Raw genomic sequence first — 56,153 nt, forward strand, 5'->3', positions numbered from 1 at the left:
CCTCCTTCATGGGCAACACGCAGTACCGCGGGAAGATCGTCTGGTTCCTGATGACGGCGCGGCCGGACCTGCTGCCCATCGACCTGAAGCGGCAGGGACGTGCGGAGGAGCACCTGGCGCTCTTCTATCCGCAGACGGACGAGGAGCGGAACCACCTCTTCAAGGTGATGCAGAAGAAGACGGGCGTGGAGGTGGACGTGCCGTCGTTCGCGGAGCTGATGCCGGATGCTTCGCGCAACTTCAGCGGCGCGGACATCGAAGCGGTGATGGTGCGCTCGAAGTTCCGCGCACTGGCGGACGGGCGCGACAAGGTGACGGTGGAGGACCTGAAGGCGGTGCTCGCCGACTTCCTGCCGCCGAGCTACCCGCTGGAGATTGAACTGCAGAACCTGGTGGCGGTGCAGGAATGCACGAGCAAGGAACTGCTGCCGCAGCAGTTCCGGGACATGGACCGCGACGCCATCACCCGGCGGGTGCGCGAGCTGAAGATGCTGCTCGAGGAGCAGTGAGCATTAGCTAAATAGGGGGGTGCCCATGCTTTTAGGGAGGAACCCTTCAACAGCAAACTGGCTGCAGTGTGCCGGAAACTCTGAACGCACAGTAACTGGAATGTGCGTTCCGGAGGCGGGATGCCTATTGCCTTACGAAGGTAAACCGTCTTAGCAGGATCCCTGCCGAAGATGGCCTCAGTGAGGCAATCGTTCCAGCGCGTATTGTGGTGGACTTCCCTTCCTCGCGAGGCGGTGCTGCTCGCATGCTTTCTCAAGCCATCTGCGCGCCTGCACGCATTCAATGGCGAAGTACTCCGCGACTTGCTGCTCAGAGCGGGGTTCTGTCTCTATAAACGGCGTGAGTTGTGCGAGAAAGAACTCGAATAGATCGTCCGCAGATCTACTCCACGCGTGGCCTGTGGCTGATTGGGGCTCGGACGTAATCTCCTCAGGGGGCTTCTCAAGGGGAGGCTCCAGTGGAGACGGAAGATCATGCTCGGACCGGTCGGCTTCGGTGGAACTTGGGGCTAGCGTACCGAAGAGTAGCAGGTTGGATGGCTCAATCTTTGTTGTGGAAGCCGTGCGCTTGGTAGCTTTGCGAGTAAGAAGAGTGCGGAGCGAATTTCGCTGAGCCAATTCCTCCTCCGTCAGCGGGGAGAGTCCGAGGTCCGCCAATTTATGATTGCCTTCGCGGACGTTATTCCCGACTCGGACGGAGGCAGGAACCCATCCATGCTTGTGATTCTCGACCGCACCTGACCATGTTCCCCCCTTGGTATCCGAATCAACCACTACGGCTGCCAGCGACAAGGCATATAGGTATTTGTTGCGATCCATCGCGTGCGCAACGGTGAACGGAGCCTCGGGGCTGAACGGCGAGACCAAAGCAAGCGTACCTTTCATGAGTTCCTGTCGGTTCCTCTTAGAGAGGATCGCTTTGCCGAGGCCATCTGATAAGACGCCAACAACTCTTCCCCCTGCTTCGAGCGCTCCAGACATTGCTTCTCTATCGACACCGCGAGCGTCCCCAGATACGACTGCAAGCCCTTCCTCCGCGCAGGCTGCTCCGAGCGTACGCGCGAACCTAAGGCCCGATGGTGTCGCATCTCTGGAACCAACCACGCAAACAGCGTCCCTACCTAAGAGTTCGGTATTCCCAGCGAAAAATAGGATAGGAGGGGCCAAGCTTTTAAGGATGGTGCGTAGCCGTACTGGATAGGCAGAATCGCTGCGGCCGAGCACACCGATACCTGACTGGCTCCAGCGTTCTGTTGCCAGCGCCAAAGCTGCGCCTCGGCGAAGAAGGCGATTGAGTCGCTCCTGCGCTATGAAGTCAGGGGACAGTCCTTCGGGAACGTTCGACAGGAGATCTGCTGGACGCAGGCTGCGGGCGAGCAATTCCTTTGCGAGCCGATTGTATTCAATCAGCGCGAGCGGCCGGTTGGACTCATCTTTATTGCCAGGGAAGTGCCCACAGAGCAGGAGTGTCACTTGCGTGTCAGGTGAAAGTAAGTCGTGTGGTGCCATCATCTTCACCCCGAGGATGCCGAAGCCAGGGAGAGCGCCAACGGATAGACTGCTTTAACCTCGGCTTGTCGTAGCAGCGCCCCGATTACGGTCATTGACCAGCGCGAGTCCACAACGTCGTCGATCAGTAGTACAGGGCCTGGATGTACTAGGCCGGCCGTGACCGCGAATGCGCCGTCCAAGTTATGTGCCTGTTGCCATGCGTTCATCATGAGGCGCTGACGTTCTGTTTCCTCCACCTTGGAGACTGCACCAATAAAGGGCAGGCCCAGCTTTGCGGCGAGCCGTCTCGCAAAATCTGGCACGAGGCGAGGACTTCGAAGTGACGGAACACAGGTAACCCAGGTTGGAGATGGATTGGGCCGCCAACGGTCCCGCACCATCTCAGCGCAGGCCACCACGAGCTCGTCGCGAAAACGGCCTTTCTCCTTGTCCTCCCGTACGAGTTTCGCCCAGCCCATATCGCCCCAGAGAGATAGGGCGCGGCCCTGTTCATTCTGCCGATCTAGGGGAATGTTTCCACGCCAGTTGTACTTGGGGAACGCACCTGTCTGCCACCTCTGGCGAGGTTTGATAAAAACTTCGCTGCGGCGCTCGAACGCAATAGCGGCATTAACCGTCGACGGGTGATAGCCGAGAGGAACAACAGGCTGGCCAAGACAAGTGGCGCAACGTCCACACTGTTGGGCATTTGGATCATCTAAGGCTTGCTCAAGGAATTCCATGAGGCAGGATTTCGAGTCCATGTACTCCTGCATCTGCTGCCATTCCTCCTGCCGGTGCTCCGTAAGCCGCAAGATACGTTCGCGATCCACCTGATACGGGTTTGGGGTTCGGACCCAGCGGCTTCCGTCACGGACGATGGGAGCCGCGTCGGCGGCTGCGAGGAGCTTGAGCACTTTCTCAAGCTGGCCCATACGGAGATTGACCTCGCGCATCAACTCCGGGACGCTAAGCCCAGTCTCTGCCTCCTCTAGCGCAGCAAGGATTGCGTGGACCTGCGCTTCCGGTGGGAATGCATTAGATATGAAGTGCTGGTTGATCTCATCATCTTCCGCACCGCTAAGCAGCACGCCAAAGGCTACCGCAATTGCGCGCCCAGCGCGGCCGACCTGCTGGTAGTAATGAACAACCGATTGAGGCGACTGAAAGTGGATGACGAAGCCCAAATCAGGTTTGTCAAAGCCCATGCCAAGTGCGCTGGTGGCAACCAGCGCCTTAAGGTCATTGTTCAGAAGCTTGGCTTCAAGATCAGTTCGGAGGCTAGGAGAGTTCTCTTCCTCGGCATTACCATCGATCCGGCTGTGGTAGGCGGCTGCGGAGATTCCCTGCTGCGTGAGCCAATCAGCGACTCGGTCAGCATCTCGGACTGTCAGTGTGTAGATAATGCCGCTTCCGGGGAGCTGGGGCAGGTTATTGGCAAGCCAAGCAAGGCGGGAGGCTCGATCCGGGAGGGAGATATTCTGAAGCCTGAGACTGGGTCGTGCGAGCGGTCCGCGCTGTAATATGGTTGTAGGCCCGAGTTGACCCAAAACGTCCTCGACGACGCGGTCGTTAGCGGTCGCGGTGGTGGCGAGGACAGCGACATTCTCCGGTAATTTTTGCAGAATTCGGTTGATGCGCTGGTAATCCGGTCGGAAGTCGTGGCCCCAGTCAGAGATACAGTGCGCTTCGTCCACCACAAAAAACTCAATCCGCTCGGCAATCGGCAACAAGCACTCTTGAAGGAAATCGTCGTTCGAGAGCCGCTCAGGGGAAACCAGCAGCAGGTCCACCATGTTTTTGCGGATCCTCTGCTTGACCTCGGTCCACTCGTCTCGGTTCGACGTGTTGATCGTCTCGGCCTTGAGGCCGAGTCTCCGTGCTGCGTCTAGTTGGTTCCGCATCAGTGCCAGCAGCGGAGAGATGATCAGCGTGGGCCCAGCGCCCTGATTGCGGAGCAGTCTAGTGGTGAGAAAGTACACCATGCTCTTGCCCCAGCCGGTGCGCTGAACGAGCAGCACTCGGTTCCGGTTTTGCACGAGCGCTTGGATTGCGTCCCACTGCCCTTCGTGGAATTTGTCGGCCGCACCACCTGATGCCGCCCGCAGCCACTCCAACGCTTCCTTTTCCGTCACCATTAGAATCTCCCTTAGGAGCAGCCAAGGACGCCGATACTTGCCACCTTGCCAGGTAGGATCAACGCCGAAGTCGTTCCATCAGGTTCCCATATTGGCAGGGCGCTAAATCGCAAAGAGGGCAGGTGCTCAAGCGCTCGTAGGTGCATTTGCCCAGTGCCCGGATTTACTAGAGTTCGCAGCTGGCGGACTTCACGTTAAAAGCCAGTCCCAGTGAGGGGATTCGCAACAGTCAACGTAACGGGAGAACTCCGATGCGGCACAAGCCGCAGGCTGAAATACAACCTGCTGGCCGCGATGGGAGCGTCCCTGTCAACCTCGTGGTCACTGGCGCCAATAAGAACGGCTTCAATTTGGTGCAGCAAACCTTTGAACTTAGTGCCGGTTCAGAGGCCGAACCCCACGAAAGCTCGACTCAGCAACTATACCTAGATCAGGCTACGACTACAGCAAGGTGTGCAGGTGGGGCAGCCCAGTCGGCTTGAGCCAGCACGCATGTGCGCCCGTGTCTCCCTGTCCGTCCCAAGAAGGGCTGCCGCAAGAATGCGCGCCGAGTGGAGCAGCCGAACATGCTCCTACATCGATTCTTCGCCTTGCTACCCGGCCCGAATGCCTGACGCGGGCGACTGGGACGAGAGCAGCCCCCGGATGCGGGACTGAAGCGAGTCTGGCTCGAAGGGCTTCTCGAGCCAGGGCAGGTGGGTCTTCTCCAGGAACGAGCGCCCCGCCTCGGTGAAGGCTCCGCCGGTGATGAAGACCATGCGCTCGGCCAGCTCGGGCGCCTCGCGGCAGAGCGTGGCGTACAGCTCCATGCCCGTCATCTCCGGCATCATCAAGTCACAGAGGATCAGCGCGAACTCCTCGCCGGAGCGCAGCCGCTCCAGCGCCCGGTGCGCGCTGGTGAAGGCCTCCACCTCGTGCTCGGGCTCCAGCATGCGCGACAGGGCGGTGGTGAGCAGGGGCTCGTCGTCGATGACCATGAGCCGGGCGCTCGGCCCGTCATCGTCATCGTCGGAAGAATCTCGCGAGCGCTCCGAGCGTGCGGGCTCCGGGGCCAGGGGCAGCACCACCTCGAACGTGGTGCCGCGCCCCACCTCGCTGTGCACGCGGATGTCCCCGCCCATGGCCTGCACGTAGCTGTGGCAGATGGACAGCCCCAGGCCGGTGCCCATGCCCACGGGCTTGGTGGTGAAGAAGGGCTCGAAGATGCGCGGCAGCACCTCGGCGGGGATACCTGTGCCTGTGTCGGTCACCTCCACCAGGGCCTGGCCCCGCTCGTTCTTCCGGGTGGTGATGCGGATCTCGTTGGACTGGGTCCGCCCCTCCGGAATGGCCTGAGCGGCGTTGACGAGCAGGTTGAGGAACACCTGGCCCAGCCGCGTCTCGTCCCCGAGCACCTTGAGCCCCGGCGTGTAGTTCTTCACCACCTGGGCCCGGTGGCGCAGCTCCGTGTCTGCGATGGAGAGCGCGAGGTCCAACACCACGTGCGGGTCCACCTGCTGAGGCTGCTCGGGCTGCACGCGGGAGAACGCCTTGAGATCCTGGACGATCTTCCGCACCCGGTCCGCGCCCTCGAGCGCCTCGCGCAACGCCTGCTCCACCTCTTCGGCCCAGCGCCCGTCCTTGTTCACCCGCGACGCGGCGTCGTGGACCTCCTCGGCCGCGTAGTGGAGGTTGGAGATGATGAAGGCCAGGGGGTTGTTGATCTCATGCCCCACGCCGGCCGCCAGCGTGCCCACCGCCGCCATCTTCTCCGCGTGGGCGAGGCGCTGGCGGGTGGTCTGCAGCTCCTGGAGCCGGGCCTTCAAGTCGACGTTGACGGTGGCCAGCTCCGCGGTGTGCTGCGCGACGCGCACCTGCAGCTCGCGCTCGCTCTGGCGCAGCCGGCGCATGCGCAGCCACACCCCACCGACCACGGCGAGCACGCCAGCGAGCACGCACGCCACCTGGAAGAACAGCGTCTGGTGGAAGCGGGGCCGCAGGTAGAAGCGGATCTCCTTCTCGGCCGAGCTGGGGCCTCCGTCCGGGGAGTCCGCCACCACGCGGAACCGGTACTGCCCGGGGGGCAGGCGCGTGTAGTAGGCCACGCGCCGGGAGCCGGCATTCACCCAGCTCGTGTCGATGCCCTCCAGCAGGTAGCGGAAGCGCAGCCGGCGCGTGGAGCGCAGCCCCGCGGAGGTGTAGTGGATCTCCACGCCGCCCTCGCCCACGGGGATCTCCTCCCACTCGGCGGCAGGCACGAGGCGCCCATCCACGCGCACCTCCTCGATGAGCACCGGCGGGGGAGGGGCGGGCTCCTTCTCGTTCTCGGGGACGAAGACGGCGGCGCCCTGGATGGTGGGGAACCACAGCCGGCCGTCACGGGCGCGGATCCCCGCCGGCGAGCCCATGCCGTTGCACTCCTCGGAGCGCATGCCGTCCTCGGTGCCGTAGACGCGCGAGGTGACGCGGGAGAGCTTGCCCTGGGCCACGGCCTCCAGCTCCGCGAGGGCCACGCGGAAGACGCCCTTGTTGCAGCTCATCCACAGGAAGCCCTGGTCGTCGGGGAGGATCTGGAAGATGCGGTTGTCGAAGAGCCCCTCGGAGCGGGTGAAGCGCGTGGGGTGCTCCTTCTCCTCCTTCTTCCAGCGGTAGAGGCCGCGCTCGGTGCCAATCCACACCGCGCCGCTCGGGTCCTCGTGCAGCGCGAGGATCTCCCCCGTCACCTTGCCATTGGCGGGCACGTGCTCCACGGTCTCTCCGTCCTGGAGGTGGGCCAGCCCGCCGCTGCTCGTGCCCACCCAGACGCCTCCCGCGGCGCTCCCCTTGAGGAGGGTGACCCCCTTGCCGGGCAGGCCCCCCTTCGGGGTGAACATCTCGAAGCGCTCGCCGGTCCAGCGTGCCAGCCCCTGCTCGGTGCCGATCCACAGCGTGCCGTGCGGATCCTCGTGCAGGGTGCGCACCAGCCCTGGAGGCACCCCCTGCTCCGCCTTGAAGGAGCGGAGCTTGCCGTCGGTCCAGCGGCTCACGCCGTTCCACGAGCCGAACCAGAGGCTGCCATCGCGCGTCTCGGCGATGGAGGTGATGCGGTCCTGGACGAGCCCGTCCTGGGTGGTCCAGGCGCGGACCTGGCCGTCCTTCATGCGGAACACGCCACCGCCCATGGTGGCCAGCCACACGCTGCCGTCATGCGCCTCGTGGATGGCGAGGACGATTTCGTGCGCCAGCCCCTCCTGGGCGCCATAGGGCGTGAAGGGCGCATCCTTGAAGCGGTGGAGCCCCCGCCCATCCGTGCCCATCCACAGGTTGCCCTCGGCGTCCTCGAACAGGCCGAACACGGAGCTGCCAGCGAGCCCATGGAGCGAGTCGGGCGCGGAGCGCTGGCCATTGGCCCACCGCAGCGGCCCCTTGCCCTGGCTGCCGACCCAGAGCGTCCCGGCCCGGTCCACGAGCAGGCTGGTGATGGGCGCTCCCGGCAGGCTCGCCTCGGGGACCCGCCGCATGCCGCCTTCGCGCAGCTGGTACACGTCGCCGTCGTCGGTCCCGGCCCAGAGGGCGCCCTCCGGTGACAGGGCCAGCGAGCGCACCGCGACCTTCTCCTTGCCCTCGAAGGGCAGCGGCGCGCTCATGTGGGCGCCGTCCCAGCGCTGCAGGCCGCCGGTGGTGCCGATCCACACCGCGCCCTGGGGGGCCTCGGCCAGCGCCAGCACCGAGTCATTGGCCAGTCCTTCCTGGGTCGTCCAGCGGCGGTAGGTCTCTCCCGTGCGCTGGAGCAGTCCGTGGCGGAAGGTGGCGATCCACAGGCTGCCGTCCTGGGCGGCCATCAGGTCGATGAGGTTGCGAAGCTCCAGGCCCAAGGGAGGGGGGACGAGGAAGAAGGTGCCCTGCCTCAGCCCGGTGACGCCTCGGCTGGAGGCAATCCACAGCGTCCCATCCGGGCCGGCCACGAGGCGGCGGATGGCGTTGTCCGGCAGGGCGGGGGTGTTGGCCTCATCGAAGGTGGTGAAGCGCACCCCATCGAAGCGCACCAGCCCCTCCCAGGTGCCGGCCCAGAGGTAGCCATCGGGCGTCTGGGCGACGGAGAGGATGCTGTTCTGAGGCAGCCCGTCCTCCACCCGCCAGGCGTGATAGGGGAACTGGAGCATGGCCTTGTCCGGGTTCAACGCCCAGGCATCGCCAGCTCCCCCCAACAAGGCCACGAGTCCCCCCAGCACCGCCAGCACACGCGCCTGGGCTGAGGAGACCCGCCATCTCTGCGCAGGTGTCATCCTATCCCGCAGGTAGAGCACACCTGGGGGGCTTTACACAACTGATTAGGTAGTCCGGGAGCGCGAGGTTATCCGGGCCTGGGCCTTGGGCAGGCCTTCGGGGAGCAGGCGGGGACTCAAGGGGCGGTCACGGTGAGCTGCTTGCCGGCGGGCACGGCGCGGTGGTCCTTGATGTTGTTCCACCGCTTGATGTCCTCGACGCTGACGCCGTAGCGCTGGGCCACCGACCAGAGCGTCTCTCCGGCGGCCAGGGTGTGGACGGCGGCGCGGCCGGCCTTGGCGGGAGCAGGAGCGGGAGCGAGCGCCGGGGCGGGCTGCTCCCGGGCGGCCACCACGGTGCCGGAGCGCTCCACCACGGCGGGGGCGGCGCCGGGCCACACCTGGATGACGGTGCCGACCTTCAGCCCACGCTTGCGGCGGGGCAGGCTGTTCCAACTGCGCAGGTCCTCCACGGTGACATTGAAGCGCTGGGCGATGGCCCACAGGCTGTCGCCCTCCTGCACGCCGTAGATGACGCGGGTGCGGCCGCCGATGACCTCGGTCTTGATGGGGCCGGTGGCGACGGGAGCGCGGGGCGTGCCGGCGGGGATCTCCTCCTCGGGGCGAAGCGCGGTGACGCCGCTGCGGCGCGCCTGGGCGACCTTGCGCTCCAGCGCGGCGCCGCCGCCCTTGCCGGCGGGCACGGGGATGGCCAGCTCCGCGTTGATGCGCAGGGCGCGGGCGCTCTTGAGGCGGTTGAACTGGAGGATGGCCTCCGGCGCGCTGCCATAGGCCCCAGCGATCTGGGACAGCGTGTCGCCGCGCCGCACCTTGTGGATGCGGAAGGTGAGCCGCTCCTGGGGGGCGAGCTGCTTGATGTTCTCGGCGAACTTCTCCGCCGAGCCCTTGGGCAGCCGGAGCAGGTAGGGCGACTTCTCGGAGGCGGGCGGGGTGCACCAGCGCTTGAGCTCGGGGTTGAGGTCATGCACGTCCTTGACGCTCACCCCGGCGGCGCGGGCGATGACGTCCAGGTCCATGGCGTCCACGAGCTTCACCTCGTCGAAGGCCAGGGCCTCCTCGTACTCGAACTCCTCCTCGCGGAAGCCGAAGGCACCGGGGTTCTTGGAGATGAGCGCCGCGGCGATGAGCTTGGGCACGTAGTGCTGCGTCTCCTTGGCGAAGCCCTTCTCCTCGCACAGCTCCCAGAAGTTCGAGGTGCCGTGGCGGTCCATCATCCGCCGCACGCGCCCGCCGCCGGTGTTGTAGCCGGCCCAGGCCAGGTACCAGTGGCCCAGGTCCTTGTGCAGCGCCTTGAGGTAGTTGGCGGCGGCGTGGGTGGCCTTCACGGGGTCGCGGCGCTCATCCACCCAGAAGTCCTGGCGCAGGCCGTACTCGCGGCCGGTGCTGGGGATGAACTGCCAGGGCCCGGCGGCGTGCGCCCACGAGTAGGCGTGAGCGGAGAAGCCGCTCTCGATCATCGCCAGGTACACCGTGTCGCGCGGCAGCCCCTTGGCCTCGAGGATGGGCTGCATCATGGGCATGTAGCGCGTGGAGCGGGAGACCCACTTGCGGAACCACTTGCGGCCCGGGCCCTGGAAGAACTGGATGTACTGGGCCACCAGGGGCTGCATCTCCACGGGGATGTCGTAGCGGTCCTGGAGCTGGCGCACGTCGAAGTTGGCCAGGTCGCGGATGAGGGGCAGCTCGGGCGGGGTGTCATCGTCGCGGAGGGTGGGCTCCTCCAGGACGTCCATCATGCGCAGGCGCAGGGGGTTGGCGATGCCCAGGCGGCGCAGCGACTGGAGCACCTGCGCGTTGGGGCGGGCGCCCGGGTCCAGGGCGGCACCCTCCAGGGCGCGCAGCTCCTCGAGCTCGGCGGACTCGGACTCCACCTCCTCGTTGGCCTCCTCGGGCTCGGTGCCCTCGGGGGCGTCGGCGCCCGCCGGGGCTGGGGCGCTGGCGGTGCCCTCTTCGCCCTGGGCGGCGCTGCCCGCGAGCAGCTTCTTGTCCTCGGTGTCGAGCAGCCGCATCCCAGGCGGCGGAGGGGGCATCGGCAGCACCTCCTGTGCGGAGGGGACCGAGGCGAGGGCGACCAGCATGAGGCACAGAGACGGCATGGGAACCCTGGGGGCGCGGAAGGCCCGGTGAAGCGAAAAGAGGCCCAAGTATTCGCGGTTTTTCTTGACAGTCAAACAAGCGGCTCGGTGGGCTGCTTCCCGAGCAGGCGCCATTTATACGGGGACTTCCACCGCGAGGCGGGAAATCTCCCTACTTCTTGACTCCGGGTGCAGCCGAGGAGGGCTGCCCGTGGCCAGGCCCCAGCACCTTGGGCAGGTAGGTGGCGAAGTCGAAGTGGGGCGAATTCTCCGGGTTGTGGCAGGTGACGCAGAGCGCCTGGCCGGGGTTGCGGACGATGTTGGCCGGGGTGGGCTCCTCCGCGTGGAGCGAGCCGGGGCCATGGCAGCTCTCGCAGCCCACGTCCTCGCGGCCGGCCACCTTGTCCAGGCGGCACACGCCTCCGGGTTGCTCGTAGCCGGTGACGTGGCAGCCCACGCAGTTGAGGTGGAACTGCTTGCCGGCCTTCTCCAGCGTCTCCCAGGCGTGGCGGTGCTTGGACTTCTCCCACACGGGGAAGGCCTCGGCGTGGCAGTCCTGGCAGGCCCCGTTGCCCACGAAGGCGGCCTCGCCCTTCTTGGGCGCGGGACAGTCCTGGCCGTGCTCCTTGGCCCAGGCGAGGTTCATCTGCCCCACGTCCCGGTCATACGCCGTCACCACCGCCTGCACCTCCGGCTCATTGCCGAGGCTGGCCTCCAGGGGGAGGAAGCGCAGGGTGAAGCTGTTGGTGCCGGCGGTGTTGGCCACGGGCTCGGTGAGCAGCTTCTGCTTTCGGGCCACCAGCTCCTCCAGCTTGGCCTGCTTGAGCTGGTGGAGCTGCGGGTCGATGCCCGGCAGGTTGATCTCCTTGTTGAGCAGGGCCATGCGCTGGTCCAGCGCGGCGGCCTCGCGGTCCGTGTCGCCCTGGGACTTCACCGGGGCGAAGCGGCCCTTCTGGGGCGCGTAGCTCAGGTCCACGCGCAGCAGGGAGCGGCCCTTGCTCTGCAGCGCCACCAGGGGCACGGCGCCGCGCACCAGCTTGTTCTCCTCGCCGCTGAACTCGCTGGCGGTATGGGTGGCGAGCACCAGGTCCGCCTCCAGCCCGGGCTGGGCCACGGCCGCCTGCGCCGCCTCCACCGCGCCGTGGAAGAGGCCCACCACGAAGTCGGCGCCCTGCGAGCGGGCCTGGGCGCTGCCCTGGAGCAACTGCGCGGCGTCGTTCGCGGCCACCACGCCCACGGTGCGAGGCCCGGCGGGCAGCAGCTTCACGCCCCCGGCGGGTAGCTCCGGCAGGCCGAGGCTCTGGCGGAAGGCCACGCCGCGCACCTCGTCCAGCTCACCGGTGGCGCGCACGGAGAGGCCCATGCGCTTCATGGCCTCGGCGAGCGCCTGGGCTTTGCGCTCCTCCTGGGGAACCTGGAAGGGCTTGAGGGTGTGCTCGCCGAAGAGGCTGTCGCCGCCGTCGATATAGAGGACGGGCAGGGGGCCCTTGCGCGCCTCCATCACCTGGAGCGCCGCGCGGGCGATGCCGCCGCGCATGTTCTCGCTGCAGCCGCAGGGGCCCAGGTAGCCGCGCGTGTCCGCGGAGAAGAAGAGCAGGGCGCCCGAGCTGTCGGCCGTGGCCGCGGCAGCGGGAGTCCCCGTGGGAGCCGCCCCCGTCTCCGGAGTGCGCTTGCACCCGGCCAGCAGCACGGGCAGCAGCACCAGGAGCGTGAGCGAGCGCCTCACCAGAGGATGCTCTGCACCAGCTCGTCGATCTTCTCGCCCATGGCCTCCAGCCCGTTCATCTTGGACAGCGAGCCGTCGGCGCCCACCTGTTCGGCCAGCTTGGTCAGCTCCTCGTCCGGGAGGCTGGAGAACAGGATGATGGGGATGTCCTGCGTGTTGTACTCGTTCTTCAGGGTGCGGCAGATATCGGTGCCCTTGGCCTCGGGCATGTGGATGTCGGTGAGGATGAGATCCGGCCGCCAGGTTCGAAGCGTCTTCTCGAACTCCATGAGCGTCGAGGTGGCCACGACTTCGTAGCCCCGAGCCTCGAGTACGGCCTTCTCCATGGCGAGAGTGATCTCGCTGTCGTCGATGAGGAGGATTTTTCGCTTCTCTTGCACGGCGACCTTCCCTTGGAGTTCCGTTCTAACTTATCCGCCCAACGAGGCACCACGGCTTTCAGCCCGCCCGGCTGCTCCAGGGGCCTGCTGTCCACGGGCACACGGTCCGTCTTACCGGTCCTCTAATGAAGATTGCGGGCAAAGTGGTCCTGGAGGAGTAAGGAAAGCGGCCATGTTCCGAGTCCTCCCGGTGCTTTGCGCTCTTGTCCTCGCCAGTCTCCCGGCCTGGGCCCTCAATGCCGGTCTGGGTCCACCTCCACCCACCGTGGACCGGCAGACGCCTCATGCCACTGTCCGAGGCTTCCTGGAAGCGGCGCATGCGGGCGACTACAAGCGCGCGGCCTTCTACCTGGACCTGGACTTCCTGCCCCGGGGCGAGCAGGCCGAGAAGGGGCCCCAGCTGGCGCGCCGGCTCAAGTTCGTGATGGACCGCAAGCTGCCGGTGGACCTCTCGGCGCTGAACCAGACCCCGGAGGGGGACCCGGCGGACGGGCGCTTCGACCAGCTCGGCACCATCCCGTTGGAGGGAGCGGCGGTGCCCATCCGGGTCCAGCGGGTCGTCGCCGATGACGGTGCGCTGGTGTGGGTCTTCAGCGAGTCCACGGTGAAGCAGGTGGACCATCTCTTCCAGGAGTACGGCCCGCTGCTGGCCGAGACGCTTCCGGCCATCTTCTTCCGCAGCTCGGTGCTGGGGCTGGAGCCGTGGCAGTGGCTGGGGCTGATCGTGGTGCTGGTGGCGGGCTGGGTGATGGCCGTGCTGCTGGAGCGGGTGTCGCTGGCGGTGACGATGCGGCTGGCGAAGTGGACCCGGGTCTCCTGGGATGACTCGCTGGTGGGAGCGGGGCGGGGGCCGGTGCGCCTGCCGTACTACGCGGTGCTGCTGGCGCTGGGCACCTCGTTCCTGTTGCTGCCGCGGCCGGTCCAGCGGGTCATCGACCGGGTGTGCTACTCGCTGCTCATCATCGCGGTGGCGTGGTTCGTGCTGCGCTTCCTGCGGGTGTCGGCCGCCTTCGTCCACGACAAGGTGTCCAGCAAGACGCGGGACGCCACGCGCCTGCGCAGCCTGAGCACGCAGCTGGCGGTGCTGCGGCACGTCTTCGAGGTGGCCACCTACGTCATCGCCTCGGCGCTGCTGCTGATGCAGTTCGAGGTGGTGCGCAACGTGGGCGTGTCGCTGTTGGCCTCGGCGGGCCTGGCGGGCCTGGTCATCGGTCTCGCCGCGCAGAAGTCCATCTCCACGCTGCTGGCGGGAATCCAGCTCTCCATCACCCAGCCCATCCGCATGGGGGACACGGTGGTGGTGGAGAACGAGTGGGGCACGGTGGAGGAAATCACCCTCACCTATGTGGTGGTGAAGGTGTGGGACGAGCGCCGGCTGGTGGTGCCCATCACCCAGTTCCTGGACAAGTCCTTCCAGAACTGGGGCAAGGGGGGCTCGCAGATGCTGGGGGACGTGCTGCTGCAGGTGGACTACTCCACCGATATCGACGCCCTGCGCGCGGAGCTCAAGCGCATCCTGGAGAACGAGGGGCGCGAGCTGTGGGACGGCAAGGTGCAGACCGTGGTGGTGCTCAACGTGCTGGAGAAGACGCTCGCGGTGCGGGCGCTGGTGAGCGCCGAGCCGAGCAAGCTGTTCGATCTGCGATGCCTGGTGCGCGAGCGGCTCATCGTCTTCCTGCGCACCCGGCCGGGGTGGTTGCCCACGGTGCGCAGCGAGACGCGGCCGGTGGTGGCCGGGGGCGAGCAGGCGAACCCGGGGCAGCCCACGGGGCCCGCCCCGGTGCCCCGCGCCTGAGTGCTGGACCCAAAAGGCCCTTTTGAATATGTGCCGCGGCCGTCCGTCGAGGCATTTGCTGTCCTACTTCGTCGCTGGAGTCCGCCGTGATGAAGCGCCAAGCCAGAGTGTGGGGAGCTGTCGCGCTGCTCGCCGCCATGCCCGTGTCAGCCCTTGCCCAGGAGCGGGGCCGCACCGATGGGCCCGAGGGGTCCGAATACGGGAAGGGCGGCTATGAAGATCTCAACGGAGGACGGTTCTCGCTGGAGTTCAACTGGGGCGCGGCCGTCAACCAGGAGCCTCCTCCGCCGGGCGCTCCGGATGGCCCGCCGCTCTTCCTGGGGTTGACGGCCTCCCTGTGGGGCGATGACTGGTACCAGCTGGACTTCAGCGGCGCCTACGTCATGGATGGGGGCCGGTTGGACCTGCTGGTGGGCCCGCGCTTCCGCACCTACGGCTACCCGCTGAGCCTCTCATTGGGCCTCAAAGCAGGTGCCATCATCATCCCTGAGGTGGGCTTGCGCTTCGGCCTGTCGCCGCAGATCGGCGCGGACCTGCTCATCGGGGACCGGGATGACATCATCCTCGGGCTGGCCTACGCGCCGGACATCCCCTTGCCTGTCGAGATCAACGGATCCAACAACGTCACCCACCGGTTGTTCATGAGTCTCGGGTACAGGTTCTAGCGCCATGATTGCTCACGCCCTCATCGCCGCCCTCGCCCTCACCGTGGGGCAGACGCCCAGCGCCACCACGGCGCGGGGCACCACCGCTCCGGTCTTCCCGTTCCCCACCGGAGAGGTGCAGACGATCAACCTCATCGAGTGGAACTCGAACCAGCTCCCTCGCCTGTACGAGCGCTCGGACCAGCTTCCGCTGACGGACGAGGAGGTGGCCAAGCTGTCCAAGGCGGGCTTCACCTCGGCGCAACTGGTGAAGATGATCGAAGAGCGCCGCTGCGCGTGTGACGCCAGCGCCGACGGCCTCATCCGCCTGAAGCAGGCGGGAGTGAACGCGGACGTGCTGTCGGCCCTCTCGCTGCACTCGCTGCCGCCCAACCGGATGCTCAACCTGCTGGTGACGCTGGACTTCACGGGCGAGAGCCGCGGCGCGCGCGAGGCCTTCCTCTACTTCTTCGTGGAGGACGGGGACCTGACGCGGGTGTTGACGCTCAACATCCCGGACCTGCTGCAGAACCAGAACGCGCACGAGGCGACGGTGGACCGCAGCGACATCCTCCGGGCGCGGCTGGTGCGGCGCATCCAGTTGCCTGGCTCGGTGCCGCTCAAGACGTACGGCCCGCACCGGGTGCTGGTGGCCTCCAGCGCGAAGCCGACCCTGACCCACCCCTCGCAGCTCACCGAGCAGGAGCGCGCCAAGGCGCAGCTCTACACCTTCGACTACCCGCGCTCTTCGCTGCAGAGCCTCTGCCGGCTGACGGCGGGGTACCGCCAGGACGCGGTGCTGGCCTACAAGTGGCGCTTCGAGGGCAGCCGCTTCGAATGCGAATGGAACTAGGAGCACGCCCCATGAACACCCGCCTCATTCTTTGTGCCTGCCTCGCCGCCTCGCTCAGTGGGTGCATCCACGGTGGTCCTCGCGCCTATACGCGCGGCACCTACGAGGATCCGAACACCATCGAGATGCTGTCGGACCGCTTCAACGAGAACGACCTGCAGCTCATCGCCAAGAAGATGGCGGAGTCGCTGGCCAACTCGCCGCGCTTCGCCCAGCCCAGCCCCGAGCGGCTGCCCATCGTCCTGGTAGGGAAGCTGAAGAACAGCACCTCGGAGCACATCGACATGCGCTCCTTGGGGGACAAGATCCAGACGGCGCTGGCGCAGACGGGCCGCTTCGCGCTGGTGGACCAGCAGTCGCGCACGGACATCGCGGAGGAGTACGAGTACCAGCAGTCCGGCTACGTGAACCCGAACGAGGCGAAGGCGCCGGGCCAGCAGGTGTCCGTGGACTTCCTCATGACGGGCGACCTGGCCTCCATCATCCAGGAGGTCGGCAACGACAAGCTCGTGTACTACAAGATGACGGCGAAGCTGAGCAACGTGCGCTCGGGCCTCATCGAGTGGACGGACGAGAAGCAGATCCGCAAGAAGTTCGAGAAGCGGACCGTCGGCTGGTGACCCGAGGCCGCTGAGCTCCCGCCGTGCGCCCCTTGCGCCCCCGAGACCGCAGCAGCCCTCGCCCTTTGGGGTGGAGCGTGCTCGTGCTCCTGGGGGCGCTGCTGCTTCAGGGGTGCGCGGCGGACTACGTGGCGCGCACCTATGGCGTGCGCCAGGCCTACGAGGCGGAGGACTACCCGCGCGCGCTGGAGGAGCTGGGGGACCTGGAGAAGCAGGGAAGCCGGCAGGACGCGCTGCTCGTGCTGCTGGACAAGGGCATGGTGCTGCACGCCGCGGGGCGCTGGCAGGAGAGCCTCCGGGTACTGGCGGAGGCGGACCGGCTCTCGCAGGAGCTGGACGCCGTCTCCATCAGCGAGGAGGCCGGGGCGCTGCTGAGCAACGAGCGGCAGCGGGCCTACCGGGGTGAGGACTTCGAGAAGCTGATGATCTCGGTGCTCCAGGCGCTCAACTACGCGGAGCTGGGGCAGGATGATGAGGCGCTCGTCGAGGTCCGCCGCGTCAACGAGCGGCTGGAGAAGATGGTCGTCGACGAGAAGAAGCCGTACGAGCAGCTCGCCATCGCGCGCTACCTGGGCGGCATCCTCTACGAAGACCAGCGCGAGTGGGACTCGGCCTTCATCGACTACGCGAAGGCGCTCGAGCTGCAGCCCGGGCTGGGGCCGCTGTCCGAGCCGCTGCTGCGCCTGGCGAAGAAGACGGGGCGGGACCAGGTCTACGAGGAGCTGAGGCGGCGCTTTCCGGACGTGCCCCACGAGCCACTGGGCCCCAACGAGGGGCAGCTGGTGGTGGTCATCGAGGCAGGGCTCTCGCCGGAGAAGGTGTCCCACTCCCGCCACTACCGGCCCGATGCCACGGAGCTCATCGAGGTGCCCTCGTACCGGGACCGGGGCTATCCCCCCCGAGCCCAGGTCCGCGTGGGCGAGCGCACCGAGGGCGCGGTGATGGTGACGTCGCTGGCGCAGGTGGCGAAGATCCATCTGGACGACCGGGTAGGCCGGATGTTGGCCAGGCAGCTCGCCAGCGCGGTGGTGAAGGCGGGAGTGGCCGCCGGGGCGGGCGCCATCACCAAGAGCGAAGAGGTGGCCTACCTGACGTTCCTGCTGCTCAACGTGGCGAACGCGCCGGACCTGCGCTCGTGGCTGGCGCTGCCGGCCGAGTTCCAGCTGGCGCGCTTCCGGCTGCCGGCGGGGCAGCACACCGTGCAGGTGGAGTATGGGGGCCAACCCCTCGCGCGAGAGGTGGAAGTGAAGCCGGGGCGCGTGAAGGTCGTCGTGTTGCGGCGCTATCGGTGAACGGAGACGCACCGGCAAGGTGTTGCGCCCCCTCCCATCTGATGTAGGGTCCGCGCCCCATGTCGTCGGTCGTGGCCGAGGTGGCCATCTTTTCCTGCATCATCATCCTGGGCGCCATCGCTGGCGCCGTGGTGGTGGTGTTCACCCGGAAGCCCACGCGGCTGGTGACGTTCCTGGCCTTCGCCGCGGGAGTGATGCTGGGCGCGGCCTTCTTCCACATGCTGCCGGAGGCGTACCACGACGGGGGCTACCGCTCCTTCACGCTGGTGCCGGCGGGCTTCGTGTTCCTCCTGGTGCTGGAGCGCTACTTCCTCTCGCACACCTGTGAGGAGCCGCTGGACTGCACCGAGCACGCGAACCATGGGCTGGGGCTCACGGCGTTCCTCGGGCTGGCGGTGCATACGCTCTTCGACGGGATTGCCCTGGGCTCGGCGGTGAAGGAGGGCGTGGGGATGATGGCCTTCATCGCCGTTGCCTCGCACAAGGTGCCTTCGTCGCTGTCGCTCGCCTCCATCCTCAAGGCGGAGGGCAAGCGCACGCAGGTCATCCTGTCCTACGCGGTCTTCTACGGCCTCATGGTGCCGGTGGGCGCGGCGCTCTACTTCGGCTTCGACGCGGTGCTGAGCTTCGAGAAGTTCTCGCCGTGGGCGCTCGCGTTCTCCGCGGGGACCTTCCTCTACATCGCGGTGTCGGACCTGCTGCCGCACGTCAACCGCCACGGCAAGGAGCGGCAGGGACGCAACCTGCTGGCACTGGGGGTGGGGTTGTTTGTGATGCTGGCGCTGGCGCGGGTGACGGAGCACTGAAAACTTCACACTCCGCCCGTCGGACGTGCATTCCGCCTTTCGGGGCCTGACGGGTGGAGTACGGTCGGGCCCGTGAGGTCGCCCATGAAGTCGTCACGTTCCTGGATGCGGCCGTCCTTTTTCCTCGGGGCCTCAGTCCTGGCCCTGCTGGCGGGGGCGGCCTGCGGTCGACGTCAACCTGAGTCGGCGATGCGGTTGTCCGATGTCCTGCCCCCGGTGGCTCCGAACGAGCTGCGCACCCCCGAGGCGTTCGCGGTGATTGGGGACAAGTCCGAGCGCTCGAAAGCGCTCTTCCTGGAGGCCAGCCGCGTGCTGCTCCACCCGCGGTGCGCCAACTGCCACCCGGACGGGGACTCGCCCTATCAGGGGACCGAGTGGAAGCCGCACGATCCGCCGGTGGTGCGTGGCCCCGAGGACAAGGGCGTGGTGGGGATGGAGTGTACGAGCTGCCACCAGGACAAGAACCTCGAGCTGGCGCGGGTGCCCGGCGCGCCGAACTGGCATGTGGCGCCCCGCTCGATGGCGTGGGTGGGTCGCACGCCGCGCGCCATCTGCGAGCAGCTGAAGGACCCTGCGCGCAACGGCGGGAAGACGCTGGCGCAGCTCGTCGAGCACAACGGGCACGATGAGCTGGTGGCGTGGGGTTGGCAGCCGGGTGCGGGGCGGGAACCGGCGCCGGGCTCGCAGGAGCGTTTCGGAGCGATTACGGCGGCATGGGTGGAGACGGGCGCGGAGTGCCCGAGCGAGGAGGCACGGCCATGACCATTCAGGTGCGAATCAACGGCGTTGACCAGGAGCTCGACGTTGACCCCGAGATGCCGCTGCTCTGGGCGCTGAGAGATGTGCTGAACCTCACCGGCACGAAGTACGGCTGCGGCCAGGCGCTGTGCGGAGCGTGTACGGTGCATCTGGATGGGCAGGTGGTGCGCGCGTGCGTGACGCCGATCCGCCGGGCGGCGGGGCGCTCGGTGACGACGATTGAAGGGCTGTCGAAGGACGGCAGCCACCCGCTGCAGCGCGCGTGGGTGGACCTGGGCGTTCCGCAGTGCGGCTTCTGCCAGGCGGGGCAGATCATGACCGCGGCGGCGCTGCTCCAGAAGAAGCCGAAGCCCACGGATGAGGAGATCGACCAGTCGCTGGCGGGCAACCTGTGCCGCTGCGGCACTTACACGCGCATTCGTGCGGCGGTGAAGAAGGCCGCGGGGATTCCCGAGGGGGAGCGATGAGCGAGCAACCCATGTTGATCGCCCGGCGGACCTTCCTCGCGGGGTTCAACCTCGCGGCGGGAGGCCTGGCCCTCGGCTTCTTCGCCCGGGAGGCGCTCGCGGACGAGCCCTCGGGTCGGCTGAGCGGGCCCAAGCCGCAGACGAGCAATCCCCTCGAGGAGGTGAAGTCCCCGGGCCTGAACCCGAACGTCTTCGTGCATGTGGGGCCCGATGGGCAGGTAACCATCGTCTGCCACCGCTCGGAGATGGGGCAGGGCATTCGCAGCTCGCTGCCGGTGCTGATCGCCGATGAGCTGGGCGCGGACATGGCCCGGGTGCGAATCCTCCAGGCGGACGGAGACCCGGTCTACGGTGACCAGAACACGGACGGTTCCAACAGCGTCCGCGGCATCTACGAGGACATGCGCCGCGCCGGCGCCACCGCGCGGATGATGCTGGTGGCGGCGGCGGCGAAGCGCTGGAAGGTGAAGCCCGAGGACTGCGAGGCGCGAGACCACGTGGTGGTCCACCGCGGCAGCCAGCGCACGCTGGCCTTCGGTGAACTCGCGCTGGAGGCGGGCAAGCAGACCATTCCCAAGCCCGCGGATGTGAAGCTCCGGCCCAAGGCCGAGCTTCGCAACGTGGGCAAGGATCTGCCGCTGCTCGACGGGCCCTCCTACGTCAACGGGAGCGCGATCTTCGGCGCCGACGTGCGGCTGCCGGGCATGCTCACGGTGGTGGTGGAGCGGCCGCCGGTGGTGGGAGGCCGCGTGGCGAAGTACGACGCCACGCGCGCGTTGGCGGTTCCCGGGGTCAAGCGCGTCATCGAGATACCGGCGCCGAAGGCTCCGTACGCGTTCCAGCCCTGGGGCGGCATCGCCGTGCTCGCGGAGAACACCTGGGCGGCGCTGAAGGGCCGCGCGGCGCTGGACATCACCTGGGAGCACGGAGAGAACGCGAAGTACGACTCGGAGCAGTACCGCCAGGAACTGGCCGCGTCCGTGCAGAAGCCGGGCACCGTGGTGCGCAACGTCGGAGACGCCGACGGGGCGCTGTCCAAGGCGGCGCGCGTGGTGGAGGCCGATTACTACATCCCCCACCTGTCACACGTGCCGATGGAGCCGCCAGTCGCGGTGGCGCGCTTCGAGGGAGGCACCTGCGAGGTGTGGGCTCCCACCCAGCACCCCCAGGCGGCGCGTGCCGAAATCGCGCGCGTGCTGGGGATTCCGATGGAGAAGACCCAGGTCCACGTGACGTTTCTGGGCGGCGGCTTCGGGCGCAAGTCGAAGGCGGACTTCGTCTCCGAGGCGGCGTGGCTGGCCCGAGAGGCGGGGGTACCGGTGCGCGTGCAGTGGACGCGCGCGGACGACCTGCTGCACGACTACTACCACTCGGTGAGCCTGCAGCGCCTGAGCGCGGGGCTGGACGAGCGCGGCAAGGTGATCGCCTGGAGGCACCGCACGGCGTTCCCGCCGATCGCCTCGACCTTCGCGCCCGTCAACCGGCCCGGGGCGGGAGACTTGCAGCAGGGCGTGCTGGACCTGGCGCTCGACATCCCCAACGTCCGTGCCGAGGCGTGCGAGGCCAATGCCCACGTGCGCATCGGCTGGCTGCGGTCCGTCTACAACATCTTCCACGCGTTCTCGGTCAACTCGTTCATCGATGAGCTCGCCCAGGCCCGGGGCGAGGACATGCGGGACGTGATGTTGGAGGTGCTCGGGCCACCGCGCGTGTCGAGCCTGAAGGAGCTGGGCATCGAGAAGCTTCCGAACTACGGCCAGCCGCTGGAGAAGCACCCGGTGAACGTGGCGCGCCTGCGGGGCGTCATCGAGCGGGTGACGGAGCTGTCGCGCTGGAGCGAGCGGAAGAAGGACGGCCGGGCGCTGGGGCTGGCGGCCCACCGGAGCTTCCTCACCTACGTGGCGGTGGTGGCCTCGGTGGTGCGCGGCCCGAACGGAAAGCCCGCGGTGGATGAGGCCTGGATCGTGGTGGATGCCGGGACGATCATCAACGCGGACCGCGTCCGGTCCCAGATGGAGGGCTCGATCATCTTCGGGATGAGCATCGCCCTGTACGGCGCGGTGACGATGAAGGGCGGAGTGCCGCAGCAGACGAACTTCCGCGACCTCCGGCTGGCGCGCATCGGCGAGGCACCTCGGAAGATCCACGTGGACATCATCCAGAGCGACGCTGCGCCGGGAGGCATCGGCGAGCCCGGAGTGCCGCCGGTGGCCCCCGCCATCGCCAACGCCGTCTTCGCGCTCACGGGGACGCGGGTGCGCGAGCTCCCGCTGGCGCGAGCGTTCCAGCTCTGAGCGGACGCGCCTGTACCTCCCCGTGGGGCAGCGCGGGGAGTGGTTGCCATCGTCGCCGACCGGGCACACCGTTGGGGTAGGGCAACCCAGGGCCCGGAAGGGAGCGTCCATGCTCACGGTCGATGAACTGATGACCCGCGAGGTCATCACCCTGGAGGCGGACGCCGCGCTCGCCCAGGTGGATGACCTCTTGAAGCGCCACCACATCCGTCACCTGCCGGTGGTGCAAGGCCGGAAGCTCGTGGGGCTGGTGAGCCACCGGGATCTCATCCGCGCGCTCGCCCGGCAGTCCGCCCAGAAGAAGATGCAGCCCTTCAGCGTGAAGGAAGTGATGACGCGCGAGGTGGAGACGGTGGAGCCGCACGTGTCCGCGCGGGAGGCGATCGACCGGCTGCTGGAGAACCGCTTCGGCTGCCTGCCGGTGGTGGACGAGGGGGGGCACCTGCTGGGCATCGTCACCGAGTCCGACTTCCTGCGCCTGGCGCGGCGACTGTTGGAGGAGCGCGAGCGGCGCTGGGCGGGGCTGGAGCCTCCCGCTTCGAGCGGGTACTGACACACGCCGCTTGGCTTTCGGCCCGTCGGACTGGAGGATGCGCGCCCCTGCGAATCCGGCCCTATGGAACGACGCTCCGACTGGTACACCCATCCCAAGTATTACGAGGCCATCTTCGGCACGGACACCGAGAAGGAGATGGACTTCCTGCTCGCGGTGAACGAGCGCCTGGGCACGGGAGGCTCGCTGCTGCTCGAGCCCGCGTGCGGGGCGGGGAGGCTCGTGGAGGAGGCCGCGCGCCGAGGGATGAAGGTGGTGGGTTATGACATCTCCGAGCCGATGCTGGAGCACGCGCGGCGGCGGCTGAAGCCGGCGTGGCGTCGGCGGGTGCGCCTCTTCCAGTCGCGCATGGAGTCCTTCTCGGCGCCAGAGGTGCAGGGCCAGGTGGATCTGGCCTTCAACCTGGTGTCGACCTTCCGCTACCTGGACAGTGAGAAGGCGGCGCGAGACCACCTGGAGAGTACACGGCGCCTGCTGAAGCCCGAGGGCCTGTACGTGCTGGGCTTCCACCTCACCGAGTACACGCGTGACACCTTCGAGCGTGAGCGCTGGGTGGGGCGCGTGGGGCGGGACACCGTCATCTGCAACACCCGCGAGGGGCTGCCGGATCGGCGGCTGCGCCGCTCGCCCATGCGCAACCGGCTGCGAATCCGGGGGCCGGGCAAGGACATGCTCGTCGAGACGGATTGGTTCTTCCGCACCTATGACCTGGCGCAGGCCCGGCGCCTGTTCCGGAGCGCGGGCCTGCGGGTACGGGCCATGTACGACTTCGACTACCGGCTCGACTCGCCGGTAGGTCGCGGGAGCAACCGGCTGGATCGCATCTTCGTGCTCCAGCCGGCGGGGTAGGGCCTACTGGAAGCGCAGCGAGGTGGTGAGGTTGTCGAACCCGACGGGCATGTTGGCGCTGGTGGGAGCCACGAAGGAGGCGCCCGTGCAGCCAGGGCCGTCGAAGAAGGCGGCAGCACAGCCGGCCAGCCGGAACGAAGAGGTGCGGTTGTCCGAAACGGCCGGCAGGTTGATGCACGAGCCCACGCCTCCGGTGACCGGCCACGGGGCCAGCTGCGCCCCGGAGAAGTTGGCACCGTCCAGCAGGTAGGCGTAGCAGGTCGCCATGGCGGAGACCTCGCCCTCCTCCGGGGTGAGCGGCTCGGGCTCGGCCTCCGTTCCACCGCAGGCGGCCAGCGAGAGCACCAGCAACGAACCCAGCACCTTCATGCACGACATCTTCATGGTGTTGCTCCTTGTGAGTGAGTCGACGGTTGAACGGTGCCCGCGGAGGATCTTCCCGAAGAAGCGTGCGTCCCATCGGAACGCGCCTGCGTCCCATCCGGACGCAGCAGGCTTCGGTGCTTGGGCAAGGCCCTGTTTTTCCAAGGGAAGAGGCGCCAGCGAGGGCTGGCATGGCATCCGCAAGATGAAGGGCAGGCACCGCTCCAAACGGTGTCTGCTTTCCAGGGGGAACGAAGCGCGGAAGGAGGGGCCGCTCCTTCCGCGCTTTTCGTATGGGCTGTAGCCGACGCCGTCACCCCAGGCCGAGGGCTTGGCGCACGCTCTCGAGGACCGAGACGGCCACGTAGTACGCGTTGCCTTGGAGCTCGCCGATGCGACGGTCGGTGTAGTCCGAGGTGGCCTGGCTGAGCTCGGAGGCATCGACGGTCTCATCGCCGATGGCGTAGCTGACCAGGTGGCTGCCGGAGAGGACACCGCTCATGACGGCCTGGGACTTCTTGACCACATCCCAGTCACCGGTGCCCCCCATGGCGGCCAGCGTCGCCCCGAGCTCCATGGACATGTGGCTGGCGAGCCAGTCGTTGCCGGAGGCCTCGGCGTCGAACATCTCGTGCTTGAGGTTGCCGACGTTCGAGACGACGGTGGAGACCGTGCCGCCCTGTCCCACGTAGCCCGCGAGCACCCAGAAGAAGCAGTGGAAGGCCTGGTTGTCCGTGCCGTCCTGGAACTCGGCGCGCAGGTCGGGGTCTTGATAGGCGCCCCCAGCGTCCTGGTCGCCGACGCCCGAGGAGAGGCTGAGCCCGAGGAAGGCGTCGGGGTGCATCTCCTTGAGGGAGTCCATCAGCGTCGACACCGAGTTGCCGTTGGCGATGCTGTTGAGCTGATTGGACCAGTCCGGGCCCACGAGCAGCGAGCCCATGGAGGCCATGACGTAGTCCATCATCTCCCGGGTGCTCATGTCGGGGTGGTTCTGGTGCAGGTACTCGAGGCCGATCGAGACCCCGCGAGTCATGAGCGCCGCGGCGCCTGCCCCTTGGGCGATCTGGGATTCGAGGTAGCCGCGAATGGCGCCATATGTGCCGTTGAGGGCGGGGCGGTTGACGCCCGAGCCGACGCCATCCACCTGTTCGGTGGTGGCGACACTGACTTGCTGGGGCTGCACCTGTCCGGTGAGGGCGAAGTTGCGCAGCGCCGCGTTGCGATCGTTCGAGAAGCCGGAGGTGAACACGTCCGCCGCGCCCGCGGACGGGAGCGCCGCCTGCTGCGGGGTGGGCTGTGCCTGGCTCTGGGAAGTCGTCTGGGGCTTGGAGGACGACTGCGCCTGGACACCAGGGCGGAAGAACGAGGAACCCGGGATGCGAGACATGGGAGAGGGACCTCCAGCGGCAGGGAGCTGAAATTCACTGAGAGTATGAATTCTCTGGAGGCACGGAGGAAAGGAGCCAACGGGTAGGCCCCTGAGGAGGCCGGTTCCCGCGCTCGACCCTCAAAACCTGATCCGGCAGAATTCGCGTCCCATGAAAGTCCTCGTCATCAATGTCGGGAGCACCTCGATCAAGTACCAGCTCTACGAGATGGATACGGAGGCGATCCTCGCGGGAGGGGTGGTCGAGCGGGTGGGCTCGCCCCAGGCGGTCCACAAGTGGCGGGTGGGCGAGACGCGCTCCCAGGCGGAGATCTCCGCGCCCACGACGCGCGCGGGGCTCGAGGCGGTGCTGGCGCGGCTGACAGGCCCTGGCGGCGCGCTCAAGGACGTGTCCGAGCTGCGAGCGGTGGGGCACCGGGTGGTGCATGGCGGTGAGAAGCTGGTGCGCCCCTGCGTGATTACGCCCGAGGTGAAGGACATCATCTCGAAGTGCGCGCAGTTCGCGCCGATCCACAACCCGGCGAACCTGGCGGGAATCGAGGCGGCGGAGGCGGCGCTGCCCAAGGCCGTCCACGTGGCGGTCTTCGACACGGCGTTCCATGGCGAGCTGCCGCCGCACTCGTTCGTCTACGCGGTGCCCTATGAGCTGTACCTGGAGCGCGGCGTACGCCGGTACGGCTTCCATGGCCCGAGCCACCAGTTCATGGCGGCGAGCGCCTCGGAGTTCCTCAAGACGGACCAGTCTCGGCTGAAGCTCATCACCTGCCACCTGGGCGGCGGCGCGTCGGTGTGCGCGATTGACGGCGGGCGCTCGGTGGACACCTCGATGGGGATGACGCCGCTGGAGGGGCTGGTGATGGGCACGCGCTCGGGAGACGTAGACCCAGCGCTGTCGATCGTCCTCGGGCGGCAGGGAATGACGCCGGACGCGGTGGACGAGGCACTGAACCGGAAGTCAGGGCTGCTGGGCATCTCGGGCGTCTCCTCGGACTTCCGAGACATCGAGCAGGCGGCGGCGGGAGGAAACGATCGGGCGCGCCTGGCGATCGAGGTGTTCGTCCACCGCATCCGCAAGTACATCGGCGCGTACGCGGCGGTGCTGGGCGGAGTGGACGCAATCGTCTTCACGGGAGGCATCGGCGAGAACAGTGTGAAGGTGCGCACGGCGGTCTGCGACTCGCTGGTCTACATGGGCGTGGTGCTGGACGCGGACAAGAACCAGCACGCGGATGCGCGGGGCTCTGGGGGCGTGGTGGACATTGCTTCGCCGCGAGCTCCAACCAAGGTGCTGGTGGTGGCGACGGACGAGGAGCGGATGATCGCCCGCGAGGTGGTGCGGGTGACGGCGGGCCCGACGGCGGCGCGGCAGCGGGTGAGCGGGCACGCGATTCCGGTGGGAGTGAGCGTGCGCCACGTCCACCTGACGCGGGAGCACTGCGATGCGCTCTTCGGCGCGGGCTACGAACTGACGGAGCGCCGCCAGGTGTCGCAGCCGGGGCAGTACGTGTGCCGGGAGACGGTGGACCTGGTGGGGCCGAAGGGGACGATCGAGCGGGTGGCGATCATCAACCCGCTGCGGAAGGAGACGCAGGTCGAGGTGTCCCGAACGGACGCGATCGCGCTGGGGGTGAACCCGCCGTTGCGCGAGTCGGGGAAGCTGGACAACACACCGGGGCTGACGCTGCGAGGGCCGAAGGGGACGGTGGCGATCGACCACGGCGTCATCCTGGCGCACCGTCACGTGCATATGCACCCGGAGGACGCGCGTCGTTTCGGGGTGCAGGACAAGAACGTCATCCGCGTGCGAGTCGAGGGAGAGCGCGAGACGATCTTCGGAGATGTCATCGTCCGAGTGAACGAGCAGTTCGCCTTGGACATGCATCTGGACACGGACGAGGCGAACGGGGCAGGGCTCAACAACGACAGCGTGGCCACGTTCGACGGCGTGCAGTAGCGGGGGAGCGGGAGAACGCCGGGGTGTTTGCCCTCAAGGCAGGGATGCTTGTTTGTGTGGCTTCTCGTGCTGAGTCAGACGGGACTTTGAACGAAGCCGCGCAGACAGTGTTGCCCCTGGAAGAAAGTGTCTTGATGGAGTGGAACGGGGTGACGTTGTCCCTGAACTACAAATACGACATCAGCGTGATGCTGGAGGACATTGTCGAACTGGTCCTCGCGGTCGAAAAGACGGGGACAGGCTCATACCAGGTGGACTGGCCTTCATCGGGGTTCCCGTTCCGGTGGACGGTGAAATGGAACGAGTCCGAAGTGGATGTGCGCGCTGACTCACGTGATGAACCAGGAGCGGTGAATCTCACCGGACGTGAACGGGTTCGTGTGGAGAGAGGCTCGTTTGTGGGGGCCTGGAAAGCGCTCCTCCGCGCCGTTCTGTCTTGCCTTGAAGGCGCGGGTTACACCAGCCAGCAAGTTCATGGGTTGGCCCGATTGAGGACGGCTGCGATTGGTGGCTCATGGCCAACGGCAACCGGGTAAGCGGCCAGAGTGCAGCAGAGATTCGATGGGTTGTGGCGGTCGGGACGCGGATGGGACCCAGAGCATCATCCTCACGGGGATGACGTTCCCGTAGCCTGACTCCCTTCCTGATCTGGAGGGAGTTACATGCCAGTGCATCTTGGCGTTACGGTCCTGTTCTTGGTCCTGTCCACCGCGTGCAGTACCTCGCGCCTGGTACGCCTCGACACAGGCCATGGCGAGCCCCTCCTTCTCGTCTCTCGCGCGGACGAGGCCGAACGGGTCGAACTCGAGGAGGACGAGTTCACCAAGGCCATCGCGAAGGAAGCCAGGCAGTGGAGGCTCCTGGCCAATCCTGAGATGGCCGCTCGAGAGATGTTCGACGTCCCTCCGCGTAGCGGTTGGTACGGCTACACAAAGCGCCAGGGAGTCGTTCCCTTGCGCGAACAGATTCCTGCTGCGCAATGGGCCCAGGTGGACGAGGCGGTAACTCAGGAGTACGTGCGGTTCTGCGAGGCTGCGGGCAAGCCTCGGGACTGCTTGCGGCTGTTGCTCAACAGCCCGGTACTCAACGGGGATGGCCGATACGCCCTCGCCATGTCCTTCGCCATGGAGGAGGTGCTGCCCGAGATGATGAAAGCCTTCAAGGACATGGCTGACCCCGAAGCGGTCAAAGCGGCCATTCTCTGGGCGATGACCATCTACGCCGTGATGTGGCTGGCGCCCGAGCCGGTATTTTCCAAGGGGCTGGCGACGGTCGTGACGGCCAGCTTTATCTGCTACGTCGGGGTGGACACGTTCTGGACGCTCATTCAGGGCTGGAGGCGACTGGTGGATGCAGCCGACCACGCCACCTCGTTCTCGGAGCTTCGTGCTGCTGGTGAGAGATACGGCAAGGTGATGGGGCAGAACGCGGCGCGAGCCTTCGCGCTGCTGCTGTCGGCGGCCATCGGCCAGACTGCCTCCAGTCTCTCGGCCAAGATACCTACCCTCCCAGGTTCGGCGCAGGCGTCGGTGGTGGGCGCGGCGGAAGTGGGAGTCCGGCTGACAGCAGTGGCCCAGGTTGAAGCAGTGGCTGTATCCGCTGATGTGTTCACCATGGCCCTTCCCCCCAATGCTGTCGCCTCGACTGCGGAGGGCCTGCGCGGAGCTGTTGCCGCGCCGGTGGAAGGGGAAGGTCAGTGGCACCATATTGCCACTGACAAGTGGCTCGATGCCGCACACAGTGGTGGTCCGTGGACTCCCAAGTTCCAGAAGCTCTTTGACCGGGCTGGCATGTCGCTGAACGATTCAGCGAACAGGGTGCGTGTCATGGGCCACCAAGGGCCACACCCCGAGGAGTACCATCGGGAGGTTTTCCGGCGGTTGCGCGATGCGATGAAAGAGTGTCGCAGCATGCATCAATGCCGAGAGGCGCTGACCGTGGAACTCAAGAAACTGGCTCAGGAACTCTCCACCAAGGGCTCCTACCTCAACAAGCTGGTCACCCGGAGCGAGTGACATCAAGGAGTACTGGATGCCCAAGCGGTACTTTGACCTTTTCGAGGATGTCCATGTGCCCGGGCGTTGGTATCTGGATGACCCCGTGGACGCCCAGGGGCGTGAGGTGGACCTGTGGCAATTCGAGAGGGGAGTGCCCGTGGATGTTGAGGGGCGTCTTCGGATTCCGATGGATCGCCCCGGCGAGCCACTGGACTTCAGTGTGACCCCTGTGGGCGGTGCCCCCGTTGTTCACGCAAGGGTGGCCTCACTCTTCACGGGTCTTGCCCCTAAAGACGTGCAACTCGTCCCAGTGGAGGTTGAAGGCCAGGCCGAAGAGTACTTTGTCCTCAACGTCACCCGGGTCGTGAGGTGTATTGATGACAAAGCCTCCGCTGAGGTCCAGTACTGGAAGCCCGAGGACGGACGCCCGGAGAAGACGGGAAACTATCGAGCCGTCCATGGAATGCGCATCAACTCCTCAATGGTCGGTGACGCCAAGGTTTTCCGCCCTTGGGGATGGTTGGTGGTGCTCCTTGTCTCAGAGGAAATCAAAGCGGCACTGGAAGGCATCAGAGCCACAGGGGCGAAGTTCAAGGAGGTATAGAGGACGGTGGGTGCTGCCCTGGGGCATCATCAAGAAATGACTTGATGGCCGGGAGCACCACCTCCGGTCGTTCCAAGTGAGGACTGTGCCCAGCCACCACGCGCAGCAGGCGGACCTCGGCCAAGCGTTTGGCTGCCTCCACCGCGAGTGACACGGGCAGGGTGTCCTCCCGTTCTCCCCAGACGAGGAGCGCGGGCTGGCGCAGGGACGCGAGCTGCTCCCTCCGGTGGAACACCTCTCCCGCCAGCGGCACCAGCGTGTCGAACGCCTTCGATGCCCTCGGTCGCCCCCCAGGCACCGCCAGCAACTCGTACCCCAGCATCCCCAGCCGCTGCCCCAGCGGCGTCTCCGGCGGCGGCAACAGTCGGTGGAACATCCCCGGCCCCAGGCTCCGGGCCACTCGCTCCGGCCCCGCCCGGAAGAACAGGCGCGCCCGGCGCGTCATCTCCGGCCCCAACCCCATCGAGTCAATCAGCACCAGCCGTTCCACCGGCACCCGGCCCCGCAGCGCCAGCTCCACGGCGACCAGCCCTCCCAGCGAGTGGCCCACCACCGCCACCGGCCCTGGAGCCAGCACCTTCAGCAGTTCCTCCACCGGCTCGGTGAAGAAGCGCACCCCGTCCTCCGCCGTGCGCACCGGCCCCTCCGGCGCCGAGGACAGCCCGAATCCCGGCAGGTCCAACGCCAGCACTCGCCGCCCCCTCGCCAGCACCGTGAGGTAGGAGAACCACATCGGCGCCGCGTGCCCCCGCCCGTGCAACAGCACCACCGTGGGGCCTTCGCCCCCCTCCAGCGCCCGGAGCGTCCCTCCGCTGGGCAGCCAGTGCGAGCGTGGCGCCACCACCGGGGCCAGCTGCCCCAACAGGTGCGCCTCCATCGGCCCCGGAACCAGCGGCGTCACGCCCGGCCTACCCGAAAGGCCCTCGGGGGGAGGGGGAAACTCCGAGCGGCGGCCTTCCGGAAACACACGGGCATGAGGACTCCGGTGGGTGGGGGCCGACACCTTACCGGAATGCCAGGCCTTCTGCGGTGTTGAGCCGGATACCCGGAAAACCTACGCTGGCCGGCCATTTCCGCCCGTTTGCGCCTACTTGAGGGGACATGAACACGGACATCCGCGCGCTCACCGAGAAGGTGCAACAGGAAAGCAGCTTCGTCGAAGCCCTGAACCAGGAGACCGGCAAGGTCATCGTGGGCCAGCGCTACATGCTCGAGCGCATCCTCATCGGCCTGCTCTGCAACGGCCACGTGCTCCTGGAGGGCGTGCCCGGCCTCGCCAAGACGCTCACCGTGCGCACCGTGGCCGACAGCCTCAGCGCCACCTTCATGCGCATCCAGTTCACCCCGGATCTGCTGCCCGCGGACCTGGTGGGAACGATGATCTACAACCAGCAGACGGCCAACTTCACCGTCCGCAAGGGCCCCATCTTCGCCAACATCGTCCTCGCGGACGAAATCAACCGCGCCCCCGCCAAGGTCCAGTCCGCCCTCCTGGAGGCCATGGCCGAGCGCCAGGTCACCATCGGCGACCAGACCTTCGGCCTGCCCGCGCCCTTCCTGGTGCTCGCCACCCAGAACCCCATCGAGCAGGAGGGCACCTACCCCCTGCCCGAGGCCCAGGTGGACCGCTTCATGCTCAAGGTGAAGGTGGGCTACCCCACCCGCGACGAGGAGAAGGTCATCATGGACCGCATGTCCGGTGGCTCCTCCCCGCGCGCCTCCAAGGTCATCGGCCTGGAGCACATCACCCGCGCCCGCGAGCTCGTCCACGCCATCTACATGGACGAGAAGGTGAAGGAGTACATCCTCAACGTGGTGTTCGCCACGCGCGAGCCGAGCAAGTACGGCCTCAAGGACCTGGCCGACTACATCCAGTTCGGCGCCAGCCCTCGCGCCACCATCGCCCTGGCCCAGGCCGCCCGCGCCCACGCCTTCCTGCGCCACCGCGGCTTCGTCACCCCCGAGGACGTCAAGGCCGTGGCCTATGACGTGCTCCGCCACCGCGTCTCCGTCACCTACGAGGCCGAGGCCGAGGAGCTGTCCTCGGAGAAGATCATCCAGCGCGTCTTCGATCGCGTCGAAGTGCCGTAAGCCCTGTCCGAGCCCCCGAGCCCCCGAGCGCCCCGTGCTCCCGAAGGACCTCATCCGCCGAATCCGCAAGCTGGAGATCCGGACCCGCAAGGTGGTCTCGGACATGCTCGCGGGTCAGTACCACTCGGTCTTCAAGGGCCGCGGCATGGCCTTCTCCGAGGTGCGTCAGTACCAGCCCGGGGATGAGATTCGCATCATCGACTGGAACGTCACCGCGCGCATGAACGAGGCCTACGTCAAGGTCTTCACCGAGGAGCGCGAGCTGACGGTGATGCTGCTGGTGGACGTGTCGGCCTCCAAGGAGTTCGGCTCCAAGGAGCGCAGCAAGGCGGAGGTCGCCGCCGAGGTGGCCGCGCAGATCGCCTTCAGCGCCATCGCCAACAATGACCGGGTGGGGCTCATCCTCTTCTCGGACCGGGTGGAGAAGGTGGTGCCGCCGCGCAAGGGCCGCTCGCACGTGCTGCGCCTCATCAGCGACATCCTCACCTTCAAGCCCCAGGGTCGGGGCACGGACCTGGCCTCGGGGCTGATGTACCTGCGGCAGGTGGCCAAGCGCAAAGCGGTGACGTTCCTCATCTCGGACTTCATCGCTCGCGACTATGAGAAGCCGCTGCGGCTGGTGGCCCGGCGGCATGACCTGGTGCCGGTGGTCATCTCCGATCCGCTGGAGGCGGAGTTCCCCAAGCTGGGGCTGGTGGAGATGGAGGATCCGGAGACGGGCGAGCGCTTCGTGGTGGACACCAGCGCGCCTCGGGTGCGCGGCCGCTTCGCCCGCTTCATGCAGGCCCAGCGCCAGGAGCGGCTCAAGCTCTTCAAGAAGCTGGAGCTGGACACCGTGGAGCTGCGCGCGGGCGCGGACCACGGCAAGGCGCTTGCGCACTTCTTCCGCGCGCGGGCCCGGAGGATGGCGGCATGAGGCGGCTGCTTCTCCTGGTGCTCCTGCTCGGGTTGTCCGCCTGCGGCTCAGGACGCGGCGCGGATGGGGATGTGGCCCCGCAGCCGCTCCAGGCTCAGGTGCTGGATGGGGGCGTGGCGGGCACGGGCGAAGTCGCGCCCTGGGACGTCAACGGCCGGGTGATTCCCGTGCAGGCGCACATCGGGGAGCCCTTCACCTACGAGCTCGTCCTCACGCATGCCAAGGACCAGCGCTTCGAGCTGCTGCCTCCCAAGGAGCTGGAGCAGTTCGAGGTGCTGGAGCAGACCCGCCAGCGCCAGGACGGCCAGGAGGGCTCCGTCACCACCTTCCGCCTGAAGATGTCCGCCTTCGAGCTGGGCGAGCTCACGCTGCCGCAGCTCGTCTTCGAGCTCACCGCCCCGGGTGTGAGCCAGACCGTCTCCGTGCCCGGCATGAAGGTGGAGGTGCTGCCCACGCTGCCGCAGAACGCGGAGGAGGAGGGCGCCGGACTCTTCGACTATCGGGCGCCCATCGAGGTGCCCATCCGCTCGTGGCGGCTGGTGCTCATCCTGCTCGGCGTGCTGGCGGCCGGCCTGCTCGGCTGGGCCCTGGTGAAGTGGCTGCGGCGCCCGCGCCCGGAAGTAGTGGACGTCAAACCGCTGGCCCCGCTGGATGTGCGCACCCGCGAGGCCCTGGACTCGCTCCGGGCCGAGGGCCTGCCCTCCAAGGGCCGGGTGAAGGACTTCTACTTCCGCCTCTCGGAGATCGTCCGTGGCTACCTCGGCGAGCGCTACGGCTTCGAGGCCCTGGAGTGTACGAGCTCCGAGCTGTTCGCCTCGCTGCGCAAGCTGCAGACCCCCGGGCTGCCCGAGGACAAGCTGATGCGCTTCGTCTCCGAGTCGGACATGGTGAAGTACGCCCGGGCCGACGCTCCGCCCGAGTCCTGCGAGGCCTCGCTCGTCTTCGGCTACGAGCTCGTCGAGAAGACCTACGCCCCGCCTTTGCCGCCCACGCCTTCGGCCCCTACCTCCCCGCTGCCCCCTGACAATGCCCCTGGACCTCGCGTTTCATAGCCCCCAGGCGCTGTGGGGTCTGCTGATCGTGCCGGTACTCCTGTACCAGGCCTGGCGCGAGCGTCACCGCCGCGCGACGCTGCGCTTCTCCGCCGCGCATGTCTTCGCCCTGCAGAACCGGGGCCTGCGCGCGTACCTGCTGCCGGTGCTGCCCCTGCTGCGCATCGTCGCGGTGGTGGCCGCCATCCTCGCCATCGCCCGGCCCCAGTCCCGCGACGCGCGCGTGCGAGACCTGAGCGTGGAGGGCATCGACATCGTCGTGGCGCTGGACCTGTCCACCTCCATGGAGGCCGGCGACTTCCGCCCGCAGAACCGCCTCCACGTGGCCAAGGAGGTGCTCGCCGAGTTCATCACCAGCCGCGTCAATGATCGCATCGGCCTGGTGGTGTTCGCCGGCGCGGCCTACACCCAGGCGCCGCTGACGCTGGACTACGGCGTGCTGCGCGAGGTGCTCAAGCAGCTGCGCACTCGGGTGCTGGAGGACGGCACCGCCATCGGCGACGCGCTGGCCACCTCGCTCAACCGCCTGCGCGACTCGGAGGCCAAGAGCCGCGTGGTGGTGCTGATTACGGACGGCGACAACAACGCGGGGAAGATCTCCCCGCTGGACTCCGCCTCCATGGCGGAGGCGCTGAAGATCCCCATCTACACCATCCTCGTGGGGAAGGGCGGCAAGGTGCCCTTTCCGCAGGGCACGGACCTGTTCGGCAACACCGTGTGGCGCGACACGGAGATCCCCATCAACCCCGAGCTGCTGCAGGACATCGCCGCGCGCACCGGCGGCGAGTACTACCGGGCCACGGACCCCGAGGGCCTCAAGCAGGGCCTCCAGAAGGTCCTCGACTCGCTGGAGCGCTCGAAGCTGATGGAGGGTGGGGCCTCGGCCACCTACCGCGAGGACTATCACCCGTACCTGTTGCTGGCCTTCGCCCTGGCCGCGCTGGAGCTGTTCCTGCGCGCCACCATCCTGAGGGTCTTCCCGTGATGCCTTCCGTGGAGGCCTGGCGATTTACCTTCCTCGGCTACCAGGCGGGCCTGGCCCAGCCTCTGTTCCTGCTGCTGTGCGGGGTGGGGTTGATCCTGGGGCTGATGACCCTGGGGCTGGCGCTGCGGCGCTCCTCGCGGGTGCGCGCGTTGCTGGCCGAGCGGCTGGTGTCACGGCTTGCCCCTGGGGTCTCTCAGTGGCGTCCGGCGGTGCAGGGCGGCCTCTACGGCCTGGGGCTGGTGTTGCTCGCGCTCGCGCTCGCCCAACCCCAGTGTGGCAGCAGGAGCGAGGTGACCAAGCGCAAGGGCATCGACGTGGTGGTGGTGCTGGATGCCTCCAAGTCCATGCTCGCGCGCGATGTGCAGCCCAGCCGCCTGGACCGCGCCAAGCTGGAGCTGGCCACGCTGCTGGACGAGCTGAAGGGCGACCGCGTGGGGCTCGTCGTCTTCGCGGGAGATGCCTTCATCCAGTCGCCGCTCACCTCGGACTACTCGGCGGTGAAGCTGTTCCTCCGGGCGGTGGAGCCGGAGCAGATGCCGCAGGGTGGCAGCAACATCGGCGCGGCGCTGAAGCTGTCCAAGCAGGTGCTGGACAACGCGGACCGCGGCTCCAAGGAGCGCGTCATCGTCCTGCTGTCGGACGGCGAGGACCTCTTCGGAGAGGTGACCGAGGCGGTGGACGCGCTCAAGGAGAGCAACGTGCAGGTGCTGGCGGTGGGCATTGGCTCGGAGAGCGGCGAGCCCATCCCCATCTACAACCGGCGCGGCGAGTTCGTGGACTACAAGAAGGACTCCGCGGGCGAGACGGTCATCACCCGATTGGACCGGGCGGGGCTCACGGCCATCGCCGAGGCCACGGGCGGCTCCTTCTTCTTCCAGCCGCGCGGCGTGGCCATGGGTCAGGTGGTGGAGCGCGTCGACAAGATGCAGAAGAGCGAGCTCGAGAGCCGCGTGACGGTTCGCTACGACGAGCGCTTCCAGTACTACGCGGTGCCGGGCCTGGCGCTGCTCGTGGCGGGGATGCTGCTGTTGCCCTCCTCGCGCCGGAGGGCCTCATGAGGCGCTCGGGCTTGGGAGTCGGCGTGCTGGGGCTGGTGCTGGTCGTGGGACTGGTCCTGCCCGTTTCGGCGTGGGCGGCGGGGCCGTTGGAGGTGGACCACCCGCGCGTGGCCGAGGGGCGTGCGGCGTACGACGCGCGCAAGTATGAAGAGGCGCTCAACGCCTTCGAGGCCGCCAAGAAGGAGCGGCCGGATGATCCGGCGGTGGAGTACAACCGCGCCGTCGCGCTCGCCCAGCTGGGCCGGGTGGCGGAGGCGAAGTCGGCCCTCCAGCGCGTGGCCGAGTCCAACCAGCCGGAGCTGCAGCAGAAGGCCTGGTACAACCTGGGCAATGTCCACGCGGGGCTGGGCGAGCGCAAGGAAGCGCTCCAGTCCTATCGGCGCGCCCTGAAGCTGGATCCGAACGACGCGCTGGCCCGGCACAACTATGAGGTGGTGCTGCGTAACCTGCCGCCGCCCCAGCAGAGTGGCGGGCCGGATGGCGGCTCGGACGGCGGCAACGACGGGGGCACCGATGGCGGTCGCCCGGATGCGGGGCAGGATGGGGGCCAGAAGGCAGACGGCGGCAGCCCGGTGGATGGGGGCACGGACGGTGGGGATGCGGGCGCGGATGCGGGCCCTCCAGCAGATGGCGGCATGGACGGGGGCGCCGATGGCGGTGCCGATGGCGGCGCCGATGGGGGAGGGGACGGTGGGATGGACGGCGGCGGGGATGGTGGCCAGCAGCAAGAGGGCCAAGGGGACGGCGGCTCGGATGGTGGCTCCGACGCGGGTTCAGGAGAAGGTGAGGGGGAGGGGCAGGATGGCGGGGTGGATGCGGGCACCGAGGGCGACGAGCAGACGGAGTCCGAGGTGGACGCGGGTGTCAGCCCGGAGGACATCGACCGGCTGGAGGCGGAGCGCCTGCTGGATGCGATGAAGCAGAACGAGAAGAATCTCCAGCTGTGGCGTTTCCAGCAGAAGAAGCAGAGGAAGCCCAATGAGAAGGACTGGTAGCGGCCGGACGGCGGTGCTCGCCGTACTTGCCCTGCTGGCCGCGTCGCCAGCATGGGCGGAGATCGAGTTCTACCAATCGGTGGACCGGACCGAGGTGGGCACCGAAGACACCTTTCGCCTCACGGTGGTGGCGGTGGACGCGCCTCCGTCCGCGCAGGTGCAGCTGCCGGCTCCCAAGGACTTCGAGGTCCTCTCCTCGTCGCGTGGCAGCCAGCGCTCCATCCAGTTGTCGGGTGGAGGCCCCGCCGTCATCCAGGACATCACCAAGCACACCCTGCTGATGCGGGCGAGCCGCCCCGGCAAGCTCACCATCCCGCCCGCGGTGCTCACGACCGCCAGCCGCACCTACCGCACCGAGTCCATCGAGATGACGGTGCGCGAGGGGCGGATGGGGCCTCCTCCGGGACAGCAGGGGCAGGCCACACGCCCGCAGCTGCCGGATCCGTTCCGCAACTTCCCCATGCCGGATCCGTTCGAGGAGCTGGAGGACAGCCCGACGATTCCTCGCGGAGACTCGGACCTGTTCCTGCGCGCGAGCCTGGACCGCAATGACGTGTACGTGGGCGAGCAGACGACGCTGTCGCTCTACATCTACTCACGCGTGGACCTGTCCAGCGTGGACGCCGTCACCATGCCCAAGCTGGAGGGCTTCTGGAGCGAGGAGGTGGAGAGCCCCACCCAGCTCTCGGGTGAGCAGAAGGTCATCAACGGCATCCCCTACCGCGCCTACCTGCTGCGCCGCCGCGCGCTGTTCCCAGTGAAGTCGGGCACGTTGACCATCACCGCCGCCGAGGCGGACATCACCACCGGCTTCCTGTTCGCCGGCCACCGGGTGCATCGGGTGTCCAACGTCCTCAAGGTGAAGGTGAAGCCGCTGCCACCGGGCGCGCCACCGGGCATGGCCAACGCCCACGTGGGTGACTGGCACCTGTCCATGGACGTGTCGCCCACCCGCGTGGAGCTGGGCCAGCCCGTCACCGTGAAGATCATCCTCGAGGGCACGGGCAACGTGAAGAACGTCAGCCCGCCCAAGCTCAATGCACCCCAGTCGCTCAAGGTGTACGACCCGACGACGACGGACCGGGTCTCTCCGAGCAAGAACCGCATCCAGGGCAAGCGGGTGCAGGAGTACCTGGTGATGCCGCAGCGCACGGGCACCTTCACGCTCCCGGGGCTGGAGTTCCCCTACTTCGATCCGCGCCGCCGCGAGTACGACGTGGCGCGCACCGACGCCGTCACCATCACCGTGGAGGCGGGCTCGGGCGCGGTGGCGCAGCAGGGGCCGACGCCCACGCCGATGCAGGACTCGGCCAACGAGCAGAAGAACGTGCTGACCGCGGGAGGCCTGCGGCCGCTGCGCTACCAGGCGCGCTTCGTGGCGCCCTCCACGCCGGTGTGGCAGCGGGCCTTCTTCCTGCCCGCGGTGCTGGCGCCGGTGGGGCTCCTGTTCGGGGCGGTGCTGCTGGGGCAGGTGCGCGGGCGGCTCTTCGCGCAGACGGAGGCGGGCCGCAACAAGCAGCAGGCGAAGGCGGCGCGCAAGCGGCTGGCCGAGGCGGAGAAGCTCCGAGGCCAGGGCAGCAGCACCGCCTTCTACGCCGAGGTGGAGAAGGCGCTGAACGCCTTCCTGGAGGCCCGGTTGGCCACGCCCGTGGTGGGGCTCACCCGCGAGGCGCTGGGCGAGAAGATGGCGGCGGCGAACGTGGAGCCGGCGCGGCGCTCGCGGGTGCTCTTCGTGCTGGAGGCCTGTGACATGGGCCGATTCGGCGGCGGCGCCGAGCTGTCCGAGCGGGAGCGCATCCTCAACGAGGCGGCGGCCGTGATGGAGGGGTGGGAGAAGTGAGCGCCATCACCGCCATGCTCGTCGCGACGATGCTCTCCCAGGGCTATTACACGCCCGAGGAGGCCCAGGCCCTCTTCACCCAGGCCAACGAGGCCTACGCCCGTGAGGAATACAAGACCGCGCAGGAGGGCTACGAGAAGCTGCTCTCCCACGGACAGGGTGGCCCGGACGTGCAGTACAACCTGGGCACCACGTACCTGGCGCTGGGAGACTTGGGCCGGGCGACGCTCGCGCTGGAGCGCGCCTGGAAGGAGGGCGGTCGCGCTCCCGACCTGGAAGCCAACCTCGCGCTGGCCCGCGCCCGACAGGTGGACAAGGTGGAAGGGGCCACGTTGGAGGAGGACTTCCTCACGCGCGTGGTGAAGGCCACGCCGGGAGTGGTCATCGGCTGGGTGTTCCTGGGCGCATGGGTGGCGGGCTTCGGCCTGCTGTTGCTCTTCCGTTACCTGACGCCAGGCAAGCGCACGTGGGCGGCGGTGCTCGCGGGCGTGGCGCTCACGGTGTCGGGGCCGGCGGGGGCGCTGCTGGCGGCGCACGTGTGGATCCACCAGTCGGTGCATGAGGCGGTGGTGCTCTCGCCCACGCTGGTGGCGCGGGAGTTCCCTCGCGGCGAAGCCAAGGTGCTCTTCGAGGTCCACGCGGGGCTGAAGGTGCGGCTGCTGGAGGAGACGGGGCGCTACGTGCGCATCCGCCTGCCCAACGGCCTGGAGGGGTGGACCGAGCGCGAGGGTGTGGCGGAGATATGATCGAGGTCCACGAGGCGACGAAGGTGTACCGCCGGGGGCGCACGGAGGTGCGGGCGCTCGGGGGCGTGTCGCTGACGGTGCCTCGGGGACAGTTCCTCTCGGTGATGGGGCCTTCGGGTTCGGGCAAGAGCACGCTGCTCAACCTGCTGGGGGCGCTGGATGTGCCCACCAGCGGGAGCATCCGCATCGACGGGCAGGAGCTGTCGCGGATGAACGACACCGCGCTCTCGACGTTCCGGCGGGAGCGGCTGGGCTTCATCTTCCAGTTCTTCAACCTGATGCCCACGCTCACGGCGGTGGAGAACGTGATGTTGCCGGGGCTGCTGGCGGGCCGTTCGAGCGCTCCGCTGCAGGCGAGCGCCGAGGCCCTGCTGGAGACGGTGGGGCTGCGAGGCCGGGCCCACCACCGCCCGGACGAGCTGTCGGGCGGAGAGATGCAGCGCGTGGCGGTGGCGCGGGCGCTCCTGACGCAACCGGCCCTGCTCCTGGCCGACGAGCCCACGGGCAACCTGGACTCGAGGACAGGGTCAGAAGTGCTCCGGCTGTTGCGCGAGGCGACCCGCGAGCGCCAACTCACGGTGGTGATGGTCACCCACGACCCCCGAGCGGCCGCGGTCGGGGACCGGATCGTCCGCTTGGCGGATGGCGTCATCGTGGGAGACGAGCCGGTTCACGAGCAGGCAGCTTGACTCCCATCCCAAGCAGGTAGACTGGCGGTCCGAGAAGCCTGGGGGGCTAACCCTTCTCGCCCCTGGGAGGTCGCCACACGTGGTCGTCGACATTCATGCCGATGTGGGCAAGAACCGGATCTTCATCCGCATCGAGGGCCAGATCGACGACACCGAGGCGAAGGGTGTCGCCGACTCTATCATCCGAGAGATGGATCGCATGCGGCCGGGCTTCGACATGGTGTCGGACCTGCGCACCGCCGAGCCGCTGGGCACGGAGGGCGTGGTCCAGCTGAAGCGGGTCATCGAGACGGCGCGCGAGAAGAAGTCCGGCCGTACGGTGCGAATCGTTGGCAAGGCCGCGCAGACGGCGCTCCAGTTCGCGCGCACCAGCAAGGAGATCCGCCACGAGGCCTACCTGGCCTTCTCCCGCGAGGAGGCGGAGCGGTTGCTGGACGGCGAGATGCCGTAAGCGCGCTGCCCGGTCAGCTGAAGCGCGAGGAGCGACCGCCCTTCCGCCCCTTGCTGCCCGTCTGGGCGCTCGCCGCCAGGGCCACCACCTTCAGCAGGTTCTGCTGGAAGACGGGGTTGTTCGGCTCCAGCTCCACGGCCTGTTCGAGCAGCTCCGAGGCCTGCGAGAAGTCCTTGCGCTGGTTCACCAGGATGAGCGCCAGCTTGTTGTAGAGCGGAGCGGGGGACGAGGCCCGCGCCAGCCCGCGCTTGAGCACCTCGATGGCCCGGTCCACCTGCCCCTCGCGCTCCAGTCGAATGGCGCGCTGGAGGAAGTCCTCGGTCCGCTCCGTGGACCGAGACGCGTTGGCGGGTTCCTGCAGAGGGGGCGGGGTGGCGCTGGAGCGGGGCGGCGGTTTGGCGATCGGAGGAGGCGTGGAGGGAATGCGAGGGACGATCGGCGGCGGGGTCGCGGTGGAAGCCCGAGCGGGAGCCGCGGGGCGCGTGGGCGCGGGAGGGGGAACGATGGGCAGGCGCGGCGGGGGCGGCGCGGGGCGAGCGGCGGGAGGTGGCGCGGGGGGCTCTTCGAGGAACTCCACACCATTGAGCAGCGGCAGCTCCTCCTCGGGAGGGCGCGGAACGGGCTGGCGGTGCAGCTCCACCATCCGCCGCTCGAGGAGCGACTTGAGCACGACCTTGATCTCGATCTCCGGCAGCCGGGCGGCGCGGGCCAGGGCGGAGACGGTCTGCGTCCCGTCGATGAAGGAGGCCACATAGGCCTCGAAGGGGTGCAGGGGCTGGAGCGCGTCGTCCAGGCCGGCGCTCAAGTAGGGGATCGTGCCCTCGTCGATGGGGATGGCGAAGCGCACCGTGACGGCGTCATGAACGGTGGAGCGCGCGGGGACGGCCGGCATCTCCTGGGAGGCCGTGCGCATCGGCGGGGAGAGCAGCGCCCGGACGATGGTGGGCTCGGTGATGACGTACTCACCGGACGCCAGGTGCGGGTTGAGCAACAGCTCGCAGCTCTCGCACTGGAAGTCATCCGGCGCGATGGGCGCATGGCACTCGGGACATTCGAGGTTTTCGGCCATTACGCGGTCATATTACCTCCAAGGGGGCGAGGGGTTAAGGTGGGGGGGCGTGTACCTCCCTCTGCTGCGGCTGATCTCCTTCCGGCACTTTCTCCAGGCGCCGCTTCGCACGGCGCTGACGCTGATGGGCGTGGCGGTGGGTGTGGCGACGATGGTGGGGGTTACCTCCATCAACCGCTCGGTGATGGATGCGTTCCGCTCCACGGTGGACACCATCGCGGGCAAGGCGGACATCACCGTGGCGGGCGCTCGGGTGGGCTTCGACGAAGCGGTGCTCGAGCAGGTGCGGGCGGTGCCGGGCGTGGCGCATGCCTCGGGGGGCATCACCTTCATCGCTCCGGTGCAGGGCTCACCGGGCGAGGCCCTCTACGTCATGGGCGTGGATCTGCTCGATGATGGACACTTCCGGACCTACGAGGGCGTGGACCGGGACATCGGCGTGCTGTCGGACGACCTGGAGTTCCTCAACTCCACGGATCGGATGCTGGTGTCCGAGCGCTTTGCCCGCGAGCACGGCTTGAAGGTGGGAGACCGCTTCGGGCTGATGACCTCCAGCGGGGCGCAGGACTTCTTCGTGCATGCGCTGATCCGCGAGTCCGGGCCGGTGAAGGCGTTCGGCGGCTCGGTGGCGGTGATGGACGTGGCCTCGGCGCAGGTGGCCTTCGGACGGGACCGGGTGCTGGACCGCATCGACGTGGCGGCCGACCCGAAGGTGGGCGTGGAGGCGACCCTCCAGAACCTGAAGCAGGCCCTGGGGCCAGCCTTCGAGGTGGAGCGTCCCTCGCGCCGGGGCGGCTCGGTGGAGACGATGGTCCGCAGCTTCCAGATGGGGCTCAACCTGGGCTCGGGCGTGGCGCTGCTGGTGGGCGTGTTCCTCGTCTACAACACCATCTCCATCGGCGTGGTGCAGCGGCGACGGGAGATCGGCACGCTCCGGGCCCTGGGCGCCTCGCGCCTGCGCATCCGCGCGCTGTTCACCCTGGAGGCGGTGGGACTGGGTGCGCTGGGGACCGTGCTCGGCCTGCCGCTGGGCGTGCTCATCGGCCGGGGCGCCATCGGTGTGGTCTCCGACTCCATCTCCAGCCTGTACGTGAAGGTCAACGCGCGCGACGTGACGGTAACCGCGCTGGAGCTAGGGCTGGGCATCGGGCTGGGCGTGCTGGGCAGCGGGTTCGCGGCGTTGTGGCCGGCGCTGAGGGCCTCGCGCGTGGCACCGGTGGAGGCCTTACGCCGGGACGCGGCCGCGGGCGCGGAGGCGGGCGTCTCTCGCGTGGGAACCGTGGCCATGGGGCTCTTGTGCCTGGGGTTGGTGTACCCGCTGACGCTGCTGCCCGCGCCGGTGGAGAACCTGCCCGTAGGCGGCTACCTGTCCGTGTTCCTGGTGATGATGGGCACCACACTGCTGGCGCCGACGCTGCTCCGGGGGCTGTGGTACGTCTACCGGCGCCCGGGAGAGTGGCTGCTGGGCATCAGCGGGCGGCTGGCGGCGGACAACTTCGCCCGGGCGCCCGTGCGGACGGCGGTGCCCGTCTCGGCGCTCGCCATCGGCGTGGCGCTGGCGGTGTGCATCGCGGGCTTCGTGGGCTCGTTCCAGCGCTCCACCCACAAGTGGATCAACCAGTCGGTGCCAGCCGACCTCTTCATCACCTCCTCGGCGCGGATGGCGGGCGTGCAGAACCAGCCGATGAAGCCCGCGCTGGGAGATGCCTTCGAGAAGCTGCCGGGCGTGGCGCAGGTGGAGCGGGTGCGGATGCTGCCGCACGATGTCCTCGGGCTGCGCGTGTACATCCTGTCGCTCGTTCCCGAAATCTACGAGCAGCGGGCCCAGCCCATCATCCTCGAGGGCCGCATGCTCACGCCCGAGGAGTGGAGCGCCGGGCGCATCATCGTCTCCGAGAACCTCTCCCGCCGCAGAGACCTCCATGTGGGCGACACCCTGGAGATCTCCACGCCTACGGGGCAGCGCACCTATACGGTGGGCGCGGTCTCGGTGGACTACACCTCGGACCAGGGCACGGTGGTGATGTCGCGCGAGGTGTACATGGCGCACTTCCAGGACGACCAGGTGGACGTCTTCGAGCTGTACCTGTCGGACCCGGCGCGGGTGGAGGAGGTGCGTCAGGCCATCACCGAGGCCCACGGCCGCCAGTATGACTTGTACGTGCTGACCAACGGCGAGCTGCGCCAGGAGGTCACCTCGCTCATCGACGATGCCTTCACCGTCACCTACGCCATGGAGGCGGTGGCGGTGCTGCTGGCGCTGCTGGGTGTCATCAACACGCTGCTGGCGGCGGTGCTGGACCGCACGCGGGAGATCGGCCTGCTGCGCGCGGTGGGGGCAGCCCGGGCGCACGTGCTTCGGCTCTTCGTCGGTGAGGCGGCCTTCATCGGCCTGTCAGGAGGCCTCATCGGTGTAGCGGCAGGCACGGTGATGGGGCTCATCGTGACGATTACGGTAGGCGAGCAATCCACGGGCTGGCGCTTTCCGTATGTGTTCCCCACGGGGGTGGCGCTGCAGATGTCCGCGGCGGCCACATTGTGTGCCGCGGTCGCAGGTCTGTACCCCGCGCGGAGGGCGGCGTCGCTGGACGTCATCGAGGCGCTCGCCTACGAGTAACGAAACCCCCATCTGGAATAGTGTCTCGCCCTGAGAGCCATGGCCGCCGCCGAACCCCAAGTGCCGTTCCACATCCTGCTCGTCGAGGACGAGCCCGTCATCCGCGAGCTGGTCAGCTCGATGCTGAGCGACGAGGCGGTGGACGTGGTGTGCGCGGCCGATGGAATCGAAGGGCTGAAGCTGGCCAAGAGCCGCCCCTTCCACCTCATCTTGATGGACGTGGTGCTGCCGCAGCTGGACGGGGTGTCGGTGTGCCGCATCCTCAAGAGCGATCCGAAGACGGCGAGCGTGCCGCTCTACATGCTCACGGCGAAGGCGAAGAAGGCGGATGTGGAGAGCGCCACGCAGGCGGGCGCTGACGGCTACATCCAGAAGCCCTTCCGGGGCACGGAGCTGATGTCGCTGGTGGACCGGCTGCGCGCGGCGGTCGCCACGCACTGAAGCCCGGCGCCGCTCAGGGCAGGCGCGGGTGGAGGAAGCGGGCCAGGGCGAGGAAGTCGTCCCAGTCGAGCGTGCCGAACTCGAGCGCCACGCCGTTGCTCTCGCGGCGGAGGATGGAGCAGTTGGCGACGATCTCCCGGTCTCCCGGCAGGGGGATGGAGAGGGTGAGCTGCCGCATGGACTCGGCGGGCTGGGCATGGAGGAAGAGGCCGGCCATGGACAGGTCCTTGGCCTTGGCCACCACGGCGCGCCCCGGGAGGATGACCTTGACCATGAGGTTGGCCTCCACGCGGGGGTGGAAGCGATCCGGGGCGCGGGAGCCTTGAAGGGTGGTCGTCATGTTCTGGGTCTCTCCTCGGGTGCAACAGGGTGCGACGAGTCTGGAGCAGGAACCCGGCGACGCAACTTTTCGGGCGGCGCGCGAGGGCAGTACGCGCGGCCGGACCCCCGTCCCGCCGCGTGGACTCCCAGGGTGAGCGGGGCGGGTAACCCCGAGCGCTTTCAAGCACTTGGGCGTTGGCACGGCGGCTGAAAGGGCCCCTGGCGGAGTTCAACCGCAAGGAGGCTGTCCGTGGAGAACGAGAACCGCATTGCTTCGATGTCCATCACCCCGACCCTGAGCCGCCAGACGCCGAAGAACGAGTTCGGCAACGTGCTGGCGCGCACCGCGCAGGAGGTCGTCTCGACGGGAGCGGGGCTCGTCGGAGGGGTGATTCCAGGAGTGCCGGTGGTGAGCGCGGCGGTGTCCAGCGTGCGCGCGGTGGTGTCCTCGGTGGCGTCGACGAGCAGTTCGGCGGTGCCGGTGCCGGGGAGTGGCGCGGGGATTTCGGGGAGCGTGGGAGGGGCGACGGGGAAGGGCGAGGCGTGGGACATGCTGGAGGCCCAGAAGCTGATGGCGGCGGAGGGCCAGAAGTTCAACCTGGCCTACCTGCAGCTGCAGAACGAGATGCAGCAGGAGAGCCGGGAGCACAACGCGGTCTCCAACATCATGAAGGTCCGCCACGACTCCGCGAAGGCGGCCATCAACAACATTCGCTAGGGGCCCAGGCGCCATGACGATCGACAAGGTCGGTTCGGTCGGCGGCGCGGGGAGTACTCCCGCGCTGGAGACCGGCAAGGAGCAGTTCGGCAAGGTGCTGCAGGGCGTGAAGGGCGTGGGGACAGGTCCCCAAGTGCCCGTCGCCACGGAGGGAGCGCCGCGCCCGGTGTCCTCGGAGGCGGTGCGAGGCACGCACCGCGCGCAGACGGTGGAGCGGGCGGCTTCGGGCAAGGCGGAGGTGACGGCGGGGGGGCGGGTGGACTCGGTGCAGTCGGCGCGGGCTCAGCAGGCCACGCAGATGCTGGATCGGGTGAGCCAGGCGCAGAAGCGGCTGGACCACATCCTGAAGCTGGCCGAGTCGGGCCGGACGTTCACCCCGGCCGAGCTGCTGGCGTTCCAGGCGCATGTGTACCGCGCCAGCCAGGAGCTCGACCTCGCCGGCAAGGTCGTCGAGAAGGCGACCAGCGGCGTCAAGCAGGTCCTCCAGACCCAGATTTGAGGAGCTTTGCCATGAGACCCTCTCTCCGACGCTGCTTGTTGCTCGGGGTATTGCTGTGTACCGCCGCATGCAGGGAGCGCATCCAGCACGGCCTGGACGAGCGCCAGGCGAACGAACTGCAGACCGTCCTCATCGAGCGAGGACTGGACGCGCGCAAGGTTCCCGAGGCGGGCAAGAAGCCCACCTGGGCCATCGAGGTGTCCGAGGAGCAGTCCTCGGACGCGGTGCGAGTCCTGGCGGAGCTGGGGTTGCCCCGGCCCGTGGCCGAGGCGGGGTGTGACGTCTTCGGTGGGGGAGGGCTCATCCGTTCGCCCGTCGAGGAGCAGCTCTGCCGGGTCCGGGTGCTCGAGCGGGGCGTCGAGAAGACGTTGCAGAGCGTCGAGGGGGTGCTCATCGCGCGGGTACATCTGATGGTGCCCCCTCCTCCACGTCCGGGGCAGACCGCGCCGCCAGCGAAGGCTTCGGCCATGTTGCGCGCGGCGCCGGGACAGGCGGCGCGAATCCGCCAGTCGCAGGAGACGCTCCGCTCGCTCATCGCGGGAGGCGTGGAGGGACTGTCTCCGGAGGCGGTGGCACTGTTGGTGGACGAGGCCACCACGCGGGTGGAGGTGTCCGCGCCTCGGGAATCTCCGTTGATGCGGCTGCGCGTGCTGCTGGCGGTGATGGGCGTGCTGGTGACGGGGCTGGCGGTGGCCTTGGTGTTCGTCGCGCTGCGCCTGCGCCACTACCAGGCGCTGGCCACAACGCCGCCCGCTACGCCACCCGTGCCCGCGCGGCCGGTGGTGGCGAATGCCGCGCGCAAGGTGGCGTGAGCCATGGAAGCCACGCGCATCATTCAGCGGGCCAAAGTGGGGAAGCGGGCCGGAGCGGGCAAGAGCGACGAGGAAGCGACGCGCATTACTCGGCAGCCGGTCCAGAAGAAGAGCGCCGCGCCTGCTCCGCTGCCGAAGGCCCCCGCGGTCGAGGCTCCCCCGGCCAAGACCCCGCCCGCGTTGTTGCCGTTGGCCCGGTATGCGCTGGTGGCGCTGGTGTTCGGTCGGGAGCGGGCGCCGGAGTTGCTCGAGGGGTTGGGAGAGCGCGAGGCCGAGCGGGCGAAGGAGCATCTGACGCGCCTCGCGGCGCTCTCCTCGGCCGAGCGGCAGGCCAAGGTGGCGGTGGAGTTCGGGATGCGGAGCGATCCCTCGGAGCAGATCCGGCAGGTGATGTCGGAGTCTCCGGAGGTGTTGAGGCGGGAGATCTTCCGAAGGCTGCCGCCCTACCTCCGCACCCTCTTTCCAGCGCGCTCGGTGCAGCCCGCCGACGCTTCGGCAACCCCCGCCCTGTGCGCGCTGGCCGAGCGGTTGATTCGCGAAGTCACGCGCTGAGTTTTTTCAGGAGCCCTCCATGCAGACCCAACCCCGTGTTTCCAAGTCTCAGCTTCCGAAGGTGCCCCGACTGACCCGGCTCGGTACGCGCCGGCTCACACGGGCGCATGTGACGCTGGGCGAGCGTCCCCAGGTTTCACAGTGGGGAAAGCAGGCGCTCCAGGTCGTCTGTGATGCCCTGGGGCGTGAGCTGGGCACTCCCATGACCGCGGCGGCTCGGTTGGTCGATGCGCTCGTCATTCCAGCGGAGGGGCTCTCGCACACGGCGGCCTTCATCCTCCTGGACTTGTCGGAGACGGGGGGCACGGCGGTGTTGGAACTGGACCTGCCGGTGCTTTTTGCCGCGCTGGAACGCCTCTCTGGGAGTCGCCAGCGGCCCGGACCCATGATGCGCCTGACCCGCCTGGAGGAGGCGACCTGCGCCTATCTGGTCCTGTCGGCGCTCGCGTCGCTGCGGCCCCAGGCAGAGCTTCACCGGCGGTTGGGACCTCGGCTCGCGGGTGTGTCGATGAGCCGGGTGGAGGCACTGGCGCGGCTGGACGGGCGTCGGCCGCACCTGGGCGTGGAGTTGTCGCTGACCGTGGGGCAGGTGGCGGCGAGTGGGCGGCTGGTGGTTCCCGCGGTGGTCCTCGAGTCCGCATGTAAGGACCTGCCCGTGGAGCGGGGCGCGGCTCTCGCATCAGAGCTCCTCGCGGCTTCACTGGGCGCCCGATGTTTTCTCGGGAGCGCCCGGCTTCCACCCGCTTCGCTGGAGGCGCTGTCGGTGGGCGACGTCATCGTCTTCGAGGCGGCCCGCCATGGAGGTGCGCACCTTCTGGGACAAGGGCGGCTGGTGACCCGTGGCTTCGAGCTGACGGGTGAGTTCACCCCTGAAGGTTTCACCCTGACCCGTGCGCGCAAGCGCGCTCTTCCCCTGGAGTCGAACATGGCGAACGTAATGGAGCCGAGTGAGGGCATGCCCTCGCTCCCCGTGGATGTGGAGATTGAGCTGACGCGGTTGATGTTGCCGCTGTCGGAACTCGCGGCCCTGAGACCGGGCCACCTGTTGCCGCTGCGTATCAACGCCAGCGAGCCGGTGGTGTTGCGCATCGGGGATCGCGCGGTGGCTCGTGCCGAGTTGGTCGATATCGAGGGCGAGGTGGGGGCCCGCATCATCGCGCTGCTGCCATAAGCGCCAGGAGATTCATCATGCTTTCATCTCTCTCTCCCCGGCACCGCTTGCTGCTCGCTGGCGGACTCATCCTCGGTCTCGCGGCGTTGGCTCCACTGGGAGGGCTCTCGGCCTCCGGCGTCGCCCGTTGGTTGCTGGGCGCCATCGCACTCGCGGGGCTTGGCTGGTGGCTGCGGCGGCGCAGCACCACGGGACCGCGCTTCTCCTTGCCCGAGCGCTTGCGGGTCATCTCCCGAGCAGCCCTCTCCCAGCGATGTGGCCTCGCGTTGGTCGAGGCGGACGGTCGCAGCTTCCTCGTGGCGTTCGGAGACTCGTTCGCGGAGATCCGCGAGGCGCCGATGCCCAACCGTGCGCCGAGTCTGGCACGCCGGATGGTTCTTCGGCGTAGGAGCGCGATGCCCCGGAAGGGGGCCATGCCATGACGCGAGGACTTCTGGTGTCGCTGTTGCTCGTTCCGGCGTGGGCCTTCGCGGGTGAGCAGACGCTCTCGCAGGCGTCCTATGCGGGCAGCCCGCTGTCGATGATGTCGATGCTCGCGGTGATGTCCCTGTTGCCGTTCGCGGTGCTGATGCTGACGAGCTTCTCGAAGATCGCCGTGGTGCTCTCGCTGGCGCGCTCGGCGATGGGGACGCAGCAGGCCCCGCCAACCCTCGTGCTGACGGGGCTGGCGGCGGTGCTCTCGGGGCACATCATGGCGCCGGTGATGGAGCGCATGTACGACGCGGGACGCATCGCGTACCAGGAAGTGGAGTCGGGTGCGCAGATGCTCTCCGCGGCGAACCGTGCGACGGAGCCGTTGCGAGCCTTCCTGGTCAAGCACGGCAGCCCCGAGGAGCGGGCCCGCTTCGTCGACCTCGCGCGGGAACTGCGGCCGCCCGAGGAGGCGGAGCAGGTCCAGGAGATGGACCTCTTCGTGGTCATCCCGGCCTTCGTCCTCACCGAGCTGAAGGAGGCCTTCCAGATTGGCTTCCTCATCTTCCTCCCGTTCCTGGTGCTGGACATGGTCATCGCCAACGTCCTGCTCGCCCTGGGCATGCAGACGCTGTCGCCGAGTCAGGTGAGCCTGCCCTTCAAGATCCTCCTCTTCGTGGCCGTGGATGGCTGGTCGCTGCTCGCGCGCGGGCTCATCCTCGGGTACCGGTGATGCCATGACCCAGGACGTCCTGCTCGCGCTCGGTCGCGAGGCGTTGCTCCTGATGGTCTTCGCCTCCCTGCCGCCCATCGGGGCGAGCCTGGTGGTGGGTTTCCTCATGAGCCTGTTCCAGGCGACCACCCAGCTTCAGGAGAGCACGCTCACGGTAGTGCCCAAGCTGTGCGCCGCGGTGCTGGCGCTGGTGCTCACCGGGCCGTGGATCGCCGGGCAGCTCACCCGCTTCACGCACCAGTTGCTCACGATCATCGCCGAGGTGTCCGCGTGAGCTGGAGCCTCCTGGGTGAGCAGCTCGAGCTGCTGGGGCCGGATATCGTGGCGGTCGCGCTGTGTGCCGCGCGCCTGGTGCCGGTTGCCTTCCTGTGCCCGCTCTTGGGCGGGCAAGCCGCGCCGACCACCGTCAAGCTCTCCCTGGTGCTGAGCCTGTCGCTGTTCCTGCGCCTGGTGGCGGGCGTTGGGCTCTCGACGCCCGTGGAGTCGCCGCTGGTGCTGGGAGCGCTCGTTCTCAAGGAGCTGGTTTATGGAACCTCCGTGGGGCTCGTCGCGGCCCTACCGTTCGACGCGGCGCGGATGGGAGGGCGTTTCATCGACCTTTTCCGGGGCACCTCCGCCGAGGCGAGTCTTCCGGTGGCGGGCAGCCGGGAGTCAGCGACAGGGGATGGCCTGTACCAACTGCTCGTCATGCTGGTGGTGACGGGAGGGCTGTTTCCGGCTGTGGTCTCCGGGTTGCTGCGTGGGTTCGGAGTGGTAGGGCTGGGTGCCTTCGTTCCCTCGGAATCCGCGGCGCTCTTCGTCGTGCGGCTGGCGGGAGGAGCGATGGCCACGGGACTGGCGGTGGGAGCCCCCATCGCCGCAGCGGCGCTGGCCGTGGACTGCCTCATGGGAATGGCGTCTCGCGCGGCACCTCAGATGAACCTCCAGGAACTGGGAGCTCCACTGCGAATCCTGGGCGGGGGCGCCATTCTGTGGCTCGGCATTGGAGTGCTCTGCGAGCGGCTGCTCGCGGGCGTGATGGACTTGGAGGGGACGCTGCTGCTGCTGGGGGAGGCCGCGCGATGAGCGAGAAGACGGAGAAACCCACGGCGAAGCGCCTGCGTGAGGCGCGCCACAAGGGACAGATTCCGCGCAGTCGCCTGCTGTCCTCCAGCGCCGTAACGCTGGGAGGGCTGCTCGGCTTCACCGCCTTTGCACCCGAAGGCTTCGAGCGACTGAAGGACTGGACCGCCCGGTTGTTCCTGGGGGCGGAGGCCACCGGCGCCTGGGAGGAGGGACTGTGTTTGATGGCGCTCCTGTCGGGTCCCGCGCTGGGGGGAGCGTTGGTGGCCGCCCTCACCGTGTCCGTGGCCATGGTGGGCTTCGAGCTGAACACGGAGCACCTGACGCCCAAACTGGAGCGCATCAACCCCGCAGCGGGCTTCAAGCGCCTCTTCAGCGTGCGCTCGCTGGTGGAGACGGCGAAGGCCCTGGTGGTGGCGGCAGTGGTCGCCGCCATGGTGTGGAACGAGGTGGAGGAGGCAGGGCCGGACGCACTGCGAGCGGTGTGGCTCGAGGGAACCGCAGGCCTGAGCCACCTGGTAGGGCGCCTTGCGCCCTTGGCTACCCGCATCGGCTGCGTGCTGCTGGTCCTGGGCGTGGGGGACTACGCGTTGGCGCGGGTCCGGCACACCAAGGACTTGATGATGACCCGCGAGGAGGTGAAGCGGGAGTACAAGGAGAGCGAGGGCGATCCGCACCACAAGGCGCAGCGCAAGGCTCTGCACCGCCAGTTCGCGCAGGGCGGTCCGGCACGCGGGGTGCAAAAGGCCACCGCCGTGGTCGTCAACCCCACGCATATCGCGATCGCGCTCCGTTACGACACCCAGGAGTGTGATGCGCCCTACCTCGTCGCGAAGGGGCGCGAGGCGGACGCACTCATGCTCCGGCAGGAGGCCCAACGCCGTGCAATCCCGGTGGTTCGGGACGTTCCGCTGGCGCGCAGCCTCATCCACTACGACGTCGGGGAGCAGATCCCCGAGGAGCTCTACCAGGCCGCGGCCGTCGTGCTGAGGGTGGCGATGGAGTCTCGCGATACGGACAGGAGTCCACGGAGTCGGATGCCATGAAGCAGCTCGTTCAGATTCTCTTGAAGGCGCGCAAGTCGTCGGACGTGGTGCTCGCGGTGGCCATGGCCGCGGTGCTGGGCGCCCTGATCATTCCCCTGCCACCGGCGGTCCTGGACCTGGGGCTCGCGATCAACCTGGCGGCGGCGGTGGCGCTGCTGGTCGCTGCGCTCTACGCCCAGGATGCGCTCAAGGTGACGGCCTTCCCGACGCTGCTGCTCTTCACCACGCTCTTCCGGCTCGCGCTCAATGTGTCCTCGACGCGGCTCGCGCTGGCCGAGGGGCATGCGGGTGAGGTCATCCAGGCGTTCGGGGAGTTTGTCGTGCGAGGGGACTACGTGGTCGGAGCCGTGTTGTTCGCCATCCTCACGCTCGTCCAGTTCCTCGTGGTGGCCAAGGGCGCCGAGCGCGTCGCGGAGGTCTCCGCGCGCTTCACCCTGGACGCGATGCCGGGCAAGCAGATGTCCATCGATGCGGACCTGCGCGCTGGAGCCATTGATCAGGCACAGGCCCGCCAGCGACGGCGCAACCTGGAGCGTGAGTCCCAGATGTTCGGCGCGATGGATGGTGCGATGAAGTTCGTGAAGGGGGATGTCATCGCAGGGCTCGTCATCGTGGCTGTGAACCTGCTGGGAGGAACCGCCATCGGCGTCCTGCAGCAGGGCATGAGCCTGTCTGAGGCCGCAGCGACCTTCGCCCTCATCGCCATTGGTGACGGGCTGGTCTCGCAGATCCCCTCGCTGTGCATCGCCGTGGCGGCGGGCCTCGTCGTCACACGGGTGGCATCGGAGAAGGAGGAGGACTCGCTCGGCTCGGAGATCGGTTCCCAGTTCTTCGGGCAGTCACGGGCGCTCTGGGTCGTCGCGGGACTGTGCGGGGCGCTCTCCCTGATGCCGGGGATGCCGTTTCTGACCTTCCTGGGCCTGGGAGCGCTGCTCGGAGGGCTGGCTCATGTGCTCACTCACTTGAAGAAGGCAGTGGCTGAGAAGGAGGCTCGGGTCGAGAAAGAAGCTCAGTCCTCTGCCGAGGGCTCGGATGCAGGCGCGGCGCCGGCAAGCGCGGCGGCACCGGTAGGTGTCTCGCCACTCACCTTGGACCTCGCCCCGGATCTGACGCCGCTGGCGCAGGAGCAAGGCGGTGCCTTCGTCCACCAGCAGCTCAACCAGCTTCGCGACGAGGTCTTCTACGAGTTGGGGGTTCGAGTGCCGGGGATCCGGGTGCGAACCCACGCGGCGTACCTGCCCGCCGGGGGCTACGCCATCCTCGTGGATGAAGTCCCCGCGGGAACCGGCCAGGTGGTGCCAGGGACCCTCTACGCGCTCTCCCCACCGGACGAGTTGTCGTTCCTCGACGTTCCGCTCGAACCGGCGACGGACCCCGCCACGGGCAAGCCCATCAGCCGGCTGGCCGAGAGCGGGCGCACGCGGCTGGAAATGGCTCAGGTCCCCATGAAGCGGCCGTCCGAGCTGATCATCCACCACTTCCAAAGCATCCTGCGCGCCCGCGCCGCGAGTCTGCTGGGAGTCCAGGAAGTACAAGGGCTCCTGGAGGGGCTGGAGGCACAGGCGCCCATGCTGGTGAAGGAGGCGCTCCAGAAAGTCCCGCTGCCGCTGCTCGCCGAGGTGCTGCGCAAGCTCCTCCAGGAGCGAGTGAGCATCCGGAACATGCGCGCCATCCTGGAGGCGCTCGTCTCTCCCACCACCGAGGGGGATGCGACGGCGCTCGCGGAGCGCTGCCGGCAAGCCCTGCACCGCTACCTGAGCCACCGGTTCGCCCCCTCGGGGCCGCTCTTCGCCTACCTCGTGGATCCCGAAGTGGAGGAGAGCCTTCGGGGCACGGGGCCTCGGGGGCCCGCGCCCGACCCGGAGCGCGTCGCGGAGATCCTCGAAGGGGTCCGGCGCATCGCCACGGAGGGCAAGGCGGTACTCCTGACGGCGCCGGATGTGCGCAGGACGCTCCGCAGGCTCATCGAGGGAGCTTTCCCCGAGGTGGCGGTGCTGACCTACGGCGAACTGGACGTGGATCTGCAGATCCGGCCCCTGGGACGCCTGGCGCCCGTGCCGGTCACCGCATGAGGAAAATCAGAGGTTTCCAGTTCCCGTGTTGCCCTTGGCGGGGTCCGTCATGTCGGACGGGGCGGACTGTGGGGCCGGGCGGTTGACCCGGTCGCGCAGCTCCTTGCCGGTGCGGAACAGCAGGCCCCGCTTGGGCTTCACCGGGATGACCTGGCCCGTCTTCGGGTTACGGCCTTGATATCCTTGGTAGTTCTTGACGTGGAAGGCGCCAAGCCCGCGGATTTCAATGTTCTCGCCGCGGCAGAGAGCCTCCTTCATCGATTCGAAGATCGTCTCGATGGTGGCTTCGGCCTGCTTCTGAGTCACGCCTCGCTTGGAGACGAGGATGTTGATCAGGTCGGACTTGAGCATCGGACGCTCCCGCAAACCGCGTGACCCCTCAGAAGGAGGGCGCTGTGGCCCGTGATCGAATCTCGAAAACATAACAGAACACCCAGCTCTTGCAAGACGCCTGGACGGCGAACCTCTTGGAAATCTTACGGATTTCAGCCACCGGCCGCCGTGGAGGCGGGGGAGGGGGACTCCTGGGCCGCCGGGGCGGGGCGAAGGGGCGCCACCAGATCGCTCCACCGGGTGCGCCGCAGCACGTCCGCGGTGGCGCAGTCGGCGGCCTGGAAGAAAGTCTCCACCTGCTCGAAGCCCGGAGCCCGGGGGCCCGACCAGGTCTCCGGCCCTCCGGTAATCATCACCCCGTGGAGGGCGAGGACCAGGTCCGCCAGGGTCATCTCCGCCGGGTCCCTGGCCGGCCGGATGCCCCCTTTGCGTACACGCTCCAGCAACTTCGCGCTCACCATCCGCTCGATGGCGTCATGGACGAAGGACTCGGGCACACGCAGGCGGGTAGCCAGCTGTCGGGGCAGGGGGGCAGGCTGCCCATCCACCCAGGCCAGGGTGGCCTCCAGGGCGACCCGGGCGGCCACCAGCTCCAGGGCACGGGGATGGTTGCCGAACGCCCACAGCGAGTCCCGGAAGGCGGCGTGCTCCACCGCGTAGGACAGCCGCGCTCCACAGAGCACCAGCAGCCAGCTCATGTAGATCCACGCCAGGAACAGCGGGATGGCGCTCAGGGAGCCCCAGAGCTTGTCGTAGCGGAAGATCTGCTCGGCGAACCCCTCGTAGAGCTCCTTGGCCAGCACCCACCCCAGGCCCGCCATCAGTCCCCCGGCCAGCGCCGAGCGGACGGCCACCTTGGCGTACGGCGTCCAGTAATAGAGGAGCGTCAGGCCCGTCACCGCGAGCGTGCCCATGGTGACCATGACGATCTGCGGGGCGATGGAGTAGCCCGCGTTGACGATGAGCGCCCGCACCGCGCCCGTGCCCGAGAAGGAGGCAGCCAGGAAGATCGGCCCCAGCACCAAGAGTCCCAGGTAGATGGCCGCCCGGATGAGGATGGGCCGCTGGCGCCGGATGCCCCAGACCTCGTTGACGGTGCCGTCGATGTTGCGCAGCAGCGAGCTGGCCGAGAACAGCAGCGCCAGGAAGCCCACGCTGCCCAGGGCCATGGAGTTGGCCGGGTTCAGGAAGCCCTCGAGGAACGCGGAGGACTCCTCGCGGATGCCCGGCGCGAGCGCCATGTGGATGGCGGTGCGCATCCGCCGCTCGAAGCCCTCCTGGTGCAGGGTGCGCAGCAGCACCAGGCCCACGGTGACCAGGGGCACCAGCGAGAAGACGCTGATGTAGGTGAGGGACTCAGCCCGGAGGCTGATGTTCTCGCCCTGGAAGTCGCGGACCACGGCGCGCCCGGCCAGGTAGACGTCCGTCGCGAAGCGGCCCACGGAGGTCTTCGCCACGGGCTCCCAGGACTTCTGGGCCCAGCCGACCAGCTTGGTGTGCAGGTTCCGCAAGGGGAGCAGTACGGGCATTGGAGGCGGACGCAAGGCTAGTCAAAGCCGCGCCCCTTCGACCAGTCTCCCCCTACGGGGCTTACTTGGAGAGCCGCCTGCCGTGCATGACAGCCGACAGGCGGCGCTCCTTACGAGAGGACACGCTCAGGAAGCGTCGCCCCC

Annotated in this window: 53 protein-coding genes (2 of these 53 running past the window's edge); 39 read left to right on the top strand and 14 right to left on the bottom strand. The window is 68.1% G+C overall.

The annotated features are described in order from the left end of the window. A protein-coding gene (locus SYV04_RS19270) for an ATP-binding protein (protein ID WP_321547297.1) crosses the window boundary here: on the top strand, window positions 1-509 show its 3' portion. 1,249 nt of this gene lie to the left of the window's left edge; only the last 509 of its 1,758 coding nucleotides appear in the window; its start codon lies beyond the left edge, outside the window; it ends in the stop codon at window positions 507-509. 177 nt (window positions 510-686) lie between these two features. Here SYV04_RS19270 and SYV04_RS19275 read toward each other — a convergent pair whose 3' ends face one another. From SYV04_RS19275 to SYV04_RS19300, 6 genes are all read right to left on the bottom strand, one after another. Next, a complete protein-coding gene (locus tag SYV04_RS19275; RefSeq protein WP_321547540.1) occupies window positions 687-2,021 on the bottom strand; it encodes a DNA-processing protein DprA in 1,335 nt (444 codons plus the stop codon). Between the two features lie 2 nt (window positions 2,022-2,023). Then, a complete protein-coding gene (locus tag SYV04_RS19280) occupies window positions 2,024-4,138 on the bottom strand; it encodes a RecQ family ATP-dependent DNA helicase (protein ID WP_321547298.1) in 2,115 nt (704 codons plus the stop codon). Between the two features lie 593 nt (window positions 4,139-4,731). Further along, window positions 4,732-8,313, bottom strand: a complete 3,582-nt coding sequence (locus tag SYV04_RS19285) for a two-component regulator propeller domain-containing protein (protein ID WP_321547299.1) — start codon at window positions 8,311-8,313, stop codon at window positions 4,732-4,734. Window positions 8,314-8,498: 185 nt separating this feature from the next. Continuing rightward, window positions 8,499-10,478 (bottom strand): LysM peptidoglycan-binding domain-containing protein, encoded by a 1,980-nt coding sequence (locus SYV04_RS19290; RefSeq protein ID WP_321547300.1) that lies wholly within the window; start codon window positions 10,476-10,478, stop codon window positions 8,499-8,501. Window positions 10,479-10,629: 151 nt separating this feature from the next. Further along, window positions 10,630-12,186, bottom strand: coding sequence for a multiheme c-type cytochrome (locus tag SYV04_RS19295; RefSeq protein WP_321547541.1), 1,557 nt, complete (start codon window positions 12,184-12,186; stop codon window positions 10,630-10,632). After that, on the bottom strand, window positions 12,180-12,563 hold the full coding sequence (locus tag SYV04_RS19300; RefSeq protein WP_321547301.1) for a response regulator: 384 nt from the start codon (window positions 12,561-12,563) through the stop codon (window positions 12,180-12,182). The genes SYV04_RS19295 and SYV04_RS19300 overlap by 7 nt, the downstream gene beginning before the upstream one ends. A gap of 172 nt (window positions 12,564-12,735) precedes the next feature. Between SYV04_RS19300 and SYV04_RS19305 the strand changes: the two genes are divergently transcribed. From SYV04_RS19305 to SYV04_RS19355, 11 genes are all read left to right on the top strand, one after another. Next, window positions 12,736-14,358, top strand: a complete 1,623-nt coding sequence (locus tag SYV04_RS19305; RefSeq protein WP_321547302.1) for a mechanosensitive ion channel family protein — start codon at window positions 12,736-12,738, stop codon at window positions 14,356-14,358. 89 nt (window positions 14,359-14,447) lie between these two features. After that, entirely contained in the window at window positions 14,448-15,023 is a 576-nt protein-coding gene (locus SYV04_RS19310; RefSeq protein ID WP_321547303.1) for a hypothetical protein, read from the top strand. Between the two features lie 4 nt (window positions 15,024-15,027). Beyond that, window positions 15,028-15,855 carry a hypothetical protein gene (locus SYV04_RS19315; RefSeq protein WP_321547304.1) on the top strand — a complete coding sequence of 276 codons (828 nt, stop codon included), beginning with the start codon at window positions 15,028-15,030 and terminating at the stop codon, window positions 15,853-15,855. Between the two features lie 11 nt (window positions 15,856-15,866). After that, window positions 15,867-16,475, top strand: a complete 609-nt coding sequence (lpoB, locus tag SYV04_RS19320) for a penicillin-binding protein activator LpoB (protein WP_321547305.1) — start codon at window positions 15,867-15,869, stop codon at window positions 16,473-16,475. Window positions 16,476-16,552: 77 nt separating this feature from the next. Then, on the top strand, window positions 16,553-17,767 hold the full coding sequence (locus tag SYV04_RS19325) for a COG3014 family protein (RefSeq protein ID WP_321547306.1): 1,215 nt from the start codon (window positions 16,553-16,555) through the stop codon (window positions 17,765-17,767). Window positions 17,768-17,826: 59 nt separating this feature from the next. Continuing rightward, the gene (locus tag SYV04_RS19330; protein WP_321547307.1) at window positions 17,827-18,573 is read left to right on the top strand and encodes a ZIP family metal transporter; all 747 of its coding nucleotides are present in this window, start codon (window positions 17,827-17,829) and stop codon (window positions 18,571-18,573) included. 105 nt (window positions 18,574-18,678) lie between these two features. Continuing rightward, complete coding sequence (locus SYV04_RS19335) at window positions 18,679-19,335, top strand: Isoquinoline 1-oxidoreductase subunit (RefSeq protein WP_321547308.1); 657 nt, start codon at window positions 18,679-18,681, stop codon at window positions 19,333-19,335. Next, window positions 19,332-19,799, top strand: coding sequence for a (2Fe-2S)-binding protein (locus SYV04_RS19340; protein WP_321547309.1), 468 nt, complete (start codon window positions 19,332-19,334; stop codon window positions 19,797-19,799). Before SYV04_RS19335 ends, SYV04_RS19340 begins: the two co-directional genes overlap by 4 nt. Continuing rightward, the gene (locus tag SYV04_RS19345) at window positions 19,796-22,093 is read left to right on the top strand and encodes a xanthine dehydrogenase family protein molybdopterin-binding subunit (protein WP_321547310.1); all 2,298 of its coding nucleotides are present in this window, start codon (window positions 19,796-19,798) and stop codon (window positions 22,091-22,093) included. Before SYV04_RS19340 ends, SYV04_RS19345 begins: the two co-directional genes overlap by 4 nt. Before the next feature lie 109 nt (window positions 22,094-22,202). Next, a complete protein-coding gene (locus tag SYV04_RS19350) occupies window positions 22,203-22,646 on the top strand; it encodes a CBS domain-containing protein (RefSeq protein ID WP_321547311.1) in 444 nt (147 codons plus the stop codon). 63 nt (window positions 22,647-22,709) lie between these two features. Next, entirely contained in the window at window positions 22,710-23,495 is a 786-nt protein-coding gene (locus tag SYV04_RS19355) for a class I SAM-dependent methyltransferase (RefSeq protein ID WP_321547312.1), read from the top strand. 3 nt (window positions 23,496-23,498) lie between these two features. Here SYV04_RS19355 and SYV04_RS19360 read toward each other — a convergent pair whose 3' ends face one another. Then, window positions 23,499-23,879: a hypothetical protein gene (locus SYV04_RS19360; RefSeq protein WP_321547313.1), complete on the bottom strand. Its 381-nt coding sequence runs from the start codon at window positions 23,877-23,879 to the stop codon at window positions 23,499-23,501. Window positions 23,880-24,171: 292 nt separating this feature from the next. Then, entirely contained in the window at window positions 24,172-25,245 is a 1,074-nt protein-coding gene (locus tag SYV04_RS19365; protein ID WP_321547314.1) for a hypothetical protein, read from the bottom strand. A gap of 151 nt (window positions 25,246-25,396) precedes the next feature. On the opposite strand from SYV04_RS19365, the gene SYV04_RS19370 reads away from it, so the two are divergent. The 4 genes from SYV04_RS19370 (at window position 25,397) to SYV04_RS19385 (ending at window position 29,800) form a co-directional block, all read left to right on the top strand. Then, entirely contained in the window at window positions 25,397-27,199 is a 1,803-nt protein-coding gene (locus tag SYV04_RS19370; protein WP_321547315.1) for an acetate/propionate family kinase, read from the top strand. 23 nt (window positions 27,200-27,222) lie between these two features. Continuing rightward, window positions 27,223-27,735, top strand: coding sequence for a hypothetical protein (locus tag SYV04_RS19375; RefSeq protein WP_321547316.1), 513 nt, complete (start codon window positions 27,223-27,225; stop codon window positions 27,733-27,735). A 126-nt stretch (window positions 27,736-27,861) separates the two neighbouring features. Then, window positions 27,862-29,214, top strand: a complete 1,353-nt coding sequence (locus SYV04_RS19380; RefSeq protein WP_321547317.1) for an AHH domain-containing protein — start codon at window positions 27,862-27,864, stop codon at window positions 29,212-29,214. A 16-nt stretch (window positions 29,215-29,230) separates the two neighbouring features. Continuing rightward, window positions 29,231-29,800 (top strand): imm11 family protein, encoded by a 570-nt coding sequence (locus SYV04_RS19385; RefSeq protein WP_321547318.1) that lies wholly within the window; start codon window positions 29,231-29,233, stop codon window positions 29,798-29,800. On the opposite strand, the gene SYV04_RS19390 is transcribed toward SYV04_RS19385, so the two are convergent. Continuing rightward, the gene (locus SYV04_RS19390; protein WP_321547542.1) at window positions 29,787-30,677 is read right to left on the bottom strand and encodes an alpha/beta fold hydrolase; all 891 of its coding nucleotides are present in this window, start codon (window positions 30,675-30,677) and stop codon (window positions 29,787-29,789) included. The genes SYV04_RS19385 and SYV04_RS19390 overlap by 14 nt on opposite strands. Before the next feature lie 224 nt (window positions 30,678-30,901). Between SYV04_RS19390 and SYV04_RS19395 the strand changes: the two genes are divergently transcribed. The 10 genes from SYV04_RS19395 (at window position 30,902) to SYV04_RS19440 (ending at window position 40,623) form a co-directional block, all read left to right on the top strand. Next, window positions 30,902-31,891, top strand: coding sequence for an AAA family ATPase (locus SYV04_RS19395; protein WP_321547319.1), 990 nt, complete (start codon window positions 30,902-30,904; stop codon window positions 31,889-31,891). 34 nt (window positions 31,892-31,925) lie between these two features. Next, a complete protein-coding gene (locus SYV04_RS19400; RefSeq protein WP_321547320.1) occupies window positions 31,926-32,807 on the top strand; it encodes a DUF58 domain-containing protein in 882 nt (293 codons plus the stop codon). Then, entirely contained in the window at window positions 32,804-33,859 is a 1,056-nt protein-coding gene (locus SYV04_RS19405; protein WP_321547321.1) for a hypothetical protein, read from the top strand. The genes SYV04_RS19400 and SYV04_RS19405 overlap by 4 nt, the downstream gene beginning before the upstream one ends. Window positions 33,860-33,887: 28 nt before the next feature. Continuing rightward, window positions 33,888-34,844, top strand: coding sequence for a vWA domain-containing protein (locus SYV04_RS19410; protein ID WP_422723951.1), 957 nt, complete (start codon window positions 33,888-33,890; stop codon window positions 34,842-34,844). Then, a complete protein-coding gene (locus tag SYV04_RS19415; RefSeq protein ID WP_321547543.1) occupies window positions 34,844-35,902 on the top strand; it encodes a VWA domain-containing protein in 1,059 nt (352 codons plus the stop codon). The genes SYV04_RS19410 and SYV04_RS19415 overlap by 1 nt, the downstream gene beginning before the upstream one ends. Next, window positions 35,899-36,897, top strand: coding sequence for a tetratricopeptide repeat protein (locus SYV04_RS19420; RefSeq protein WP_321547323.1), 999 nt, complete (start codon window positions 35,899-35,901; stop codon window positions 36,895-36,897). Before SYV04_RS19415 ends, SYV04_RS19420 begins: the two co-directional genes overlap by 4 nt. Then, complete coding sequence (locus SYV04_RS19425; RefSeq protein WP_321547324.1) at window positions 36,881-38,737, top strand: BatD family protein; 1,857 nt, start codon at window positions 36,881-36,883, stop codon at window positions 38,735-38,737. Before SYV04_RS19420 ends, SYV04_RS19425 begins: the two co-directional genes overlap by 17 nt. Window positions 38,738-38,766: 29 nt before the next feature. Continuing rightward, on the top strand, window positions 38,767-39,483 hold the full coding sequence (locus SYV04_RS19430; protein WP_321547544.1) for an SH3 domain-containing protein: 717 nt from the start codon (window positions 38,767-38,769) through the stop codon (window positions 39,481-39,483). Continuing rightward, entirely contained in the window at window positions 39,480-40,172 is a 693-nt protein-coding gene (locus tag SYV04_RS19435; RefSeq protein WP_321547325.1) for an ABC transporter ATP-binding protein, read from the top strand. The genes SYV04_RS19430 and SYV04_RS19435 overlap by 4 nt, the downstream gene beginning before the upstream one ends. Window positions 40,173-40,251: 79 nt before the next feature. Then, on the top strand, window positions 40,252-40,623 hold the full coding sequence (locus SYV04_RS19440) for a hypothetical protein (RefSeq protein ID WP_321547326.1): 372 nt from the start codon (window positions 40,252-40,254) through the stop codon (window positions 40,621-40,623). Window positions 40,624-40,636: 13 nt separating this feature from the next. On the opposite strand, the gene SYV04_RS19445 is transcribed toward SYV04_RS19440, so the two are convergent. Beyond that, window positions 40,637-41,692 carry a tetratricopeptide repeat protein gene (locus tag SYV04_RS19445; protein ID WP_321547327.1) on the bottom strand — a complete coding sequence of 352 codons (1,056 nt, stop codon included), beginning with the start codon at window positions 41,690-41,692 and terminating at the stop codon, window positions 40,637-40,639. A gap of 49 nt (window positions 41,693-41,741) precedes the next feature. Here SYV04_RS19445 and SYV04_RS19450 point away from each other — a divergent pair, with 49 nt between their 5' ends. Then, a complete protein-coding gene (locus tag SYV04_RS19450; protein WP_321547328.1) occupies window positions 41,742-44,309 on the top strand; it encodes an ABC transporter permease in 2,568 nt (855 codons plus the stop codon). Between the two features lie 39 nt (window positions 44,310-44,348). Next, window positions 44,349-44,750, top strand: a complete 402-nt coding sequence (locus tag SYV04_RS19455; protein WP_321547329.1) for a response regulator — start codon at window positions 44,349-44,351, stop codon at window positions 44,748-44,750. 13 nt (window positions 44,751-44,763) lie between these two features. On the opposite strand, the gene SYV04_RS19460 is transcribed toward SYV04_RS19455, so the two are convergent. Continuing rightward, window positions 44,764-45,090, bottom strand: a complete 327-nt coding sequence (locus tag SYV04_RS19460) for a PilZ domain-containing protein (protein ID WP_321547330.1) — start codon at window positions 45,088-45,090, stop codon at window positions 44,764-44,766. A gap of 231 nt (window positions 45,091-45,321) precedes the next feature. Between SYV04_RS19460 and SYV04_RS19465 the strand changes: the two genes are divergently transcribed. Genes SYV04_RS19465 through SYV04_RS19515 form a run of 11 tightly spaced genes read left to right on the top strand, consistent with a single transcriptional unit; the run spans window position 45,322 to window position 54,147 of the window. Further along, on the top strand, window positions 45,322-45,789 hold the full coding sequence (locus SYV04_RS19465) for a hypothetical protein (protein WP_321547331.1): 468 nt from the start codon (window positions 45,322-45,324) through the stop codon (window positions 45,787-45,789). Between the two features lie 13 nt (window positions 45,790-45,802). Then, complete coding sequence (locus SYV04_RS19470) at window positions 45,803-46,288, top strand: ATP-dependent helicase HrpB (RefSeq protein WP_321547332.1); 486 nt, start codon at window positions 45,803-45,805, stop codon at window positions 46,286-46,288. An 11-nt stretch (window positions 46,289-46,299) separates the two neighbouring features. Further along, on the top strand, window positions 46,300-47,100 hold the full coding sequence (locus SYV04_RS19475; RefSeq protein WP_321547333.1) for a flagellar M-ring protein FliF: 801 nt from the start codon (window positions 46,300-46,302) through the stop codon (window positions 47,098-47,100). 3 nt (window positions 47,101-47,103) lie between these two features. Beyond that, window positions 47,104-47,652 (top strand): hypothetical protein, encoded by a 549-nt coding sequence (locus tag SYV04_RS19480; protein WP_321547334.1) that lies wholly within the window; start codon window positions 47,104-47,106, stop codon window positions 47,650-47,652. A 19-nt stretch (window positions 47,653-47,671) separates the two neighbouring features. Beyond that, a complete protein-coding gene (gene sctQ, locus SYV04_RS19485) occupies window positions 47,672-48,823 on the top strand; it encodes a type III secretion system cytoplasmic ring protein SctQ (protein ID WP_321547335.1) in 1,152 nt (383 codons plus the stop codon). Window positions 48,824-48,840: 17 nt separating this feature from the next. After that, on the top strand, window positions 48,841-49,245 hold the full coding sequence (locus SYV04_RS19490) for a flagellar biosynthetic protein FliO (RefSeq protein WP_321547336.1): 405 nt from the start codon (window positions 48,841-48,843) through the stop codon (window positions 49,243-49,245). Then, window positions 49,242-49,967, top strand: a complete 726-nt coding sequence (sctR, locus tag SYV04_RS19495; protein ID WP_321547337.1) for a type III secretion system export apparatus subunit SctR — start codon at window positions 49,242-49,244, stop codon at window positions 49,965-49,967. The genes SYV04_RS19490 and sctR overlap by 4 nt, the downstream gene beginning before the upstream one ends. A 4-nt stretch (window positions 49,968-49,971) precedes the next feature. Then, entirely contained in the window at window positions 49,972-50,241 is a 270-nt protein-coding gene (locus SYV04_RS19500; RefSeq protein ID WP_321547338.1) for a flagellar biosynthetic protein FliQ, read from the top strand. Further along, on the top strand, window positions 50,238-51,032 hold the full coding sequence (locus SYV04_RS19505; protein WP_321547339.1) for an EscT/YscT/HrcT family type III secretion system export apparatus protein: 795 nt from the start codon (window positions 50,238-50,240) through the stop codon (window positions 51,030-51,032). The genes SYV04_RS19500 and SYV04_RS19505 overlap by 4 nt, the downstream gene beginning before the upstream one ends. Continuing rightward, window positions 51,029-52,075, top strand: a complete 1,047-nt coding sequence (locus tag SYV04_RS19510) for an EscU/YscU/HrcU family type III secretion system export apparatus switch protein (RefSeq protein WP_321547340.1) — start codon at window positions 51,029-51,031, stop codon at window positions 52,073-52,075. The genes SYV04_RS19505 and SYV04_RS19510 overlap by 4 nt, the downstream gene beginning before the upstream one ends. Further along, the gene (locus SYV04_RS19515) at window positions 52,072-54,147 is read left to right on the top strand and encodes a flagellar biosynthesis protein FlhA (RefSeq protein ID WP_321547341.1); all 2,076 of its coding nucleotides are present in this window, start codon (window positions 52,072-52,074) and stop codon (window positions 54,145-54,147) included. The genes SYV04_RS19510 and SYV04_RS19515 overlap by 4 nt, the downstream gene beginning before the upstream one ends. Window positions 54,148-54,153: 6 nt before the next feature. Here SYV04_RS19515 and SYV04_RS19520 read toward each other — a convergent pair whose 3' ends face one another. The 3 genes from SYV04_RS19520 to SYV04_RS19530 all read right to left on the bottom strand — a co-directional run. Then, window positions 54,154-54,498 (bottom strand): HU family DNA-binding protein, encoded by a 345-nt coding sequence (locus SYV04_RS19520; RefSeq protein WP_321547342.1) that lies wholly within the window; start codon window positions 54,496-54,498, stop codon window positions 54,154-54,156. Between the two features lie 134 nt (window positions 54,499-54,632). Continuing rightward, window positions 54,633-56,009 (bottom strand): YhjD/YihY/BrkB family envelope integrity protein, encoded by a 1,377-nt coding sequence (locus tag SYV04_RS19525; protein WP_321547343.1) that lies wholly within the window; start codon window positions 56,007-56,009, stop codon window positions 54,633-54,635. Window positions 56,010-56,135: 126 nt separating this feature from the next. Then, window positions 56,136-56,153 carry the final stretch of an Rne/Rng family ribonuclease gene (locus SYV04_RS19530; protein ID WP_321547344.1) on the bottom strand. 2,745 nt of this gene lie beyond the right edge of the window, so only the last 18 of its 2,763 coding nucleotides appear in the window; the start codon falls outside the window, past its right edge; the stop codon is at window positions 56,136-56,138.

It is taken from the genome of Hyalangium ruber (assembly GCF_034259325.1).
Taxonomy (GTDB): domain Bacteria; phylum Myxococcota; class Myxococcia; order Myxococcales; family Myxococcaceae; genus Hyalangium_A; species Hyalangium_A rubrum.

What these genes read in the sequence shown, in the direction of transcription:
- SYV04_RS19275 (WP_321547540.1), bottom strand. Translation starts at nt 2,021, where the DNA reads ATGATGGCACCACACGACTTACTTTCACCTGACACGCAAGTGACACTC.
- SYV04_RS19280 (WP_321547298.1), bottom strand. Translation starts at nt 4,138, where the DNA reads ATGGTGACGGAAAAGGAAGCGTTGGAGTGGCTGCGGGCGGCATCAGGT.
- SYV04_RS19290 (WP_321547300.1), bottom strand. Translation starts at nt 10,478, where the DNA reads ATGCCGTCTCTGTGCCTCATGCTGGTCGCCCTCGCCTCGGTCCCCTCC.
- SYV04_RS19305 (WP_321547302.1), top strand. Translation starts at nt 12,736, where the DNA reads ATGTTCCGAGTCCTCCCGGTGCTTTGCGCTCTTGTCCTCGCCAGTCTC.
- SYV04_RS19310 (WP_321547303.1), top strand. Translation starts at nt 14,448, where the DNA reads ATGAAGCGCCAAGCCAGAGTGTGGGGAGCTGTCGCGCTGCTCGCCGCC.
- SYV04_RS19315 (WP_321547304.1), top strand. Translation starts at nt 15,028, where the DNA reads ATGATTGCTCACGCCCTCATCGCCGCCCTCGCCCTCACCGTGGGGCAG.
- lpoB (WP_321547305.1), top strand. Translation starts at nt 15,867, where the DNA reads ATGAACACCCGCCTCATTCTTTGTGCCTGCCTCGCCGCCTCGCTCAGT.
- SYV04_RS19330 (WP_321547307.1), top strand. Translation starts at nt 17,827, where the DNA reads ATGTCGTCGGTCGTGGCCGAGGTGGCCATCTTTTCCTGCATCATCATC.
- SYV04_RS19335 (WP_321547308.1), top strand. Translation starts at nt 18,679, where the DNA reads ATGCGGCCGTCCTTTTTCCTCGGGGCCTCAGTCCTGGCCCTGCTGGCG.
- SYV04_RS19340 (WP_321547309.1), top strand. Translation starts at nt 19,332, where the DNA reads ATGACCATTCAGGTGCGAATCAACGGCGTTGACCAGGAGCTCGACGTT.
- SYV04_RS19345 (WP_321547310.1), top strand. Translation starts at nt 19,796, where the DNA reads ATGAGCGAGCAACCCATGTTGATCGCCCGGCGGACCTTCCTCGCGGGG.
- SYV04_RS19350 (WP_321547311.1), top strand. Translation starts at nt 22,203, where the DNA reads ATGCTCACGGTCGATGAACTGATGACCCGCGAGGTCATCACCCTGGAG.
- SYV04_RS19355 (WP_321547312.1), top strand. Translation starts at nt 22,710, where the DNA reads ATGGAACGACGCTCCGACTGGTACACCCATCCCAAGTATTACGAGGCC.
- SYV04_RS19360 (WP_321547313.1), bottom strand. Translation starts at nt 23,879, where the DNA reads ATGAAGATGTCGTGCATGAAGGTGCTGGGTTCGTTGCTGGTGCTCTCG.
- SYV04_RS19365 (WP_321547314.1), bottom strand. Translation starts at nt 25,245, where the DNA reads ATGTCTCGCATCCCGGGTTCCTCGTTCTTCCGCCCTGGTGTCCAGGCG.
- SYV04_RS19370 (WP_321547315.1), top strand. Translation starts at nt 25,397, where the DNA reads ATGAAAGTCCTCGTCATCAATGTCGGGAGCACCTCGATCAAGTACCAG.
- SYV04_RS19380 (WP_321547317.1), top strand. Translation starts at nt 27,862, where the DNA reads ATGCCAGTGCATCTTGGCGTTACGGTCCTGTTCTTGGTCCTGTCCACC.
- SYV04_RS19385 (WP_321547318.1), top strand. Translation starts at nt 29,231, where the DNA reads ATGCCCAAGCGGTACTTTGACCTTTTCGAGGATGTCCATGTGCCCGGG.
- SYV04_RS19390 (WP_321547542.1), bottom strand. Translation starts at nt 30,677, where the DNA reads ATGGAGGCGCACCTGTTGGGGCAGCTGGCCCCGGTGGTGGCGCCACGC.
- SYV04_RS19395 (WP_321547319.1), top strand. Translation starts at nt 30,902, where the DNA reads ATGAACACGGACATCCGCGCGCTCACCGAGAAGGTGCAACAGGAAAGC.
- SYV04_RS19405 (WP_321547321.1), top strand. Translation starts at nt 32,804, where the DNA reads ATGAGGCGGCTGCTTCTCCTGGTGCTCCTGCTCGGGTTGTCCGCCTGC.
- SYV04_RS19415 (WP_321547543.1), top strand. Translation starts at nt 34,844, where the DNA reads ATGCCTTCCGTGGAGGCCTGGCGATTTACCTTCCTCGGCTACCAGGCG.
- SYV04_RS19420 (WP_321547323.1), top strand. Translation starts at nt 35,899, where the DNA reads ATGAGGCGCTCGGGCTTGGGAGTCGGCGTGCTGGGGCTGGTGCTGGTC.
- SYV04_RS19425 (WP_321547324.1), top strand. Translation starts at nt 36,881, where the DNA reads ATGAGAAGGACTGGTAGCGGCCGGACGGCGGTGCTCGCCGTACTTGCC.
- SYV04_RS19430 (WP_321547544.1), top strand. Translation starts at nt 38,767, where the DNA reads ATGCTCTCCCAGGGCTATTACACGCCCGAGGAGGCCCAGGCCCTCTTC.
- SYV04_RS19435 (WP_321547325.1), top strand. Translation starts at nt 39,480, where the DNA reads ATGATCGAGGTCCACGAGGCGACGAAGGTGTACCGCCGGGGGCGCACG.
- SYV04_RS19445 (WP_321547327.1), bottom strand. Translation starts at nt 41,692, where the DNA reads ATGGCCGAAAACCTCGAATGTCCCGAGTGCCATGCGCCCATCGCGCCG.
- SYV04_RS19455 (WP_321547329.1), top strand. Translation starts at nt 44,349, where the DNA reads ATGGCCGCCGCCGAACCCCAAGTGCCGTTCCACATCCTGCTCGTCGAG.
- SYV04_RS19460 (WP_321547330.1), bottom strand. Translation starts at nt 45,090, where the DNA reads ATGACGACCACCCTTCAAGGCTCCCGCGCCCCGGATCGCTTCCACCCC.
- SYV04_RS19470 (WP_321547332.1), top strand. Translation starts at nt 45,803, where the DNA reads ATGACGATCGACAAGGTCGGTTCGGTCGGCGGCGCGGGGAGTACTCCC.
- SYV04_RS19475 (WP_321547333.1), top strand. Translation starts at nt 46,300, where the DNA reads ATGAGACCCTCTCTCCGACGCTGCTTGTTGCTCGGGGTATTGCTGTGT.
- SYV04_RS19480 (WP_321547334.1), top strand. Translation starts at nt 47,104, where the DNA reads ATGGAAGCCACGCGCATCATTCAGCGGGCCAAAGTGGGGAAGCGGGCC.
- sctQ (WP_321547335.1), top strand. Translation starts at nt 47,672, where the DNA reads ATGCAGACCCAACCCCGTGTTTCCAAGTCTCAGCTTCCGAAGGTGCCC.
- SYV04_RS19490 (WP_321547336.1), top strand. Translation starts at nt 48,841, where the DNA reads ATGCTTTCATCTCTCTCTCCCCGGCACCGCTTGCTGCTCGCTGGCGGA.
- sctR (WP_321547337.1), top strand. Translation starts at nt 49,242, where the DNA reads ATGACGCGAGGACTTCTGGTGTCGCTGTTGCTCGTTCCGGCGTGGGCC.
- SYV04_RS19500 (WP_321547338.1), top strand. Translation starts at nt 49,972, where the DNA reads ATGACCCAGGACGTCCTGCTCGCGCTCGGTCGCGAGGCGTTGCTCCTG.
- SYV04_RS19510 (WP_321547340.1), top strand. Translation starts at nt 51,029, where the DNA reads ATGAGCGAGAAGACGGAGAAACCCACGGCGAAGCGCCTGCGTGAGGCG.
- SYV04_RS19515 (WP_321547341.1), top strand. Translation starts at nt 52,072, where the DNA reads ATGAAGCAGCTCGTTCAGATTCTCTTGAAGGCGCGCAAGTCGTCGGAC.
- SYV04_RS19520 (WP_321547342.1), bottom strand. Translation starts at nt 54,498, where the DNA reads ATGCTCAAGTCCGACCTGATCAACATCCTCGTCTCCAAGCGAGGCGTG.
- SYV04_RS19525 (WP_321547343.1), bottom strand. Translation starts at nt 56,009, where the DNA reads ATGCCCGTACTGCTCCCCTTGCGGAACCTGCACACCAAGCTGGTCGGC.